This is a genomic window from Raineya sp. (assembly GCF_053497555.1).
Genome location: NZ_JBRCWE010000046.1, coordinates 1 through 57,671, shown reverse-complemented (window position 1 = coordinate 57,671; position 57,671 = coordinate 1). Strand labels below are relative to the sequence as shown.

The window sequence follows — 57,671 nt, the reverse complement described above, 5'->3', positions numbered from 1 at the left end:
AAGCATTATCGTAGAAAAATTGGGTGTAGAACCTTCTGAGGTTACCCCTGAGGCAAGTTTTACAAACGACTTGGGAGCTGACTCCCTCGACCAAGTAGAACTCATTATGGAATTTGAAAAAGAGTTTAACGTTTCTATTCCTGACGACCAAGCCGAAACTATCAGTACGGTAGGACAGGCAATTGCTTATCTGGAAGCAAACGTAAAATAATCTTCTAACCAAAAATCCAACTCAATGAACCCAAAAAGAGTGGTAATTACAGGGTTGGGAGCAGTAACGCCCATTGGAAATACAGTTGCCGAATATTGGGAAGGGCTTTCCAAAGGTGTGAGCGGTGCCGCTCCCATTACCCGTTTTGATGCCTCCAAGTTCAAAACTCGCTTTGCTTGCGAAGTAAAAAATTTTGATGTCAAACTCTACATAGAACACAAAGAAGCCCGTAAAATGGACTTGTTTCAGCACTATGCTATTGCCGTTGCTGAACAAGCTATCCAAGATGCAGGTTTTGACTTACAAAGCCTTGATAAACGCCGTGTAGGTGTGATATGGGGTTCGGGGATAGGCGGATTGCGGTCTTTGCAAATGGAAGTGGTTGATTTTGCCAAAGGCGATGGTACCCCTCGCTTCAATCCCTTCTTTATTCCTAAAATGATTGCCGACCTTGCTCCCGGGCATATTTCTATTAAGTACGGCTTCTTAGGACCCAACTACACTACGGTTTCGGCTTGTGCTTCTGCCAATAATGCTATTATTGATGCCTTTAATTATATCCGTTGGGGAAAAGCAAATGTTATTCTTACAGGTGGCTCGGAAGCCGCTGTTACCGAAGCAGGTATCGGCGGGTTCAATGCCAATAAAGCTCTTTCCGAACGCAATGATAGCCCCGAAACTGCCTCTCGTCCTTACGATAAAGATAGAGATGGCTTTGTGCTTGGTGAAGGAGGAGCTTGCCTCATTTTGGAAGAGTACGAACACGCCAAGAAACGCGGTGCCAAAATCTATGCCGAAGTAGTAGGAGCTGGCTTTTCTTCCGATGCCTACCATATTACAGCTCCACACCCCGAAGGCTTGGGCGTAATTTATTGTATGCAAGATGCTCTTGATGATGCAGGTATCAGTCCTGATAAAATTGACTACATCAACACCCACGGTACTTCTACACCCATTGGCGACCCACAAGAAATTAAAGCCATTCAGGAAGTTTTCGGCGAACACGCCTACAAACTCAACATCAGCTCTACCAAGTCAATGACAGGGCATTTGTTGGGGGCTACAGGTGCCGTAGAAGCCCTTGCTTGCGTTTTAGCTATACAGCATCAGGTTGTGCCACCTACTATCAACCTTTTTGAAATAGACGAGGTGCTGGATAAAAGACTCAACTTTACACCCAATAAAGCCCAAGAACGTAAAATTACTTATGCTTTGAGCAATGATTTTGGCTTTGGTGGGCATAATACTACGATTATTTTCAAGAAATTTGAAGAGTAATTGCTCCGATGCTTTGGCTCAAGCACCTTCAAGCGTTTTTTAGGAAGTATTCACCCCAAGAGCAAAGGCTTATTTCTTTTGTGAAAAACATCACAGGAAGTAAGCCTTTGAACTTATCTTTGTACCGATTGGCTCTGATACATAGTTCGGTAGCGATACAAACGCCTAATCAAAATTTTCGCCTTTCCAACGAACGCTTGGAGTATTTGGGAGATGCCGTTTTGGGCTTGATTATCGCAGAATACCTTTACAAAAAATTTCCCTACAAAGATGAGGGCTTTCTGACTGAAATTCGCTCTCGGATTGTCAATCGTGAAAGTTTGAACCAACTGGCTCACAAAATAGGCTTGACCGAGCTTATAGAATACGAAACTTCTATTCAAATTCGTGGCAATCAGTCTATTGCAGGCGATGCTATGGAGGCATTTATTGGGGCGGTGTATTTGGATAAGGGTTTTGCTTTTTGTAGAATTTTTGTGCTGAAACGTCTTTTACAGGCTCATTTGGATTTAGATAAAATCATACAAACCAATCTCAACTACAAAAGTCTGCTGATTGAGTATGCCCAAAAAAACGGCAAAAATGTAGAGTTTGTACTTGTTGAAGAGAAAAATTATCGGAATACTACTACTTTCACTGTGGAGGTTCGTCTGAATGGCAAAGGCATTTCACAAGGAATGGGACAAAACAAGAAAAAAGCTGAACAAACCGCCGCCGAAAAAGCACTGCAAGCTCTGAATGTTCCCTTGAAATAATTTCTTGCTTCTAATACAAGAGCCAAAAGATTTTATTTTGTGATTATTTACGTTCAAGAAGTTCAAAGTTTGATGTTCAAGTCTTTCAGGGCTTTATCTCTCACTTTTTCTATCTATTTTCTCAAATCCTATTCCTGCATCTTGTTTCCTGTTTCCTTATTTCAAACTATACCCTAAACAATTACTATATTTTTTAATCTTGTTTAGGTTCTTGCTCTGCTGTTTTGGCTTTATTTTCTTTTTGCATTTGTTTGAGTTCTTTGGCTCGTGAGGGGGCATTGAGCGGCAAAGGATTGGGCGTAGGCGTACCCGAAATAACTCTTTTCACAGGTTTGCCATTTACCCATATTTCGCCACGATTGGGATATAAGATTTCGCCTTTTCCGCTACTTACTACTGCTCCTTGTCTTTCAGTAGGGTTGTAACGAGGGGATTTTTCAGGGAATTTTTGATAGCGGGGCATATCTTTTTTCCACATAAATTTGCCTTTACGCAAATAACGCACATTGTAGGGCTTGGAGCGGTATTTTTGCAACTCACGATTGGATAGCTTAGACTTACGCAAAGAATACCTGATTTTCAAAGCCCCCAGTGAAGTTGCCATACGATGAGAGCGTTTCATACGTACTTTTTTCCAATCTACATAACGTACCGTACCGCTATAATTCTGCATTTTGCGAGTATTATGGATAATAGCCTTTCGGCGTCTATTAAGAAAGCTATATTTTATTGCTCCCCCCGTAAATTCATCATATCCGCGTCTGTATTCGTGTGGGCGAAATTTGTAATTTGAAATAAACTTATCGTGTCCAAATTTTTTCTTGGTAGGCAGAAAGGCATAACGAGATATGAACTTATCGTAGCCACGTCTGTACTGATGAGGCAAAAATTTGGATTTAGATTTGAACGTAGCAAAGCCTGTTTGCAATTTGTGAGGCAAAAACTTGTAATTAGACTTGAACGTAGCAAAGCCTTTTTTAGGCTCTCTTGGGAATAGCGGTTCAGAGCCTCGGAACTGGCTTTGCCCTAATACTTGGGGCGATTCTACATATCTTTTTTGCCCTGCATAATACCCCGATTGTACGGTTTGTGAATTAGGAATTTTTTCCGAGCCCTTGGATTTTATGCCCTCGCTTGGAGTTACACGCTTTTTCAGACGATATTTGTTGGTAAGAACAGGCTTTTTGGAGGCGGTATTGTCTTTGCGTTGAGCAAAAACTTCGCTACAAGCCAAGAAAATTAAACTCAAAAAAATGATATGTATAAGTTTGGTTTTCAAGCGATTATTTTTTGTAATTATTTACGTTCAAAAACTATAAAGGTTCAAAGTTCAAGCGTTTGAGGTAAAAGTTTTTATCAATGTTCTAAATCCTATTTCCTGCATCTTGTTTGCTGTTTCTATTCTTTTAGTTTCCGTCTTTTTTGGGTTCTTGTTTTTCTTCGGGTAAAGTAGGAGTGGGTTTATCTTCTTCGGGTTGTTCTTGCTCAACTTCATCAGCATTTTTGGCTTTTTTAGCCTTTTTAGCTTTTTTCTTACGTCTTGCCTTGCTATCGGTATCGGGGAATAGTTCTTTATCTTTGATAAATTTCTTTTCTTTTCTAAAAATTTTGCTTAGCTGGGCTCTTGTTTTATGTTTCTTTTTGCTTACACCGCCCACTTTTTTTACTAATCCCGTTTTGCTATGCCTTTCGGTAATGATAAAATTGGTAGGTACATAGCCATCCTCGGGAATAGCTACGGTGCCTACTTCCTGATACGCCGCACAAGTAGAAGGCTTGCGATTGCAAGCAAAAATCAGCCCAATGAAAAATATGTAAAATAAATATTTCAAAACAAACGTTTTTGATTGAAACCCATTACTAAAATTGTCTAAATGCTTGGGAAGTAAGGTTTCTTAGGTTTAAGGTTTGAAGTTAGAAGGTTTAGAACTTCAAACTCTCAACCTAAAACTCTAAAAGCCTCACCACATAAATTTTAGACAAGTACTTTTTGCAAATATACAAAAGCCTTTCTGAAATTTAGCAAAAACTATGCAATATTTTCTTGGCAGAGACTTTATTGTTTGAACCTTTGGATAAAACTTTCTACTTTTGCAAAAACTTTTCCAAGCAATTTACGCTTTTCATTTCATCTAAACTCGTGTATCAATGAAAAAAATTCTGTATAGCTCTGTATTTCTGATGTTTGCTCATATAGCTTTTTCCCAAAATTGCTTCAAAGAAGTAGCTATTCTGATTGATACGCTTCGTTTTACACAAACCAAAAATCAAATTCAATTCAAAGGAGAAAAGTTTTTGGCTTTTGAATATTTCACTGAAAGCCCTACTTGTGAGGTGCGTCTGTTTCCGCAAAATATGGAAAATATCCAAAAAATAGAACTGGCATATTCGCAAGATTTTCAACTTGTAGATTCTATTTTTCGCAGTCAGGATTATTTTCGTTTCAAAATAAAATTCAATAATCTCACCCAAACGCAATTTCTCACCTTCAATTTCATTATTTATCAGATTCCACTGAAAGAAATTCCTTGCGAATTGCGTCTATTTCCTTATTTCAATACCAAAGTAGCCTTTGCACCCAAAGATGATGAGTTGTACGTAGGCGAAGAGCGTATGTTTGAGCTAATTTCCAATAATCCTGAAAATATCCGAACCAATCCTATTCCTACGAGTAGTAAAGATATTGACTATCGTACGGAATACGTAAATAAGCAACTTCGTTTGTATGTTTTGCCTTCAAAAATTGGAGATGTTGATTTTAGTTTGGATTTAAGTACCTTTATCCCTTACATTGACGAAAAAGGACGAGTAAATTATCAGCTTCCCACTATCAAGTATAAGTTTCGCGTAAAAGGTAGCCGTTTGGCTTTTTTGAATACTGATGTAAAAGAAATTACCATAGAAGAGGCTACGCAAAAAGAAGGGGTAGAAGTTCAATTAGACTACAATCGCTATCTGAATGTGGGGAAAACGTATCGTATAGAAAACCAAGAGAAAGTAGGAGGTATGCTTGTCGCAGAAATTTTTATTAAAAGCCTGATGAGTAATGGTAAATTCTTGTGCGTTCTGCGACCTTACGGACAGCATCGTATTTCTGAAAGTTATCTTTATATCAAAAATGGTGATGAGCCTGTTTGTATTACCAATTTTAATGTTACCCCCAAAACTATCATTAACAATATCATTATTTTTCACGAAGGCAATCGGCGAGAGAATGTGTTTTACCCCGGCGAAACTGTTGATGTACGCATAGAAGGGCTTGCTTTGCATAAAGCAAGATTTCGTTTTGACGGCTTGAACGTGCTTACTTCCGACTCACTTATTCGTACCGAAAATGTGCAAACTTTTCGCTTGCAAGTTCCAATGAATATCAGCAAAAAAGAAATAGAAATTTTTAATCGCAACGAAAAAATTGGGCGTACCATTCCTGTAAGCGAGTACCAAAGACCTCATCAGCTCAATTTTGTAAGAATAAACTATGGTGCAGGTAGGCAAGTGCTGAGCGAACTGCCCCAAACCATTCTTTACCCTTACACTATCAAGGATATTGAAGTTTTCTTTGATTATGATAAAATTGACGAAAACAAACTTTTTGGTAGGCAATTTGTAAGCATTGATATAACAATTTTCAATGCACGTGGCGATTTAGTAGATTTGAAACGTATTCCCAATATAATGGTGTGTCCAGGCGAAAATTCGCCAAGATTTGCTTTTTACAGCGATAAGCAGTGCAACAAAGAACCTATCAGCCTGAATAAAACTTTGGGTAGAAAAACTTTTGATTTGGACGGGTGGAGCAGAATAGAAATTACTATTAGCCACGATAAAGACAAATATGGCGGAGAGGGGTTCAGTAAAAAAATTGAAATTATTTTACAAAGAAGACTGCGTTTTGATACAGAGGTAACCTTTCCTGGGGGCTTGCTTATCAAACGTGCCGACCAAGAAAACTTCAGCCCTTTCGGAGGAATTAGTTTGGCAATTATCCAACAACTTAGTTTTTACAATCCCAATAAAATCAATCGCTTCCACCCTTACAAAGTGGGTATTGGCGTACTTGCCAACAATGCCTTTAATTTTAACCCCAATGCAACCAACCGAGATATAGGTGTGGTGCTTTTGGGAAGTTTGTATCCTACTCGGCGAGATGTAAAACTTTCTTTCCCACTTTTTGCAGGAATGGGTTATTTTTTGAGTGCTAAAGCGTGGTTTTTCTTGGTGGGTCCGGGTATTTTCGTGAGTTTCTGATACTTGCTACAAAAGAATGAGAGTTTGCCTCATACACTTGAAGCAAACTCTCACACAATAAATTTTGGAGTAGAAAGCAAGATTTTGGCTCTTAATTCACACTTATTCCCATATTCAGTAAAATAAGCAGAACTACTGCGGTAGCTAAGGCAGAACCTCCGTAGTACAAACCTATGCTGTATCCTGTTTGTCCAGTTTTGGCTCTATTGAGAATATAGGGCAAGGAAGCTACCGAAAGTAAGCTATACACCAAACCCATAAGCAGAAGCATAATGATAGAAATAGTTTGCCCTTTGATGAACAAAGCGGGCAAAATTACTATAAAAGCCGCTATACAGCCCCAAATCAAACTTTTATATGAGCCTTTTTTTTCTACAAATTTACTGATAGGGATAGCAAGCAAAGCAGAAAACATTAGCATAGCCGATTGCAGATAGTCGGGGTCGGAGAAAAAGATTTTTTCAGTTGCACCAAAAAACTTATGCTTTACCCAAATGGCAGGTACGAAAAAGAGCATAAGCATCTTGAAAAGTCCTACGAAGAAGCCTGTTAGGAATAAATCTCTTTTGCTATCTCCACCCAATTCTTCTTTTGCCATTATTTTTTTGTCTTCTTCTGTGGGAGGGGCGATACTTATGGTTTTAATAGCATACGCCGTAGAAATCACAAGCACACCACCTAATATAAAAGTAGGCGTAAGTCCGAGTATGTTGAGGATTTGAATGAGAAAAGGCTCAATGGTATAAATCAGACCGAAAACCATTGTAAGAATTGCCGCAACTTGTGGAAATTTATGGACAGGGGTAAAATTTTCAACCAGTGAAATAGCAGGACTATGAAAAGTAGCCATTGCCGCCAGCCAAAGAATAACAAGCACAGGCAAGAGCCATTTCAGAGGGCTTGCAGGATTGGTATTCAGAGCAACGCTTACAGCTACAAAAATTACCGCCGCAAATGCCGCCCCTGATATAATGATAGGAAATTTTGTTCCTCTTTCACGGAAAGCCTTATCTGCCCATCTTCCTGAAATAGGGTGGAAAATAGCTCCCAAAATACCTTGTGCTACCAGCAATAGCCCTGCAAATTCTACAAAATTGAATTTGAGCAGAAGTTGTGGCTGATATTTTTCGTAAGCAAGCCAGCCAATCGTAATTGCCGCTTCCAGTGCCGCAATACTGATGATAGATTTGGTAAAACTCAATCTTTGGGCTTTAGGTGCAATAGAAGTTGCCATACATTTTTAGTTTAAGTTCTTTTTGAAAAAATCGTTTGTAAGACTTACGAAGCGACTGCCCAAGTGGTTTTCTAAAAAATCAAAAAAATTTGTAATTATTTACGTTCAAGAAGTTCAATGTTTGATGTTCAAGCCTTTAAGGGCTTTATATCTTATTTTTTCTCTCCGACATCTATTCTGTTTCCTGCCTCTTGTTTCTTGTTTCCTTACTGCAAGCTATACCTAAACAATTACAAAGTTTTTATGCGTAATGGAAAAATACTTCCTGCTTTATTTCTGGGGCTAAACTCAAGGCTACGGGGCAGGTACGAGCCGCATTTTCAAGTTTTTGTTTGTATGTGCTTTCCAAAGGCAAACTACTTGGAAAATAAAAATGTACGTGAATTTCTGCAATTCTGCGAGGGTTAGATGCCATTACTTTGGTTGTTTTCCAAGTAACTCCTTGCAAATTTACTTTATCCCTTTCGGCTACGATGCCCATAATGGTCATCATACAACTCCCCAAAGCGGCACAAACCAAATCGGTAGGCGAAAAAGCCTCTCCTTTGCCGTTGTTATCAGTGGGGGCATCAGTAATGATTTTGTTTTGGGAAGCAAAATGTGTGGCTTCGGTGCGTAATTCTCCTAAATAAAGACTTTCAATTTGGTGGCTCATTTGAGTATCGTGTAAGTTATCCAAGAGGCAAGATAAGCTAAAAGATTGAAAAAAACAAGTTGCCCCAAAGGATACTTCCAAGAGCGTGTTTCTTTCCATACTACGGCAAAGGTACTCATACATTGCATTGCAAAAGCATAAAAGACCATCAACGAAAAGCCCACCGCCACCGAGTAGGTTGGTTTTCCTGTTTGAGGGTTTATTTCAGAAGCCATTTTTTGCCTTACGCTTTGCTCGTTTCCTTCCTCACCCAATCCATAAATTACGGACATTGTGGCTACAAAAACCTCACGAGCGGCAAAAGAAGTAATAAGTGAAATGCCTATTTTCCAGTCAAAACCCAAAGGTTGAATGATAGGTTCAAGAGCTTTTCCTAAATTACCTGCAAAAGAGGCTTCTAATTTTGCAGAGCTAATCAGAGGGGCAAGTTCTTCTTCCGAAAGTGTAGGATAGCTTTTTTTGATAGAACTTTCCGCTTTTTCCAAGCTATCTCCCCAGCCATAAGAAGCCAAAGCCCACAGAATTACTGAAATCACTACAATCACTTTTCCTGCATCAAATACGAAGGTTTTTACTTTTTCGTAAATAGTAATAAGAACATTCTTCCAACGAGGCATCTTGTAGGTAGGCATTTCCACAATAAAATAATCATTGCCCCAAAAAGGTAAAAAGCGGCTTAAAACCTTTGCGGCAAGCATAGCCATAAGTAAGCCTAAAAGATACATCGCCAGCAGAGCAAGAGCCTGATAATGCAAAAAGCCCCATAGCATTTTATCGGGTATCACGAGGGCAATCATTACGGTATAAATGGGCAAACGAGCCGAACAGCTAATCAGAGGTACAACCAAAGTAGTAATCAGTCTTTCTTTGGGATTATCAATATTTCGGGTAGCCATAATGGCAGGAATAGCACAAGCCGCTCCTGAAATCAGGGGGACTACACTTTTGCCATTTAAGCCAAATTTTCGCATAATTTTGTCCATCATTATCATTACGCGTGTCATATAGCCTGTTTCTTCCAAAATTGCAATAAAACCAAAGAGTAAAGCTATCTGCGGCACAAAAGTAACTACGGAGCCAATCCCTGCCAAAACGCCCTCTGTCCAAAGATTTGTAAGAAAATGATTGGGTAAATTTTCTCGGAAAAATGCTTGTACTGAGGCTGTACCCTCTTCAATCCATTCCATAGGAATTTCCGCCCACCGAAAAATTGCTGTGAAAATCAGCAGTAGTACCATTAAAAAAGAACCATATCCCCAAAGTGGGTGAAGCAGTATTTTATCAATTTTCCGAGTAATGCTCTGCGGATTGTAGGCTTTTTCGTGTTTTTGAGTGGTTTCTGCAACAATTTTTTCTATTGCTCTAAAACGCTCCAAAGTTTCATCAGTTTGTAGGTGAAGGGCTTGGAAATTGTTTTTAAGCTCTAATTTTTGGAAAAATTGCTTGTCGCTTTCTGAAAGAAAAGATAGTTTTTCGTAATGGTGAAAATATAAATTTGCCCAATAGGTATTGGGTAAATGATATTTTTGGACAATTTCTTGTAAAATACCTTGCAAAGGGGCATAAGTTTGCAGAATACTATGAGGGGCATTTGATTGACTTTTTTCTAAATCAAGGATTTTTTCTTTGAGCTTTTCAACACCTTCGCCACTTCTGGAATTGGTACAAACCACAGGGCTTTGTAGGCGTTCTGCAAGTTTTTGCGTATCAATTTCCCAACCACTTTTTTGGGCTATATCAATCATATTCAGCACTAGAATAGTCGGAAAACCTAAACTTTGTACTTCTGAAAAAAGAAGCAAGTTTCTTTGCAGATTGGAAGCATCAATCACAACCAAAATAGCATCAGGCTTTTCGGGGTTTTGAGGATTGAGCAAAAAATCCAGCACTACTTGCTCATCAGCCGACTTGGGATAGAGGCTATACGTACCGGGCAAATCGGTGATGTATGCTTTACTTTGGTTAGGAAGCGAGAAAGTACCTGTTTTTTTCTCTACGGTTACGCCTGTAAAATTAGCTACTTTTTGGTTCAAACCTGTGAGCTGGTTGAATAGCGAGCTTTTCCCTGCATTAGGATTTCCGATAAGAGCGAGTTTCACGTGAGTAATATTTTATTCAATAATCTGAACTACAATATTTTGAGCTTCACTTTTACGCAAAGCAATAAGCGTTTCTTGTACGGCAATATAAATAGGGTCGCCAAGAGGAGCTTTACCCAATACCTCAATAGTGGTATTAGGGAGTAAGCCCATTTCCAAAAGTTTGAGGAAAATGCCTCTTTGCTGAAATTCAAGGATTTTTACTTTTTCGCCAGTAGGTACTTGATGAAGTTGCATTTAATTAAATTAAATCTAAACAAGTTCGCAAAAATAAGAAAAAACTTTGCAAACTCAAAGAGTGCTATTGAGCCAAGGGTAATTTTGAATTTTCTTGAAAAAAGAACTCTGCACAAGGTTTTGCAAGGTTTTTGCGTGGCGAATGTGGTGGCAGTCGCTTGCCAGAAAATGCGGCAGGCGAGCTTCTACGATTTTTTCAGCGGTTTTTTGTGCCTCTAACGAATAATATCCGACCAGCGAGAGAATATTTATCTGTAACAGAACACCCAAATTTAGCATCTTCTCTAAAAAGCTAAAATTATTCTGTACATACACGTATCTTTCGGGGTGTGCAAGAATAGGCTGATATCCATTGGCTTTCATCAAAAAAATAGCTTCTTCCCAAAAAGCGGGTATATTCAAAAAACCTGTTTCAAAAAGCAGATAGTTTTTTTCGCCAAAGGAGAGCAATTTTTCGTGTTTTTGGAGCAATTGTAAAAAATGTTCATCTACGTAATATTCTGCGGCGGCTTCAATAGGAATATGGATTTGATTTTCTTGTAAGAAAAGACGCAGTTTTTCTAATTTGTTGTGGATAATTTCGGGGGTGTTTTTGTAAAAATCCCACAAAATATGAGGAGTAGTGATGATTTTTTGAAAACCATAACTCCGAAATTGTTCAATGATTTCAAGGGCTTGAGCTTCGGTTTGCACGCCGTCATCAATACCCGCAAGTAAATGAGAGTGCAAATCAACTTTGAGAAAATCAAAGAGGGTAGTGGTAGAAGTGTCTTTTTTACGAGCAAAAAGTTTTAGCATTATTTTTTCCAGAATAAAAGTTTTGTTTTGAATTTGGCGAGCCAGCCCGTAGATTTGGGTGCATTCTTTTCCTCATAATAGCCATATCCGTAGCCATAGCCATAGCCATATTTACCTTGCTCTTCAACAGCATTGAGAATAAGACCAACCGAGCGTATTTGCTGTAAAGAAGTAATTTTTTGAATATTTTTCGCAAAACCTCTACGAGAGTAATTAGCCCGAAGCACAAAAAAGCGAACATCAACCTGCGACATAATGAGCATTGCATCTGTTACCAAACCTACGGGAGGGGTATCTATCAGCACTACATCATAGAGCTCTTTGAGTGTTTTGATAAGTTCTTTGAACTCATTTCTCAAAATAAGTTCCGAAGGATTGGGAGGAACGGGACCTGCTGAAATGTAAGATAGATTTTCAATTTCTGTAGTTCGCAAACACTCTTCCAAAGAGTGCCTGCCAATGAGAATGGTGCTGATACCCTTTTCATTAGAGCCGTTTAGCCCTAAATGTACTTTGGGCTTTCGCATATCCAAATCTATAATTACTACTCGCAAACCCGACATCGCAATAATACCCCCTAAATTGATAGTTACAAAGGTTTTTCCTTCCCCGCTGATAGTAGAAGTTACAGAAACTACCTTCTGACCCGCTTCTTTTTCAGAACGAGGGAACATAAAATCCAAATTGGTTCGAATATTTCTAAACGACTCGCTGATAACGGATTTGGGGTTTTGATGAACAATTAGTTTGGAGTGTTCCATTTTGAATCTTCTGTACTTGGGAATAGCTCCTACCACAGGCATAGAAACCAACTTTTCTAGCTCTTGTTGTGAGCCGATAGTATCTTTGAGCAGATATTTTCCTACAATAAGAAGCAAGCTCAATAATACCCCGATACCTCCTGCTACACCATAAATAAGCGTTTTTTTAGGTGAAATAGGTATGGAGGGCATAGAGGCAGGTGAAATGATTTCAAAATTTGGCACAGTTCCTGCTTCTGCCAAACCAATCTGTATTTTTTGCTGAATAAGATTGTTGTAATAGCTTTGTACGGTTTCGTATTTCTTTTTGAGCTTATTAAATTCTGTAATTTTAGAAGGAAGTCCCAAAAAATTGGCTTCAATTTCAGCGAGTTTTTGTGTGATTTCAGCAAGTTCTTTCAAGATTTTTTTCTTGTAGCGGTCTATGCTTTCTGAAATATTTTTTTGCAAATTGTTAATTTTAATATCCAAAGTTTGGTAAGAATACGAAGCCGAAGTTTCTGAAAGCTCTTGCTGTTGGCGAATCTGACGCAAGCGGTTAAGTTCAGAAATTTGTTGTAAAATTGCCCCATCTACATCGGGCATTAGGGGAATATTTTTAGAATCTACAAAACGCTGATTGACAAATATTTCAAGTTCAATGATAGTTTGCAGTTTCGCATTGATTTTGTAGCGTTCTTCGGTAAGTTGTTGAATTTTATTAACCAGTTCGCTGATTTTTCCTTCAATATTATTGGTTTTGTTTTGAATAATGAATCGTTCCATTTCGGCTTCATAGGCATTGAGTTCTTTCTCAGTTTTTTCTATTTGGGCGTCCAGATACTCTTTCTTTTGCCTATTTGCTCTATTTTTAATTTCTACACTTTTTACACGATACACTTCGCTGATAGTTCTAAGCACATCGCGGGCTTTATTGGCATTGTAGTCTTTGAACGTAATAGAGATAATTTTAGCTTGGGGGTTGAGAATAAAGGCTTCCAAGTTATTAGCCAAATAATTCATTGATTTCCCCTTGCTGTTTAGTACAAAATAAATGCTTTCGTTGTAATTGGCAAGATTTTGCTTCAGCGAGATAAGTAGTTCTATGTCTTTATTTTTGAGCCATTCGCCAAATCTTCCTTGATATTCGGCAATGGTATTTTTGTTGTTTTTTACTTCAATTTTGTAGGTTTGAGCATTTTCACTTTCAATGTAAAACTTTTGGTTGTAAAGATTTTCGTTGAGAACCAAGGCTTGCACTTCAATAGGTGAAAAGCCGTGCATTTCATTATCCAAAATTCTGCCTTCGGCGTAGTATTCTACCGAAAGATTGATATTGTTCAATACTTCCTCGTAAATAAGCGGTGAGCGAATTACCTCCAATTCACCTGCGATGTTATCAATAGGATTTTCCTGATTTAAGCCAATGCGTAAATCCAGCCCTGCCGATTCGTCTTTGAATTCCATTTTAAGATTGGTAGTGCTTTGAAAAATAGGCTTGGTATAGCGTAAATACAGATAAGCTACCGAAACAGAAAGAAAAGGGAAAATTATGAGCCAATACCAATTTTTACGAAGTATGTAAAGAATTTTGGCAAAATCTATGGCTTCCAAAGGACTTTCGCCGCTATCCGCATTATCAGGTTGCAAAAGCCTTCTGAAACGTTCTTCTTCGGTAAGGTATTGAGCCATAATTGATTATTCAAACAAATCGCTAACACAATTTTCGTAAATATACGAAAAATTGTGGAATATTGGTTTTCGGAATTGTAAATTTTTGACCTTCAAAGAAATGAAATTATCTCAAAATATACAACTTTCCATAACCTTTTTTGAAAGCCTTATCGGCTTTGGTAGCTCGGTGCTTAATTTCTTGCCCATTGAGCTTCATAATTACGCGATACAGATATACGCCATTGGCGAGCCTATCACCAAATTCATCTGTACCATTCCAAGCGTACTGCGAAATATTGTTACCTACCCGAATGGGTCCGAGTTCGTCTTGGGTGATTTCACGCACCACTTTGCCCGAAACGGTTAAGATTTGAATTTTCATTTCCTGCGGTACTTCTGAACCTGTAAGCGTGAAAACAAAACGTGTTGAACCTGAAAAAGGATTAGGATAAGGCAAAACATTGGTTACGCTGGCTTCGTTGATTACCTCAAAACTCACTTGATAAGGTTCCATGCCTGCTCGGTTGCCACGGGCATCTTCGCCATTTACACGAAGTGTATAAATGCCATCTTCTAAATTTTTGGGTGTAAATTCTACATCAATATTTCTTCCTTCGCTTCGCCAACGTAAGTCATTGCCACTGAAAGGAATACGCTCAAAAGTACAATTTTCGCAAGGGCGTTTGAGGCGAATATCCAAGCCAATAGTGTCTTGTTTTTGTAAAAATGGGTTATCGTCGCGTAGGCGTATGCGTATCAGCGGATTAGCGGAAACTATATCGCCGTCTAAAATTCTTGCTCCGTCAAAAGTTACATCAAGAATAGGATTTTTGTTGTCGCGTAAAACTTCATATTTTACCTCTACAATGTTGTTGTCGTAATATTGCTCTAAAACTTGCTTGGGATTTACATACACCCGCAAAATATTTTCACCATCATTACCAAGTGTCTGTACAGGTACTTCAAAAGTAGTGTATTCTTGTGGTTTGGGGGCTTTGATACGCATAGTACGGATAGTCTGCCTACCTTTGCTTGGATTGGTGAAGGTACATTCTACAAGTAGAGAGTCCGCTGGAAATTCTTTACCCGAAATATTTTCAAAAGCAAAGGGAATACTGAGCGGCTCGCCTTCTTGCTTGGGCGTAATTTTATACTTTTCCAAACCTACTCTTTCGGTATTCAAAAAGCCTTCGGGAACGCCGTCATAAATTACTTGCCAGCGTTTCAGTTGTGTAGGGCTAAAATTGATACTATCTTGGGTATAAAGTTGCAAACGCAAATAAGGATATTGTGTGGCATCAATACTATTGAGGGCAAATGCATACTGATTTTGCGGAACATTGCTGTTCAAAACAACCTGCTGACCTGCTAAATTTTCTCCAATAATACTCAACCGCCATACATCGGGGCTATTGATAGGTTCAGAAGGCAATATTTTTTTGTAAAGCGTACCCCAAGCGGTTGCGGGTCCTATGCGAGTAGAGGTAACGGTACCTTTGGTAAAGCCGCCTCCAAACTCATAGTCCATTGAAATAGTTTCCGTAGTTGGGCTTGTTATGGAAGTGGCTATGATTTCCTGCAATCTTGCACCACCTTTTTGAGCAAACAATATGTATGGTTCGCCTTCGTTCAAGGTTGCCAGTGCCGCAGGCGAGCCTCCCATTGCTTGCAGAGTAGGCAATGCCGCCGCCCAAGCCGCATTGGTTACGTTTCCTTTGTTAAATACCAAAATGTAGCTTCCTGTGGGTATTTGCAAGAAAGCACTTTGCAAAGCACCATTGATAATGGCAGAATTGGTAAAATAATACACCACAGAAGGGCGTCTGCCACAAATAGGAACTCCTGTATTGCTTCCGCCGAATACTTGATAAGGCAATTTACTTTCCTGTTCAAAAACGACCACTAAAAGTGTATTGGCAAAACAGGGGTCGCTATCGTTGGGGGTAATAAGAGGCAAATCGTTCAGGAAGCAATTGGTATTGCTGAAATTTACACCTGCATCGGGGCTATCTTTGCCAAAAGTGCGTACGCGTATGCGATTTTGGACTTGCTTAAATTCCCATTTCCTTTGTAATTCGTTCTTGACAATCCCTACATCGGTGCTTTTAGAAAATTGAAAAAAATGGCTCTGCGACCAACCAGGGGGGCTATTTTTGATGTAAATAAAACTGCTTTCGTCCCACAAAATATTAGGATTATTTACGGCATCTGCAAAATTGACACGCCAATAATATACCAAGCTATCCGAAGGTAAAATATCGGTGAGTAAAGTAGTTTCCCAAGTGGCAATGCTTCCTGCGGGTACAATCCGAGAGCGTTTGATAGGGCTATTAAACTTATGTGTGGTATCAATTTCAAAAATAAAGTCGCGAGGCTCTAACTGCAAATTAGCGGCTTGTGCCATTAACTTTACAGGCTGACTGCTCACAATGCTGTATTCAGGTGGGAATAAGGCTCTTGCTCCATAATCGGGGATAAAAATTTCTAAAAAGGCAGTGTTGTTATTCTCAAATACTTCACTGACTTCATTTTTCCAGTCCAAATGCACCTCAAATCGGTTGTTGCCAAAGAAACTCACACCCGCAGGTCGGCGGATAGTGATATACACGCTATCGGTACGGCGAGGGTCATTGTAGCGAATTTCGGGGGTATGGTCAAGGATTGAGCCATTGGGTAAAGTTTGCTTAACAGAAATTTCAAATTGTGTATTGAAAGTTTTAGAAAGGTTGGCGAGTTTTACTTTCAGAAGCAAAGAATCGGCACGAGCGATTACAGGGGCATTGTTGAAACCTTCCAGAGAAAGCCAAGCATTTTGGGTGAAAAGGTCGGGGGCATTACCACCTATGAGGCGTACAGCAGGGTCTCCTTGCAGAGCCATTTGTTGTACGTGTGCCAAATCCATAAAGTTGGTAGAAGGACTAAAAGCAGGTCCGAAAGTACGAACTACTTGTTGGGTGATTTCCCCCAAAGATTTACCAAAAAAACTTGCATTGGCGAAAGCCGTAGAGTAGAAGCGTGATGAATAGCTATTCAGATTGGAAGCAAAGCCCAAAGAAGTATTTGCCAGCCAGCCAATACAGCCTCTTTCGGCAGTAAAGAGCCAATCTTCGGCTTGGGTAGGCTTGCCCGAATATACATCTCCCAAACTACAACCATTTCCCAAAAGCAGTGGATATTTGCCTTTGTTCCGATACCCTTGGGTATCATCAGAGGCTTGCCCAATTTCAATATCGGTGATATTTTGCCCCGAATGTCCAAAGAAAGTCATCAGGGCAGTACCTTTGTTGAGTTCATCAGCTACGTTGATGTACTCAACGTTGGCAGAAGTTGATTTGCGAACCGTTTTTACAATCCCTGCCAAAAAATCGGCTTCGGCAATTCCTTTGTAAATATTTAAGTAAAAAAGCAAAGAAGCCTGTTCGCCTGCACCAATGCCGCCGCTCAGATGTAAGATGTTTTTTCGCCAAGTATCACCTTTTCCGAAACCATCTTCGTGTTCTTTTACTTTATTAAGGTAATTGGCAACTTGTTGGGGGGTACGAGCTACCAGCCTTCCCACAGGAATAGCAGGGGCGTAGTTATACATATCAAAACCCGCAGTAAAGGGCAAATCGCTACCCGGAAAGCCCCAAGTAGGCACTAAATTCATTGCCCAGTGAGCAGGATTTGAACGAATGTCGTAATCGGTGAAATAAATAGAGCCAAATTGGGCATCAAAAGGACGTAGAGTTATCGGATAACCTATCAAAAACAAGTATTTAGGCGAGCCATTAAAATAGCAATATCGGGCAAAATTACGAATTGCGAGTGGTGTGTATTCGCCATAGCTGAATTGGTCGTAAAGTTGTAAAATATTTGCAATCAGTGGTCTATAGCTTCCACCTTGTACAGAGGCTCGGTAATCGGCATAAGCCTGAATTACATTGCTATACCCGCCTGCCGCTTGCATAAGATTGGGGTGTGTAACAATCAGATAATCTACTTGTGCAGGATTGAAATTGAAAAAACTCACAGGACGAATCCCAATGATACTTCTGAAATTATTGCAAAAGAAAATTCTTTTGTTGCTGGTAGTGCCATCAATGATTGCAGAAACCGTGCCTACGCCTGTGGTGGCAACTCTTCTGATATTATTTTCATCAGTAATATCGTACAATAGTGAGCCATTGGGTACATTGTTTACATTGATGAGCGAAGTACCGCCTGCATTGGTGGGCAAAAGAAATTCTTTTTCATTCTGATTGTTGGCATTAGGACTTTGAGAATACACCAAACGAACAGAAGTAACAGAAAACCAGCCATCGCCGCCATTATGAATGGCTCGTAAAATAAAGTTTCCGTTGGTGGGTAAATCTGTAAAGTTCAGAGTGGCAGGTAGAAATCCTTGATTGTAGTCGGCGATATTGGGGCTGGCAATGGTTCGTAAAGAGGAAACGGAACTGCCTACCTGAAAGGTAATGGAAACAGGTGCTACACGCCTGCTCACATAGCGAATTTCCAAATAAGGGCTTTGCCCAAAACTTACGGCATTTTGTACAGGTATGAGAAAATCGCGGCTACCGCTGTAAATAGGCGTACTGGTGAAGCCTTCGCCTCTGTCGTAGCTGGCTAAATAGCAAAAGGTTGTGGAAGCAAAATTGTTTTTGCCCGGTGAAAGCTGTTCGGCAAGCACACTGATACGCTCTTCTAAAAGATAGCTTTCGGGGGTATAGCCCAAATCGGGTAAATTAAGAATGGGCATACGTTTGCCTGCAATGCCATTTCGCCAAGTAATAAAATATGCCGTAGTATCAGAGTGTAGGTTGTGATAAGGATTGACCTGATTGAATGTATTGGGATAATAAAGTTGCTGGTCAAGAGTGCCGTCGTTGCCTTTGCCGTAAAATTCTACATAATCGGAAGCATCAAAAGTGCCATCGCCTTCGCCTGCAACAAAAATGGCTTGCTCTTGCCCTCTATGAAAAATCTGAATAAACTGCGGATTGATACTGGCGGGAAAACCCGCAGATACGAGCTGGGGTTGCGTAATGCGATAGATACCTTTTTGCGTTACGGGAATTTTGAAGTAAGTTTGAGCAGGATTTATCCATTCATTGCCATAAGGCTGGGCATAAGCTACATAACAAAGCAAGAAAATAGCAAAAGCAGTAGCAACACGTTTCATAGCGAGCATTTTTTACCTTTTATACACAAAAAAACAAAAAGGTAAGCAAAAAAGCAAGTATTTTTTTAGGGCTTTTTCGAAACGCTCCACTGGATATTTTCATAAATTTCCTGCAAAGGCAAGTGTATATCCCAATAGGAAATATAACAACTTTCGTTCATATCTTGATAGATTTGCAGTTCCCAAAGAGTATCATTTTTTCGGCTAAAAACCTCTACATTACATTCCCAAGAGCTAACAAGAACGTAATGCAGGAGTGTTGGGATTTGCTGATAAAATCGGAATTTTGCCCCTCTATCGTAATCGGCGGTGCTTGGCGAAAGTACTTCTACGATAAGCGTAGGGTTGGTAATGGTATCAAATTCGTCATCAGTAAATTCAGGTTCTCCACAAATTACACTTATATCGGGATAGGTATAAAATGTTTTTTCAGGAATATGCACTCGCAAGTCGCTGGGTAAAGTTCTGCAATTTTTATCTTTCTTACGAAAAGCTAAGGAAAAAGCTACAATCAAATTGCTAACAATTTGGTTGTGCTTAAAACTCGTTCCTGCCATAGCGAAAATTTCCCCTTGATAATATTCGCTTTTGTAAGGGGCAAGACGCTCTTGAGCTAAATACTCCTCTGGCGAAAGATATGTTTTTCTGGGTACAGCAGACATTGTTTGCACTTGTTTGATTTGTTACACTGCAACTAATTTGTGGATTGAAAGATTTGGCGTTTTACACCACATCTCGCTTCCTGTTTCCTATCTCCTGCCTCTAAATCTTATCAAAATTACAAAATTTTTGCAAATACATCAAGTTTTTGCTGACTTACCAGCTCACCCGAATAACTTCCAAGTGCAAGCGTTCATTTTCTAATACTTCAAACTTACCTTTAGTGCTTTCGGCTTCTTCGAGGGCTGTTTGTAAAATTTCTTGCACCAATTCTTTGGGTTCAAAATAAAAACGTAAAGTAGGAATAACCTGATGATTGAGAATACGCAAGAAATCCAAACTTTCGGCATTTTGCATAAAATAGCCGTGTCCGAACATAAAATCGCTACCTTTGTAGTAGGAAATCTTGCGGTTGAGTTCTTTGAGAAAATCGGCATAAGCCAAGTTGATGTGGTCGTAGCGAGGATACACAGGTATCATTTCAAAATGCTGTAAAAAACTACTATCCGTTTGGTAGTCAATTTCGGCAATATTGATAGTGCCAATGATATAAAGATTAGGCGGAAGGGCAAAAATTTCTCCCGAATAGGCAAGTGCTACCTGAATTTCGTTATCTTGTCCCAGTCTTTTATCTGCTCCGAGCAAACTAATGGTTTCGCCAAAAATTTCAGCAGGCTCGCTACGGTGCATTTCATCAATAATAAGCACAAAATTAGAGGGGCTTTCAGGATTTTTCTCATACTCGTTGCGTGCCTTGATAGCAATTTTTTTCAAAATGCCGTCTTTTATTTTTCCTTTGGCATCTACATCTTCCAAAAAATGCTCGTAGCGATAGTTGGGGTGTAGGGAAATCATTTCAAACTGCTTTCCTTGCAATTCTCGTAAGGCTTTTTTGGCATCATTGGTTTTGAGCTTATCCAAACCTAAAATGCCAATAGCCATTTCAATTGCTTTGGAGGTTTTGCCTGTGGCGGGCGGTCCGTAAAGAATGGTATTTTTGCTGAAAGTGGTAGTTTGCTCTCGTTTTTTACGAGAAACTACTTTGGGAACAAAAACTTTAAGACTACTTTCAAGGTTTTGGGTGCTTTTTTTACGAATATTTCGTTTGGCTTCGCGAATGAGTTCGGGCTCATCTACTTGTAATTGTTTGCCATATTCAGTCAGAAACCAACCTTTTTTCTGATAAGGGTTTTTCTTGGTAGTGTAAATGATACCCGCTTCTGCCAAATGGTTTGCCGCACTGCGTATGCGGTTTTTGAGCTTGAGCCTTACCATTGCCCAAAACTCCGATTTCCTATCCAAAGGCAGGTCTTGAATAATTTTTTGGGCTACTTCCGAAGGTTTTAGGGGTTTGTTGGCTTCTTTCAGTACGCTAAAAATTGGAAAGAAAAAATCTTTGGTTTTATAGTTGAGGTTCATAAGGGTAGATTTTTGGAAAAAAATGTTTTTACACTAAAATAAGACGGATTTCGTGAAAGCCATTTCAATCTTGCTATAAAAATGCAGTTTCTTGAAACAAAATCCAAGTATTCGGGCTAAAAATTCTCTAAAATGCTGAAATTTGGCTTATGTTTTGCAAAGAATAATTGCATTTATTAAGTTTGCAGTCTGAAATATTTTGAATTGCTATGAAAAAAACTTTTCAATGGGCTATCCTTTTGTTTTTGCCTTGGAGTATTTTTGCTCAAACCAAAGAAACTTTGGATAAAATTATAGCCAAAGTAGATAACCAAATCATTCTACTTTCTGATGTAGAGCTTGCCGCAATGCAGATTTTACAACAAAATCCTCGTTTGCCCAACAATCAGGAGTTGCGTTGTGAAATTTTGCGTAGTATGATTATTGGTAAAATTTTGGTTGCCAAAGCCGAAATTGATTCGGTAATGGTAGATGGCGAACTGCTTGACGAGGATTTTAATTTGCGTTGGCAACAAATTTCGCAAGGAAAAACAGACGAAGAACTCAAAGAACTACTGGGTTTGCACAACGTAGAGGCTTTCAAGAGCGATTTGCGTATGCAACTCAAAGAAAAAATGACCGTAGAGAAAATGCGTTCGCATATTACCAAAAATGTAAAAATCACGCCTTCCGAAGTACGTAAATATTTCAATCGTATTCCCAAAGATAGCTTGCCTGTTTATGTTACAGAGTTGGAAGTTGCTCAAATCGTAAAAAATCCGCCTTTGCTGAAAGCTGAAAAAGAAAGGTTACGCTCACGTATGGAGCAAGTGTATAAGCGAATTGTAGAGGAAAATCAGAGCTTTGAGGAAATGGCAAAGATTTACAGCGAAGACGGCTCACGCGACCAAGGCGGCGATTTGGATTGGAGCAAACGTGGCAATATGGTGCCCGAATTTGAAGCAGTAGTATTCAAACTTAAACCAGGTGAAATTTCTAAACCTTTTGAAAGTCGTTTCGGCTATCATATTGTAAAACTCGTAGATAGGAGAGGAGATGAATTTCACGCCAAACATATCCTGATGATGCCCGATTGGGAGCAGGTAGATACTCGCGAAGCCGAAAGATTTTTGGATAGCCTTCGCACACGCATTATGCAAGATAGCATTTCTTTTGAAAAAGCCGCCTTGCAATACTCCGATGACAAAGGTATAGGGTCAATGAATACAGCTCCCAATGGTGGCAGAATTATGTCGCAAGACCTTTCCTATCGTATCCCTATCAATCAGATGGATAGCTTCCTTTCGGATTTGCTTGATGATATGCAAGTAGGTGAAATTAGCAAACCACATACATTTAGAACTTACGATGGCAAAAAGGCTTTGCGTATCATTCTTTTCCGTGCTAAGCACCCTGCACACGTAGCCGATTTCAATCTGGATTATCCCAAAATTCAGCAAGAAGCCTTGGAAGCCAAACGTAATAAAAAACTTATGGAATGGCTACAAAAGGCAAAAAATGACGTTTTTATTGATATTGATAAGGACTATGCCCCTTGCAATATTTTAGGCTTAAATTAAATGCGAATTTTCTGCTATGATGCTACTGACCTTATGGAACGAAAAAGTAGAGGGCAAAGGAGAAGATGCCCTGCCCGCTTCGCTTATTGATGAAGAAAATGGTACAGGCATTATAGCAGTCGCAGATGGTTTGGGTGGGGCGGGTAGTACGCCTTACGAAATAGGCGAAAAAATATTTTCAGGGGCTTATTTGGCTTCTCGGCTTGCTATTCAAATTACAGAGCAAACTTTTGTTGAGCAAAATCCCGACTTAGAAAGTTTTACCGAAACTTTGGAAAGTAATCTTCGGGTAGGTTTTCAGCTAAAAATAGCTCAATTAGATGATAAACGCTCTAAATTGCGTACTCGGCTCATCAAACGCCTGCCAACTACGCTGGCGGGGGTTGTGTTTCGTGTGCAAGAGGGGCAAACTATGGCAGAAAACTTATACCATACCGAAGCCTTTTGGGCAGGCGATTCGCGGGTATATGTTCTCAAAAAAACGGGCTTGCAACAAATTTCACAAGATAACCTCACCCAAGATTTAGATGCTTTTGAAAATCTTTTGCAAGACGCTCCCATTTCCAACTGCATCAGTGCCGAAGGGGATTTCCAACTTTTTACGCAAAAGATTATTTTCCGAGAGCCTATTGTGCTGATTGCCGCTACTGATGGCTGTTTTGGTTATTTGCCTTCGCCCTTGCATTTTGAATACTATTTGCTGGCAACTTTACATCACCCCAAGATTTGTACTTTGGAATTGTGGCAAGAGGCTCTTTTATGGGCTTTTGAGGCTAATGCTGGCGATGATATTAGTTTTGCTTTGCTTACTTTGGGGTATGCTTCTTTGGAAGAACTCAAATTTGCAACACTTGACCGCCTCATTGAACTAAAAAAACTAATTTTTTCTCAAAAAACGCCCCAAGAGCAGTGGGAAGAGTATAAAAGTAACTATTACGAACTGGCAAATAGGAATAGTGTTAATTTTGAAAAACAGATTTGAAATGATGCGATATTTTGTTACTGCCATAGGTACTGATTCGGGCAAAACAATTACGAGTGCTATTTTGGTTGAGGCTCTAAAAGCTGATTATTGGAAACCTGTGCAGTCGGGCTTTCCAAGAGATAGTGATGCAGTTGCCGATTTGGTTAGTTTTCCAGCAAAGATTTTTCCTTCGGCGTATGAATTTGTGAAGCCTGCTTCCCCTCACGATTCTGCCAAAGCTGAAAATCAGACGATTGTGATGGATAAAATTATTTTGCCCGATACTGCTAACCATTTGATTGTAGAAGGGGCAGGAGGAATTTTAGTGCCGCTCAACGATACAGATTTTGTGATAGATATTGCCCAAAAGTTTGATTTAGAAGTGATTTTGGTGGTAAATTTGTACTTGGGCTGTATCAATCATACTTTGCTTTCGGTAAAAGAGCTAAAAAGACGCAACCTGCGAGTAAAGGGCATAGTATTCAATGGCGTAAGCAACCCCGAAAGTGAAAGAATTATTTTGCATCATTCGGGTTATGAGGTGCTGCTGCACATTGAAAAGGAAGCATTTATTACACCACGCATAGTGCAGAAATATGCCGAAAAAATTAGACCTAAGATGATTGTTTAGGTATAGTTTTCAATAAGGAAACAAGAGGCAGGAAACAGGATTTTAGAAAATAGATGTTGGATAGAAAAAATAAGAAATAAAGCCCTTAAAGGCTTGAACATCAAACACTGAACTTCTTGAACGTAAATAATCACTTTGAACATAAATATTCTACAATCTGAAAACACCGAAAATGTATGGCTTGGTACAAAGAATGGTTCAATTCGCCTTACTACCATATTCTTTACAAAGATAGAGATGAAAGAGAGGCACGAATTTGCCTGGCAAATATGTTTCGGGCTGTGCCTTTGATAGATGGCTCAACGATTTTAGATGCCCCTTGTGGCAGAGGTAGGCACGCCGCTTATTTAGCCAAAAATGGCTATAAAGTTACAGGCATAGACCTTTCACCTGAAAGCATTGCGTATGCCAAAGAAAATTACAAAGATTTGCCCAATTTAGAGTTTTTTGTACACGATATGCGTGTGCCTTTCCGAGAAGGTTATTATGATTATGTATTGAATTTTTTTACAAGTTTTGGTTATTTTGAAACAGAAGCCGAAAATATTGCTTGTCTGCAAGCCCTTGCCAGCAATTTGAATAAGGACGGAATGTTGATTTTGGATTTTTTCAATACGGAAAGAGTTTTGAAAAAACTTGTTCGCGAGGAAGAAATAGAAATAGAAGGTATCAATTTTCATATTGAACGTCAGTTGGAAGGAAAATTTCTTGTAAAAACTATTCGTTTTACAGATAAAGGGCAAGATTACTGCTTTCAGGAGCGAGTAATGGCTATTAGTCCCGAAGAGTTCAGGAGTTATTTTAAGCAAGTAGGTTTGCGTCCTTTCAGGATATTTGGCAATTACTTTTTAGAACCTTATGATGAGTTTATGCCAAGAGTAATTTGGGTGTTGGTGAAAGAATAAAACTTAAGAATATGCGTAAATTATGGAGCATTTCAACTACCGTCAGAAATCCTGAACGTTTAAGAGATTTTTTGAAAGTCCTTAAAATGATAGAGGGAGAACCTTTCAATGCTGAAAATCAAATTAAATACCAAATTCTTTTGATACAAAATCGTTTTTACAAACCTACTCACATTCCTTCGGAGTTTATACCATTGTGGGACAATCCAACGAAAAATATTAGTTATGAATTAGCCGAAAAGATATTTTATTTGCAAAACTACCAAGACCCTGCAATGCGTGGAAGGCAATCGGTAAATCCACTTAATAAATTAGGTTTTGCAGTGGCTCGCGAGTCTTTGGGGAAAATAGAAATTACTGAACTGGGTAATAACTTTATTTCGGGTAAGTACGATATAGGCTTTACGTTTTTCAAGTCCCTCCTGAAGCTTCAATTTCCTAATCCTTGGAGCAAAGATTTTCAAGAAGGTTTTGATGTAATTCCTTTTATAGCTACTTTGCATTTGATTGATAGGGTTAATCAAAAATTTTCAGAGAAAGGACTTACCCAAACGGAATTTAGCTTATTTGTACCTTCTTTGGTGAATTATCAACAAATAGACGAGTATGTTGAAAAAATTGCTTTATACCGAAAAAGTACTGACAAAAAGCAATTTTTGTATGAATTTGCAAAAGACTTTTATCAAACCCTGCCAAGTGAAAAACAATTAAAAAATTTTTATGAATATGGCGATAATATAATGCGATATTTTCGTCTTACGAGATTTTTTTGTGTAAGCACTTCTTCTTTTGGAGCAGAATGGCGAATTGATATTGAGCCTAACCGAAAAATTGAAGTAGAGCAAATTTTAAGGCAGTTTTCGGGCAAGGCATTAGATTTTCAAAATGAAAAAGATTATTTGCAGTATATTAGAGATATTAATTTGCCTATTTTACCAAACAAACAGGCAGAAAATATAAAGAAAATTATTGAGGGGGTACTTACGGGATTGCTTCAAATGCAAAAAAATCACCAAATTCAATTGAATGAGGAAGAAAAAGCAATTCTGTCAATTTCTTATGAAAGTTTTTCACAAAGTGAATTGGAAAATTTATTAGAAAAACTAAGGAGAACTTTAACCAAATTTAGCACAATCATACAAAAAAAGAAACTAATCAACAACGTCAATGAAATCCAAGAGATAATCAGTCTGTTGCAAGATAGTAAAAAGTTGCGTAAAATAGAGGCTTATCAATTTGAAAAACTGCTTGCAGATGGTCTGAAAATTATCAATGATGAAATTGAAATAAAACCTAACTATCCTGTTGATGATGTAGGCGAACCTATCAGCCACGCCGTTGGTAACCAAGCCGATATTGAGTGTTTTTATCAAAACTTCAATGCCATTTGCGAAGTTACATTAGATACTTCTTTGTATCAGTGGGTAAGAGAAACTCAACCTGTAATGCGTCATTTGAGAGATTTTGAAAAAAAGTACAAGGATAAAAATTGTTATTGCTTGTTTATTGCCCCGAAAATTCATCAAGATACTTTATATCATTTTTGGACATCTATCAAATATGGTTACGATGGTGCCAAACAAAAAATTATTCCTCTAAATACCCAACAATTTGCTGTTATACTTGAAACTTTACAAAAGATTGTTGTAAATACAGGAAAACGTATTACACACTTTGAGGTGGAAAAACTTTATCAGAATATTGTAGAAATTTGTCAAATTCTTGAAGGACACTCAAATTGGCAAAGCCAAATTGAAAATGTAGTGATTGAGTGGAAAAATCAAATTTTATCGGATTATGGTGTTAAATGAAATATATCACGGCGATTGTATAGAAGTAATGAATACAAGTATAGCCGCCGAAAGCGTACCTCTGATATTTGCAGACCCACCCTATAACTTATCGGGTAAAGTTTTAGACCTTGCCAATAATACTACTGGTGGGGCTTATTACAAGGTTAATGAAAAATGGGATACTTATACTTATGAAGATTACTTGCTTTTCTGTAAGCAGTGGATACAAGCCGCCTACGAAAAATTGACAAGTAATGGTAGTATGTATATTTCTTGTACTCATCATAATATTGGGGAAATTATCACTACAGCTAAACAAGTAGGCTTAAAGTTAAATAATATACTTACTTGGTACAAAATCAATGCTATGCCCAATATTACGAAAAGAACCTTTACCCACGCTACTGAGTTTGTTTGTTGGTTTGTAAAAGGGCAAAATTGGATTTTTAATTATGAAGTTGTAAAATCTTTCAACCCACACCGAACCAAAGAAGGGGAAACAAAACAAATGAGAGATTTTTTAGATTTTATTGAATTGCCTATTGTACAGGGTAAAGAAAGAATAAAACTTGCGGGTACTAATCGTGCCGCTCACCCTACCCAAAAACCAGAAAAGCTGTTAGAATTGATAATTTTAGCATCTTCTAATGAAGGAGATGTTGTATTAGACCCTTTTTTTGGCACAGGTACAACAGGCATTGTAGCTCAAAGGCTCAATAGAAATTGGATAGGCATTGAAAATTGTTGGGAGTACGTTCAAATTGCAAAAAAACGAATTTATGAATATTCAGCTCTTTAATGATGATTGTCTTAATATTCTGAAAGATTTACCCGAAAAAAGCATAGATTTAATTTTTGCCGATCCACCCTATAATCTTTCAGGAGAAAACTACCTGACTACCCAGAATGGGAAAGTTGCCAAACTTTACAAAGGAGATTGGGATATTATTCAGGATATTGATGCTTTTAATTTTAAGTGGATTAGTGAGTGTATAAGGGTGCTTTCGGATACAGGTACCATTTGGATTAGTGGAACGCTACACAACCACCCTTCGGTAGGAGTTATACTCAAAAAGTTAGGTCTTTGGATTATTAACGATATAATATGGTTTAAGCCTAATGCTACACCATTGCTTGCCAATAATCGTTTAGCACCCGCTACCGAGCTTATTTGGCTTGCAAGCAAAAGCAAAAAGTATTATTTTAACTATGAACTTGCCAAAAAACTTAATGGTGGTAAGCAAATGAAAAATTTGTGGATTATCAATGCCGAAAAACACAAAACTATCCACAAAACTGAAAAGCCCGAATCCCTTTTGCAAAGAATTATACTGCTTGGCTCACAAGAGGGTCAGACTATTTTAGACCCTTTTTTAGGTAGTGGAACAACAGGCGTTGTTGCCAAACGCTTGCGTAGAAATTTTATAGGCATAGAAATAGACAAAACTTATTTTGAGGTTGCTTCTAAAAGAATTGAAGCAGAAATTTCACAAGAATTGAATTTTTCTTAAAATGTTCCTATTGTTAGATTATCTGCAAAAATACTTTTTTTTAGCCTTTCTGCCTTTTCTTTTTTTTGCTTGTGCCAATCCGCGTCCTATTACGGGTGGGGCGAAGGATACTATTCCACCTAAAATCATCAAACAAATACCGCTCAATAAAACTACTAATTTCAATAGCAGGACAATCATCTTGGAGTTTGACGAAAGAATAAAAACCAACAACTTACCCCAAGAGCTCCTCATTACGCCTTCTATCAAAGGTACTTTCAAGGTGCGTGAGTTCAAAAAGGCAGTAGTTTTGGAATTTCAAGAGCCTTTTGAATCAAATACAACCTACACGCTCAATTTCCGCAAAGGTATTCAAGACCTTAACGAAGGAAATGTTCCACCCAATTTTCAAATGGTTTTCAGTACAGGCGATAAGCTGGATTCGCTGGAAATTCGTGGAAAGGCTACTTACTTGCTCACAGGTACGCCTGCCGCCGAGTGTGCGGTATGGCTTGCTTCTGCCGAAGATACCCTAAAAGTAGAAAAACACTTGCCCTATTATCTGGGTAAAACAGATAAAGAAGGATTTTTCCGATTGCAAAATCTTAAAGCGGGTACGTATAAGCTATTTGTGTTTAGTGATAAAAACAATAACAATCGCTTAAATCCTGAACAAGAAGCTGTTGGCTTTTTAGAGCAGAATATTATTTTGCAAGGCAAAAATGTGGATTCGCTGAATATTGAACTTGCTTTTTCTGATAAAAAATCGCCCCGCTTCTTGAAAGCAAGACCTTCCAACACGCAAACGGATAAAACCACTTTGGATTTCAATAAGCCACTTGCCAAAGTTCGCTTGCAAAGCCCAAAACCTATTGCTTACCAAATGGGTGAAGGTGGGAAAGAAGTAGTGCTATTTAATATTGCACAAATTTATGATACTTTGCAAGTGAATCTGCAAGCCACCGATTCGCTTGGAAATGTTTTGGATACTACTGCCAAAGTGCTTTTTCTAAAAGAATTGCGTAGCGGTAAAAGCAAAAAAGAACCCTTAAAATTTCAAATTAAAAATATTTCACAAGGCGAGGGTATTTTGCCAAATTTTCATTTAGAAGTTGCTTTCAATAAACCGATTTTACAAATAGATACTGCGAAAATTTATTTTTACAAAGATGGCGATAGCCTGCAAAAAATACCACTTCTTGCCAAAGATTACGAATGGAACGAATACAAAAATATTTTGAGCATACGCAAGAAAATTGAATTTCAAGAAAAACTACGTTTGCATTTGGATAGTGCCGCTTTTGAAAGTTGCGAAAAAGACAGAAGTAAGGCAACCAAAGAAAATTTTTTGCTCAAACAAGCCAATCGTTTTGCAACGCTAAAACTCAATATCAAAACCCAAGAACGCAACTTTATTTTGGAACTGCTCGATGAAAAAAAGCAAGTATTGCGTAGCCTTACCCAAGAAAAAATCTCTGAAAATGTGATTATTTGGGATTATTTGCCCGCAGGAACGTATTTGGTAAGGGTAATTGTAGATAAAAACAAGAACGGGCGTTGGGATAAAGGCGATTATGAGAAAGGGATTTTGCCCGAAAAGGTAATTTTTTTACCCAAGTCCATTCCTTTGCGTGAAAATTGGGAAATTACAGAGGAGTTTAGTTTTTGAGGTTTTTGCAGTATTTTTGCAAGATTTTTTTTGCTTCACTGCTTCCGAGTTTTTCTGCTTTCTGCCAAGCCGTGCAGGCTTCTGCTATGTTTTTTTGCAAAAAGTACATATTGCCTACTTCTAACCAAGTTTCGGCATTATAGGCATTGAGTTTGGCACTTTGCAGAAAACTATTTAGAGCTTCTTGGGGCTGTTTTTGGTTTTTGAGCAATATTCCTTTCAAAAAGTAGCCTTGTGCATCTTCAGATTTGAGCAAAATGTATTTCTCGGTAAGTTCCAAAGATTTTTTCGGATGGCTCTCACTTATCAAAAGGGCATAATTGTAGTAAGCAGGAGCATAATTTGCATTATGCTGTAAGGCTTTCTGATAGAATTTTTCTGCTTTTTGGGAAAATTCTTTTTGTTTCTTTCTGTTGGTTTCGGTTTCGGCTATTCTGCTATAAAGCGAACCCAGTGCCGTATAGGTGCGTGAATTGGTACTATCTATTTGCAAAACTTTCAGGAAATCATTTTCGGCATTTTCATTTTGGTTGAGCCAAAAATAACTTACACCTCGGTTGTAGAAAGCCTCTTTGTAGTTGGGTTGTAGCAAAATAGCTTGCGAATAATCAGCAATAGAAGCCAAAAAATCTGAAAAAGCATATTTTGCCAGCCCACGTAAATAGTAGGCGTAGGCATTTTGAGGCTCTTGCTCAATGACCTGCGTAGCCACTTGTATTGCCTCTTGAATTTTATTTTCATCAAGGGCTTTTTGGGCTTTTGAAAGCAGTTCGGTGCTTTTCTGAGCAAAGGCAATTTGTAAAAATACCCCCTCCAATATTACAAGCAAAAATAGAATTTTGGACATATAACCTCTTGACAGAAAAATGAACGAAAAGTTTGCTATTTCAACTTTTTTTATTAGCTTTGTTCAACTAAATTAAAATTTAGGAGTTTAGTTTCAAATGCTAAAATGAAAGTTTTATGAGAAAATTTTTTGTTTTTCAGTTTGTAGTGGCACTTCTTGCCCTGATAGTTTTTCTTTCTTGTCAGAAAGAAAAGGAGTTTTCCCAAGATTTCAAGCCTAAAAATGCGATAGCAGTCTTGAAAGAAGGCAGTTTTGTTCTTGAAAAAAATCTTGAATTGGATAATTTGGTAAAAAGCACTTTTTCAGAATTTGAGAAAAGTTACAAAATTAGCCAACCCAATGCAAGTTATACTTTGAAATTGCAAGATATAAAAATTTCTTTTGATGAAACCTCTCGGCATCACTTCTTGCAAATTTTGAGCCAAAGAAGCGATAATGCCTTTGTAAGCATTGCTATTTTGCTTGAAAAAAATGGAGATTTTTTGGTATTGCCCGAGCAAAGATGTACGCATACTTGTTCCAGTTTGGATTGCCCTTGTTCAATTTCAGAGATAAAGCCTTGTCAAGGGCATAAATGCAGTTGTACCAAAGGAACAACAGGCGGTTGTAGTGCAGGCGTACTCATTGAATAAATTTTCCATACCTCTGATATTATCAGAGGTTTTTTAATACTCAAATGTGCCGTATTTAGTCTGAATAGTTAGTTTTTTTTCATTGCTTTCTTCTACTCTGCCAACAATTTGAGCTTTTACCCCAAAATTTTCGCTAATTGCAATAATTTCCTCTGCAATTTTCAAGTCTGAAAGGTAAATTTCCAAACGATGTCCCATATTAAACACCTGATACATTTCTTGCCAAGCGGTATGGCTGGATTTTTGAATAAGCTCAAACAGGAGAGGCGTTTCGAAAAGATTATCTTTGATGATATGTAGGTTTTCAATAAAGTGTAAAACTTTGGTCTGTCCGCCGCCGCTACAATGCACCAATCCGTGAATATACGAACGGAACCGCTCTAAAATAACCTTCATAATAGGGGCATAGGTACGAGTAGGGGATAGTACAAATTTGCCCATTGTCAGTGTTTCTCCTTCAATTTCAAGGCTATCGGTTAAGCTATACTTGCCTGTATAAACAACTTTGTTATCCAAAGTATTATCATAGCTTTCAGGATACTTTTCTGCAAGTATTTTGGAGAAAATATCGTGGCGGGCAGAAGTAAGTCCGTTGCTTCCTATTCCGCTATTGTAGAAGTTTTCATAAGAGGCTTTGCCAAAAGAGGCAAGTGCTACAATGTAATCACCTGCCTGAATGGTATGGTTAGAAACAATATCCGAGCGTTTGGCACGAGCGGTAACGGTGCTATCAACGACAATAGTTCTCACCAAATCGCCAATATCTGCAGTTTCACCACCTGTGGTGTAAATGTTTATGCCGAACTTTTGCATTTGGCTACAAAATTCCTCTGTGCCATTGATAATTTCAGCGATTACTTCGCCCGGAATGAGCTTTTTATTTCTACCAATCGTAGAAGAAAGTAGGAAATTATCATATACACCTACACAAAGCAGGTCGTCAATATTCATTACGATAGCATCTTGGGCTATGCCTTTCCATACCGAAAGGTCGCCTGTTTCTTTCCAATAGACATAGGCAAGCGAAGATTTTGTGCCAGCCCCATCGGCGTGCATTATATTGCAGAACTTTTCGTCCCCCCCCAGGTAGTCAGGTACAATTTTACAGAAAGCCTTAGGGAAAATACCTTTATCCACTTTGGCAATGGCTTGATGAACGTCCTCTTTTTTGGCAGAAACGCCTCTTTCGGTGTATTTCATTGTATTAGAAAAAGTTGGAAGTTTGAAAGTTGAAAGTTTGAAGTTTGAGAGTTTGAAAGTTTTGAACCTTGAACCTTGAACTCTTAAACTCTTAAACTCTTAAACTCTTAAACTTTTGAACCCCTGAACCTAAAATTCATTAGAAATATTCAGGCAATCTCTTGAAAATTATTTTAGTTTTGATGTACTTTTTCCTTAAAATATTCCAATGTGATTTTTAAGCCTTCTTTGCGTGAAAAACGAGGCTCCCAGCCCAGAATTTCTTTGGCACGAGTAATATCGGGACGGCGTTGTTTGGGGTCGTCTTTGGGAAGGGGCTTAAAAACAATTTTAGACTGACTGCCCGTGAGTTCTTGAATTTCTTTGGCAAACTCTAAAAGTGTAATTTCATCAGGGTTGCCAATATTCACAGGATAGGGGTAATCGCTGAGTAGCAGGCGATAAATTCCTTCAATCAAATCATCAACATAGCAGAAAGAACGGGTTTGTGAGCCATCACCAAATACCGTGATGTCCTCACCTTTGAGGGCTTGGCTCATAAAAGCAGGCAAAGCTCTGCCGTCATCTAAACGCATACGAGGTCCGAAAGTATTGAAGATTCTCACAATGCGTGTTTCCAAGCCGTGATAAGTATGGTATGCCATAGTAATAGCTTCTTGGAAACGTTTGGCTTCATCATATACGCCCCGAGGTCCTATCGGATTGACATTGCCCCAGTAGTCTTCATTTTGCGGATGCACCAAAGGGTCGCCATATACTTCGGAAGTAGAAGCTACTAAAATTCTTGCTTTTTTGCTTTTGGCAAGTCCTAATAAATTATGTGTTCCCAAGGAACCTACTTTGAGCGTTTGAATAGGAATTTTTAGGTAATCTATTGGGCTGGCAGGAGAGGCAAAATGCAAGATATAGTCTAAATGCCCAGGTACATGAACAAATTTAGAAACATCGTGATGATAAAACTCAAATTCTTTGAGTTTGAAAAGATGTTCAATATTTTCCAAACTTCCTGTGATGAGGTTATCCATTCCTACTACCTGATAACCTTCCTTGATAAAGCGGTCGCAGAGATGAGAGCCTAAAAAACCTGCCGCACCTGTAATTAAAACTCGTTTCATTTGCTAATCATTTTTTTGCAAACTTACAATTTCTTTTGGGTTTTGTGCAAATCTTGACAAGCTCTTTTTACACTTAATAGTTAGATAGTTTGCAAAATTTGAGTTTCAATTAGGTACAATCTTGTAGCTTTTTAGGGTGCATTACAAATGAGAGTTACTCACTTCGCCCTATTATTGCATCAATACGTTTTTGGTATAAATCTTGGGCGGGTTTAATAATTTCATCAATAGCCATTTGTATAGTTTGGGGAACTTTTATTTTGAATTGATTTTCCAACCATTCAGTATATTCTGGAAGTGGAAAGGATTCATTGTCAGAAAGGTAGAACTCATATTGATTGGTATCGTAATTGGTTTCTATGTAAGGCTGTATATTCAAACCTATAAAACGCATAAAATCATCTAAATTTTTCGCTAAAACCAAAACTCCACCCTCGTCGCCAAAAACTACAACAGGCCATTCTTCTTGCACACTTTTATCATCAGGAATAAAAAAAGCATACAAGCTACCGCTGTGAGTTGCTTGGGCGAATAAAATAAAGCTATCTTTATGTAGCTCTAATTTTTCGGGGGGGAGTAAATATTGTAAGGTTTCCGTAAAATCGCTTGCAAGTTCAAAGCCTTCACACATAGGAGTAGTATCGCTAAAATACAACTCACAAAGAGCTTGAAATTTGGGAGAAACTTTTTCGTTGGGGAAAAGTTTCAAAATTTTTACGACTTCTGACATAAGCATTTAAGGTTAAAAATTTTTGACTCTTGCATTAGTTGTGCTACGAAAAAGATATAGCCTCGTTAAGGACGAATTTTTAGGTTTGACAAATGTAATTACTTTTTTTAATATTTATCTTTTTGGCTATCAAAATTTTGCAAAAGCTATTAGTTCTCAAAATTTGAATGTTCTTGGTGAAAAATCAGAAAATAAAATCTCCTGAATCTGAATGCTCCGTTGAGATTTGCTAAGTTATGCCAAATATTTACTTGGTAAGTTCTTGATATGAAAATAAACAATTGCAATTTTGCAAGAGTTTTTATTATATTGCTGAAAAATTAATTTTTGCCGATGAATACCTACCAAATGGATACCATTGTCAAGCAGTTTGCCAAATCTATTGATTTGACTTTCAATGCTTTTGACCTCAAAGAGAGTTATTCAGAAAAGAAAGAGTATGCCAAGTCTGATGTTCTCAAATTTATAGATGATTTGGCGGATAAGGCTCGCAAAATCAATCTGAATATCCTCAAAAACAATATTTACTCCCAAGATTTGGAAATGTTTATAGAGCAGGCTGAGTTTGCAATGCTCTTTTTTGTAGATAAAGGAGATGACCATACCGTTGAGCCTATTCTTGTGAAAAAGAATAAAAAAGGGCGTAGTGTTGTATATGATTTGAAAACAGGGCAAGAAACCTTTTGGGAAGATACAGGACTGAATGCTAAAAACCTGCTTGTCTATGAAAATCACCCTAATACCGATTTGAACGGGCAAATAATGGTTGTTACGTGCTTTCCGATGGAATATTTGGAAGATGACTATTACAAAAAAGGCATTAAACCTACGCCATTACAAAGAATGTTTCGCATTTTGCGAGCAGAGCGTAAAGATATTGCCTATATCTATGTGTATTCTATTGTGATTGGTTTGCTTTCGCTTACGCTTCCTTTGGGTATTCAGGCGATTATTACACTCATTTCGGCAGGGGCAGTGGTAAGCTCTACGGTGGTACTAATGGTAATTATCATTGCAGGGGTTATGATTACAGGGGGCTTGCAAATTATGCAAATGACAGTGGTGGAAATTTTACAACAGAGAATTTTCGCCAAAACAGCCTTTGAGTTTATCTATCGTCTTCCTCGTATGAGACCTGAAAAACTTTCAGAATACTATCCACCTGAACTAATGAACCGCTTTTTTGATATTCTTACTATCCAGAAAGGTATGCCCAAACTCTTGATAGATATTTTGGGGGCGATTATTCAGATACTAGCAGGTTTGCTACTTTTGGCATTTTATCACCCCTCTTTTTTGGCTTTTTCTATTGTAACCGTAGGAGTGCTTATTGCTACATTCTATTTTGCAGGACCCAAAGGCTTGGAGGCAAGTTTAATGGAGTCCAAATACAAGTATAAAATTGCCCATTGGCTTGAAGAAGTAGCCCGTACACTGGAATCTTTCCGCTTGGCAAGTACTTCTAATTTGCCTTTGGAAAAAATGGATAATTACGTAAATAACTATCTCTACTATCGTAAAAAACATTTCAAAGTGCTAATCGGGCATTTTTTGAGTATCACTATCTTCAAAATTGCCATTACCGCAGGGCTTTTGATTGTAGGTACGCTTTTGGTGGTAGATGGGCAAATCACTTTGGGGCAGTTTGTGGCTTCGGAGGTAGTGATTATCTTGGTGGTGGCATCAGTAGAAAAATTGGTGGTGAGTATGGACATTATTTATGACTTGCTCACTTCGGCTGAAAAAATTGGCAATGTTACAGATATTCCCCTTAGCAAAGAATATGGTATCAAGATTGATTTGAGCAAAGTAGAAGGGGGGCTTTCGCTTCATTTCAAAAACCTTTCGGTGCATTATGGTTCAAAATATTTGCTCAAAGATATTAACTTGGATATTCATTCTAATGACCGTGTGTGTATCGCAGGGGGCGATGGAGCGGGCAAAAGTAGTTTGGTAAAAATGATTTTAGGCAATTTTGATGAATTTGATGGAGTAGCTACGGTTTCCAATTGCTCTTTGCGTGATATTAACCTTTTTAGCTATCGTGCCGTAACAGAAGATAATTTTTCCGAAGATGAAATTTTTTCAGGTACTATCCTTGATAATGTTTCAATGGGGCGTAGCCAAGTGAAGTATCAAGATGTGGTTTGGGCTTTGGAAAATGTAGGTTTGTACGAAAAAATCAATGCCTTTCCCGAAGGTTTGCACACCGAACTTACCGCAGGAGGCAAAGAACTTTCTTCTGTAGAAAGAAGAAAACTCATTTTAGCTCGTTGCGTGGCGGCAAGACCCAAACTGCTTATTATCAATGACTTTTTGAAAGATTTTTCAGTAGTAGAGCGTAATAAAATCATTGAATTTTTGATGAATGAGGAAAATCCTTGGACACTCATAATGGTTTCCAACGATATTTCTATTTTGGCACGTATTCCCAAAATAATTTTCCTTAAAGACCGAACCATTCATCGCATTGGCGACTATCAGGAGCTACTTCAAGATGATGCCTTCCGTGAGCTAATTTCACAGCAAAACATAGCTTTGGATATTTTACGCAATGTAAAACCTCGCCGTACAGAAAGATAACCTAACCCAAAAATGAGGGCTTCAAGAAATGAAGCCCTCATTTGTAAATCTATGTTTCTACAAACCTTCTTTTTTCCCCTACTATCACACAAGGAAAACCAAAAAGGCAGTTTTCTTTAATTTTTTGAGCCACTATATCAGGTACCAACTCTTCCCAGCCTTCTTGATTGGTGCGTATCATTTCCAAAACTTTTTCGGAATAAATATGTAGCACCTCTTCATCATAATCAACAATATCGGTAATTTTTCCATTGATACGCAAGTATTCAATAAGCGGTTGTAGGGTAGGATTGACTTCCAGATTTTCAAAGGTTTGTGGTAAGCCATCTTTTAGATATGGATATACGTATACGTGCAAATCATTGATAAACAATCTGCTAAATGCTTCCAGCAAACCGCCTCGTAGGTTGGCGTAACGGCTGGGGTCGCAGAGCTGTTCAAGGATAAGCCTTCCGATTACAATAGCAATTTTCTTTTTGGTAAGTTGTGAGATATAAGAAATAAGTTTGGAATGTTCTTGAAAGTTGGAAATCATCACATTTTGCCCCAGTGTGCAAAGAATATCTACTCTATCCAAAAAATCTTGAATATCAATATCGCTGTTGCCTGTTTTGAGGTCTTGGAGGGTAAGTTCGGCTAAAACTACGGTTTTATCGTGTTCATCGGGGGGTAAATCTGTGAGAAACTGCCTTTTGGCTTTGCGAAACATATCCATATTGACGTGTGTAACGGGGCGAAAGCGTCCTCGCAATATCAGCACATTTTTTTTGTAGAGAGCTTCGGCGGGTTGTAGCATTTCGGCTTTGGGATTGAACATAGCTGCATCTGCCAAGCCAAATAGCACCAATTTGAGCGTAATAAGGCGGTTATCAATATTTTTGAAATCAGGACCATCAAAGCGTATCATATCAATTTCTATGCGTTCGCGTGAAAGATTATCCATTAGCGAAAGCACAAAGGCTTTGGGGTCTTGGTAATGAAAAAAGCAGGCATAAATAAGATTTACCCCCAAAATACCATAGGCTTGTTGTTGCAGAATGGCGTCTTTATCATTCATTCTAACGTGTATGACTACATCGTTGGGGGGGGATTGCGGTTTGAGCTGAAAGCGAACCCCCAGCCAGCCGTGTCCTTGTACGGTGCGTGTATAATTGATAGTAGTAACGGTATTGGCAAAAGCAAAAAATTTGGTGCTTTCTCCTCTTTTTTCGCCCAAACGTAATTCCAGAAGGCTAAATTCTTTGGCAAGCATTTTCATTAGGCGTGGTTCGCATACATACCTACCACTTTCCTCTTTGCCATAAATGGCATCACTGAAAGTCATATCATACGCCGACATTGTTTTGGCAATAGTGCCCGAAGCCCCACCTGCTTTGAAAAAAACAGCGGCGGTTTCTTGCCCTGCACCTATTTCGGCAAATGAGCCATAAATACTTGTATCCAAGTTGATTTTCAGGGCTTTCTGCCTTGTACTGATGATTTTTTCGTCTTCCATAATTATTACTTGCGTTGTCTGTGGATTTTGGCTCAATTTAGGTAATATTTACAAAAAAGCCAAATATTTCTACATTTCTAAATCGCTTAACAGATTTTGTAATGGGGGTAGGAAATAAGAAGTAAGACTTTTTAGATGAAGTTGTACAAAATTGCCTGCTTTGATTCATAAATGCTACAAATTTTGGCATAATTTTTCATCATTTTTTTGCCTTAATTTGAAAATTGTTTATATTTTCCGAAAAATTGTACTAAAATGGAACGACACAAAAAAGCTCGTCAAAATCTTGCTATCAATACCTTACTATTTGCGGGGTTGAGCATTTTCTTTATCATCAATTTCATTACCAATATTGCTCAAAGTTGGAATAGCACTTGGGGGAAAATTACTACCTTTGGGAGTGTGGCAATTTATGTGGCGGTGGCAATTCCCGCAATTTTACAGGCTTGGAAAGGTTTTTCTGATTTAGATTATGGCAAAGCTATGAGCAAAGGCATTCTTTCTTGGGTAGTACCTGCGGGCTTGATAGTTGTGGATTTTATTTTTTAGCAAGAAAATAGCTTTACCCTACCACGCAACATTCAGACAAAGTTTTCGTTATATTGCCAAAAACTTTGCCTATGTTGCGTTATTATATTTCAACCTTTTTGATTTCGGCTTCACCAATGTTTGCACAAAAAATATCTTATCCGCAAACAGCAAAAGTTAATCAGATTGATGAATATTTTGGGGTAAAAGTAGCCGACCCTTACCGCTGGCTGGAAGTTTCGGATTCGGTGGCTGTGAGGGAATGGATAAAGGCTCAAAATACCCTAACTTTTGATTATCTTTCTCAAATTCCTTATCGTAGCCAAATCCGCAAGCGTTTGCAAGAAGTTTGGAACTATCCGAAAATGGGAGTGCCTGTGAGCTATGGCGATTTTGAAATTATCCAAAAAAATGATGGTCTGCAAAATCAGTTTGTCTTTTACCTCAAAAAAGGCAATCAGGAAGAATTGCTTTTAGACCCCAACACAATGTCGGCAGAAGGAATCGTTTCTATCAATTCTTGGTCGGTATCTGAAAACAAGCGTTATTTTGCGTATGCTTGGGCAAAAGGAGGCTCCGATTGGAATAGCATTGAAATACTTGATTTGCAAACCAAACAAAAACTTTCTGAAAAGCTGGATTGGGTAAAATTTTCGGGTATTGCTTGGTATAAAGATGGCTTTTTTTATAGCCGTTACGATGCCCCCAAAGCAGGTAAAGAGTATGAAGCCAAAAACGAGTTTCACAAACTCTATTATCATAAAATAGGCACGCCCCAGAGCCAAGATGAACTTATTTTTGTGGATAGGAAAAATCCTTTGCAGAATGTTTCAGCTTCGGTAAGTGAAAAAAATGATTTGCTTTATGTGTTTCTGCCGAAAGGAACAGCAGGAACAGCCATTTTATACAAAAAACTTACTTCTTATGCCGATTTGAAGCCTCTCATAGCTCATCAGGAGGCAGAAAACCAGCTTATCACCACGTTGGATAACCACGCAATCATACGCACCAATTACCAAGCCTCCCGCTATCGTGTAGTAGCTATCCCTTTGGAAAATCCTGCCCCCGAACACTGGAAAACGCTCATTCCCGAAAGCGAAAATGTGCTTACCAGTGTGCGTTATATGGGAGGGTATTTTATTGCAACCTATATGCAAGATGCTAGCCATAGGGTTTGGCTTTTTGATAAAAATGGTAAGAAAACAAATGAAATAAAACTGCCTGCTTTGGGTACGGTAGCAGGTTTTACAGGAAAAGAGGAGGCAACTTTTACCTATTATACATTTAGCTCATTTTTACAGGGAGGCAATATCTATAAGTACGACTTTGCTACGCATACTTCTACTTTGTATTTTGCTCCTAAAATTCCTTTCAAAGCCGAAAATTATGAGACCAAAGAGGTTTTTTATCCAAGCAAAGACGGCAAGAAAGTACATTTGTTTATCACTTACAAAAAAGGTTTGAAACGCAACGGCAAAAATCCTACCTATTTGTATGGATATGGAGGGTTTAATATTAGCATCAATCCGAGTTTTGATGTGCGTCTGATACCTTTTCTGGAAGCAGGTGGCGTGTATGCAGTGGCTAATTTGCGAGGTGGAAGCGAATATGGAGAAGAATGGCATTTGGACGGAGCCAGACTGAAAAAGCAAAATGTTTTTGATGATTTTATTGCCGCCGCCGAGTTTCTTATCCGTGAAAAATATACCTCTGCCGAAAAATTAGCTATTTCGGGGCGTAGCAATGGAGGTTTGCTTGTGGGGGCGTGTATGGTACAGCGTCCTGAACTCTTTGCGGTGGCTTTACCCGGTGTAGGGGTGATGGATATGCTTCGTTTTCATAAATTTACCATAGGTTGGGCTTGGGTGCCTGAATACGGCTCGGCAGAGCAGAGCAAGGAGGATTTTCAGAATCTTTACAAATATTCGCCTTTACACAACATCAAACCCGCTTCGTATCCTGCAACGCTTGTTTATACCGCTGATAAAGATGATAGAGTAGTGCCTGCTCATTCGTTTAAGTTTATTGCTACTTTACAAGAAAATCAAAAAGGTTCAAAACCTACACTCATACGCATAGATGTAGATGCAGGACACGGAGCAGGAAAACCTATTAGTAAGCAAATTGATGAATGGGCAGATATTTGGGCTTTTACGCTATGGAACTTAGGAATAAAAAAAATGTAGGGGGAAATTTCCCCCTTTTTTTGCAAATAGTGGCAGAAAATTATCCGCGAGTATCTTGCTTTTCAGTTTTGTTTTCTTGCTTCAAATACGTAGGGCAAGTGTAACGGCGAGTGCAAGCAGAAGTAGCTACTAAAGCTACTATTGCTGTAAAAGCTAACAAGAACTTCAATTTTTTCATATTTTTTGCTATTTGAGTGCTAAATTAAACAAAAATTTTCAAAAATCAAGCCAAAGCCAAAGTTTTTTCACGATATTTTACTTCAAGCTCGTGAATTTCAATAAGTGGCTTCAAAAACTCTTCCAAATCATATACACACATTTGGCTGGCGGCATCGCAAAGGGCTTTGGCGGGTTCGGGGTGTGTTTCTATAAATACGCCATCAACCCCTGCCGCTACGCCAGCTCGGGCAATGGTTGGTAAAAACTCTCTTGCTCCGCCTTTGGGGTCGGCACTGGGTATGCCATATTTGCGAATAGAGTGAGTAATATCAAATACCACAGGAAATCCAATTTGATTGAGATGATAAAAACTGCGAGGATCTACTACCAAGTCATTGTAGCCAAATGTATAACCTCTTTCAGTGAGAATAATTTGGTCATTGCCGCTATCAATAGCTTTTTGGGCAGGTTTTGCCATATTTTCGGGAGCAAGGAACTGCCCGTGTTTGATATTGATGACTTTTTGAGTTTTGGCGATCGCTACAATCAAATCGGTTTGCATACACAAATAGGCAGGTATTTGCAAAACATCAAGCACTTCTGCCGCCAAAGGCACTTGTTCGGGATAATGCACATCTGAAAGCAGAGGAAAACCAAATTCTTTTTTGATTTTGGCAAGCATTTCAAGTCCTTTTTCAATGCGAGGACCAATGTAATACTCCAAAGAACTACGGTTATCTTTTTGGTAAGAAGACTTGAATATTACGGGAATGTGAAGCCTCTCGGAAACTTCTTTTAACATTTCGGCAGTTTTCATCATTGTCAGTTCGTCCTCAATCACACAAGGACCTGATATTAGAAATAATTTTTCGCTACCACAAGCGATATTGCCTACTTTTACGATTTTTTTTTGCATATTAAGCCAAGATAAATTTTTTAATTTTTGTGGCAATTTCTTGCTTTTTACAAAAAAATCCAAAAGATTTGCGACAGATTTTTGAAAAAAAATATTTTTTTGTTTTGATTTTTTATTCTTTTGTGCAACTTTGCACCAAGAAGTTTAGCAAACCTAAAACCTTAAATGTAGTAACAAATGTTAAACCTTATGAAAAAGACCAAACTACTTTCTTTCTTGCTCGCTTGTTTGGTAGTGGGCAACCTGCAAGCTCAGGATAAATGGAGTATAGGCTTCCATTATTCTGCAATGGACTTTATCCTTCCTTACGCCCAAGAGAAAAAACCTTTTGAAACTAAAAACTGGAATGAGGGTGTAGGGGTTACTGTTGGCTATCGCATTAAGCCTTTGTTTGGTTTAACAGCCAATTACACTTTGAGCCGTATTGATAAAATCGTTGAAAATACCGTAGGGGGTACAGGCGACCTTTCCAATTTCTTGACTTTGAATGCTCAAGTGCATCCACTTGGTAACAAAGAAGGCTTCTGGTTTGACCCTCACGTATTTGTAGGTGGTGGTTTGCACAGAATTGCCGATATGAGCTATGGAACAGTAGGTGGTGGTTTAGGCTTGAATTTCTGGTTCAACGAAAGTGTAGCTCTTACACTAAGAACTGCATACAATGGTATGCCTCTTGCTCCCAAAGAAAATGAGTTTGGTGGCGTTGGTCCCAGAGCATACTGGATGCACAATGGTGGTTTGACTTTCAAGCTTGGTAAAGCCAAAGATACTGACAATGATGGAATTCCCGATAGAAAAGACAAGTGTCCTACTGAAGCTGGAAAAAAAGAATTGGGTGGCTGTCCTGATAGAGATAACGACGGCATTACTGATGGAGAGGATGCTTGTCCTGATGAAGCGGGTACTGCCGAATTCAAAGGCTGTCCTGATAGAGATGGTGATAAAATCATTGACAAAGAAGATAAATGTCCTGATACGCCCGGTTTAGCTCAATTCCAAGGCTGTCCTGATACTGACGGCGACGGCATTGCTGACCCTGACGATGCTTGTCCTACTGAAGCGGGAAAACCTGAATTGCAAGGTTGCCCTGATAGAGATAACGACGGCATTGCTGATAAAAACGACCGTTGCCCTGACCAAGCTGGTTTAGCTCAATTCCAAGGCTGTCCTGATAGAGATGGTGATGGTATCGCTGACCCTGACGATGCTTGTCCTGATGTTCCTGGTGTACCTGAAGAAAAAGGTTGTCCTAAAAAGAAAATTGATGAGCAAGCTCTCTTGAATATTGCTAAACGTGTAAACTTCGCAACAGGCAAAGCTACTATCTTGAAGCAATCATTCCCTATTCTTGATAACTTGGTTGCTTTGTTGAATGAGTATAAAGATGCTAAAATTGTTGTAGAAGGACACACCGATAACGTAGGTAATAAAGCCGCTAATAAGAAACTTTCACAGCAACGTGCTGATGCTATCAAGGCTTACGTTGTGAAGAAAGGAATTTCTGCAGACCGTATCCAAGCTATTGGTTATGGTGATGAAAGACCTGCTGACGGAAGCACTGATATTAAGGCTGGTAACAAAACCCCTCAACAACGTGCCGCCAACCGTCGTGTAGAAATTAAGAATATAGACTAATTTCTAAAAACTTTCCTAAAAGCCTCTTGAAAAAGAGGCTTTTTTTTATATCTTTAACCTCAAAATTTTGCTATTATGAGTAAGAAAGTTATTTTTTCCGAAAATGCACCAGCCCCTATTGGTCCGTATAGCCAAGCGGTTTTAGCAGGTAATTTACTTTTTATTTCAGGGCAAATTGCTCTGAAAGAAGGTATTATGGTGCAAGATACTATCCAAGCCGAAACACATCAGGTAATGCGTAATATTTTGGCTATCTTGCAAGAGGCGGGAATGGACTTTGGAAACGTAGTAAAAAGTACCATTTTTGTAAAAGACCTCAATAACTTTCAAGCCATCAATGAAGTGTATGGCTCTTATTTTGGGGAAAATCCACCTGCCCGCGAAACCGTAGAAGTGAGCCGTCTGCCCAAAGATGCCAATGTAGAAATTTCTTGTATTGCTTTGAAATTCTAATTTTTTAGGTGAAAATTTTTATATTGGCACAATTTTTATAGCTTTGCTATTGGTTTCACTCAAAATTTTATTTTTATGAAAAAGTTAGTTACAATGCTTGGGCTACTTTTAGTCGGCAATTTTGTTTTGGCTCAATCGCTTGCCCCATATCAAAAGCAAATTACTTTGGAAAAAATCAATGTAGATGCTTGGGCGGCAGGCATTGAAAAAGGTACAGAGGACGATTTGAAAGATGCCTTTTCGGCATACGTGAAAAAAAACTTTAACCTAAAATCTAAAAAAAATGGCAGACACGGCTTGGTAGTACCCGAAGCTACTTTGCCCCAAGTTACTACTCGTAGAGGTGATTTGCACGTACAATTTTCCAGCGATACAGGTCGCCCTGAAATGGCTGTTGCTTTTATGATGGGCTACGATATTTATCTGAATGCACGCGAAAATCCGCAAGAAATGGAGCGTTTTAAGGAGTTTTTTACGACTTTCCTTTTCAACTATTACAAAGAATACTACGAGAAAATGATACGTGAGAAGGAAAAAATGCTCAAAGATTTGCGTAGCCAAATAGCTGATAATGAAAAAAAAGCGAAAAGCCTTCAAAATGATATAGAAAAAACACAGAAAAAGATAGCCAAAGAATCTGACCAACTCAAAAAAACAGAGCTTGAAAACAAAAACGTAATAGCTCGCCGTCAGATTGATGCTCTCAACGAAATGAATGCTAATAATAATAAGCAAATCACCAATATTGAAAACGAAATCAATCAAATAAAAATGCAAATGGCAAACATTGGGAAATAATTTGCTTATTTGAAACCTTCTTGCTTACTTTGCAACATTCAAACTTAAACTAAAAAAATATGAAAAAATTATCGCTTTCTTTGTTATTTGTTGTTTTGGCTTTCAATCTTTTTGCCCAAGATGATACAGGATTCAAATTGGGCTTGAAAATGGGCTTGCCTATTGGTTTCAATAGTGTGAAATCTACTGAAAATGGTATAGAAGCCTCTCCAAATGGTAGTTCTTTGCGTTTTACTATCGGTCCTATTGCAGATGTAGTATGGACAGAACGCTATGCCTTTACAATGGGCTTACTTTTCACTACCAAACAGGCAAATTACAAAGCACAAGTAACAGGCTTGCCAGGCGTTTTGGAAGAAAAATATGGTTTGCAATACATTCAACTGCCTGTGGGTTTGAAACTTTTTACTGATGAACTTTTCCCCAATGGCAAGGGCTTTGTGAATTTTGGTGTGCAACCCGAAGTTTTGGTAGGAAGCAAAAGAAAATCAGGTAATTATGTAGATGACCAAGGCAGAAGTGCCAGCTATATCACCAAATTTAGCCCTTTGGATTTTGGTATGTTTATTGGTATTGGGGTGGAGTATAAAGTTGGTAATAACCCAATATTTGCAGGTATCAACTACCAACGTTCCTTTATCAATGTTGTAAATAAGGAAGACGTAGGAAGTGGCAATAGTTTCCTTTCTATCAAACAAAATCTGATTTCTTTTGAAGTAGGTGTGAAATTGTAATTTCCACTTTATACGAAAAAAAGGCTTTACTTGATAAAAGTAGAGCCTTTCTTTTTTAAGGACTTTCTTTTCAAAAATACAATCTTGTAAATCGCAAAAAACTTTTTTAGTCTTGGTGAAAATTTATTTCAACTTCTACTAGTCCCTCTTTGTGAATAAAATGATGGTTGGTAGGAGCTACTTTTTTGATGAGTTCAATAATAGCTATATTGGCAGGGAGCATTGAGCCATACAATTTTTCTATGCCATAACGCTGGGCTTCTGCAAAAAGCAAACGCAAAAGATATTTGCCTAAACCTTTCCCTTGAAAATCATCACGTAAAACGATAGCAAATTCGGCTTTTTCGGTAGTTTCGCCTTCAAACATATAGCGGGCTACTCCTACAAAGCTTTCAATGCCATTTTCGTAAGTATAGGCTACAATGGCAAGACCTTTGCCTTCTACCTTACAAAGCATTTCGGCGTATTCGTAAATTTTGCTTTCGGGCAATCCTTCGGTAACCATTTGAAAACGCATATAACGTGTTTCTTGCGAAAGATTGTAGTAAAATTCTACCAAAGGAATAACATCGGCTTCGGTGAGCCTACGGAAAAATATACGTATATCTTCTCCAATTTTGTAGGAAGGGAAATATTGTCCAAGTATTTTCATAGCAGTAGGTTTGAGTTTCTAAACAAATCTACGCATAAAACTACAAAAAAGTTTGAAAGAATAACAAAAATTGATGTTCTTTCCAAAAAGAGGCTTAAAATTTGTAATCAGCCAAGAATAAAATGGTATTTGGGTAAGAAAATAAGTTTGCTTACACAAAAAAGGGCTTCATTGAAATAGAAGCCCTATGTTTTGTTAAAAATGGATTTGAATTTTTATCGTAAATTAACTTTTGCATTATCCTTTCCAGCGGTGGCAGAATGTATCTGTATTTGTACCTCACCCGAACCTGCAACAATCCAAGAAACTTCCATTTTTTCACCTGCTCCCAAAGGCTTACGAATAACATCTTTCCGCTTGCCCGAAACAATCGTTTGGCTTTTGCTATGAATTAGCTCAATTTTGAGCTTATCTACGTGGCGGGTTTTTTCACCCAATTCGCTATGAGTTGGTAGCAGTCCTTTGTTGTGAATATCGGCAGTGATGCGTGTAAGCCCTCCTGAAAGGCTTTCAGTACGAATATTCGTGATTTGCAAGGCGGGCATTTGCCATAAAAATTCAGTAAAAAATTTGCTGTGTTTTTCAGTAGTTTCTTTCAGAAAACTCACGGGTGGGTTGTATTTGGCAAAAGGCACAATGCCGCCCACTTCTGCTTTTTTGTTTGGAAAATCAGGGTGATTGATAGGTTTCCAATCTATGAAAACATTGCTGATTTTATTTGCTTCTGCCCAACGCAAAAATCTTACTTCTTCGTTATCGGTGGCATTTTTCTTGGCAGTATCTTTGGGTAAAGCCCAAACAGGCGTTCCAAAGCTCAATCTGCCATAATGAAAATAAGCCCAATCGGTAAAGTTTCCGCCTTGTGTAGGCATAGAAGGATAGCCCTTGATACCCGCTTTCTCGTACAATTTGCTTACTTGCTCGCTCACTTTCACATCTTTTTCTTGCCAACCTGAAATAATCTTTTGGCTGGCTTTCATTTTATCAAATTTTACAGGTTCGGTGAGGTTATTGACTGCTCCCAACTGAAACACAGCATACACATTTTTGGCTTCATATAAAAAGTCCATCAAAGCTCTATTTTCAGGTTCAGAAGCGGCGTATTCACCTGCTCCGTCTGTAAAAAACGGATAGTTGAAGGTAAAATTTTTGTTTAGAATGATGCCTCCTTCGCCATCCTCGTTCCATTTGCCGTCTTTGTCGTTATCAATGCCCTCGGAAATAAGAATATAAGCACCTCTTTCGCCTTTGGTGGCATCGGCTTTCACCAAAATACGGGCATCATCTCTGTGAGATTTATATTCGCCTGTGGCATCTTCAATGCGTACAAGCGTGATGTAGCCGTCGTTATTCAAATCTTCAAAGCCGTCTTCATTGAGTTTGCCGTCGCGGTCATTGTCCGAATTGCTTGCGTTGTGGTTTCTTTCGTATTTTATTTTGGAAAAAGCCTGCTGATAGGCATCGGGATTAAGACAAGGTATGATGTAAATGGTTTTTTGCTCTAAAATTTTTTGTATGCTATCTTTGGAACTATTTTGTAAAAGATTTTCAGCTATTTGCAAGCTACTTTCTACACCTGCCAAATGAAAGGCATCTATGCCCGCAACAATACAAATAGCGGGTTTTTCTTCCGCTTTTCCACCCTTTGTGAGCGAAAGAAGCCAAATTTCTTTCCCCTGAACACTTTTCCCAATAGCTTTTAGTTGTGCTACATTGCTGTTTCGGGAGGCTAATTGTTTGAGCGAGTTAGAAAGTTGAGAGAAGTCTTTGTAGTCGTTCTGGGCTTTTAGCGAATAATTTACCCAAAAAAACAATAGTAGAAATGTAAATTTCTGCATACAGATTTATGGTTTAATGTTTTGGGATAAAAACGTAAAACAGGGTAAAATTATTTCGCAAGCAATGCGAAATTGTGTGCTTTTTGAAAGATTAAGTAAAGGTTAAATTTTTGAATTGCAAGTTAAAAATAGAGCTTACGTTTCTTTGCATTGATAAAAATTTCTTAATAAAGCATTAAGCCACAAATAACAAGAGGGCTTTACTTTTGCACCAAAATTAAATCAATCAGATTTTATGAGGTACTTTTCACTATTGTTGTTATTTTTTATTTTTTCTTTTTCTGCTTTAGCTCAAAATACAGGCACTATCAAGGGGCAAATCAAAGATGAAACCGAACAAGAGGCAGTAATTGGTGCAAGTGTATTTTTGAAAGGAACTTCAATGGGTAGCACCACAGATGTAGATGGTAATTTTCAGATAAACAATGTTCCCGAAGGCACTTATACGCTTGTAATTACCTACGTAGGCTACGATACCAAAGAAATTCCTGATTTGAAAGTAGAAGCAGGTAAAATTTTGCTTATCAACACCTCAATTGTTCCTGAAAATCAAACCATAGGACAAATTGAAGTAGTAGGTAAAAGAGAAACAGGAACAACTATTGCCGTAATTGCAGAAATCAAAGAAGCCGAGCAGGTGGCTGTGGGTATAGGCTCGGAACAAATACAAAAAACACAAGACCGCGATGCCGCCCAAGTGCTTCGCCGTATTCCAGGGGTTTCTTTGCAAGAAAATCGCTTTGCGATTATTCGTGGTTTGCCCCAACGCTATAATGCCGTAATGATTAACGACATTTATGCTCCTTCTACCGAAGTAGATACACGTGCTTTTTCCTTTGACCTTGTGCCCAGCAATATGATTGATAGGGTACTGATTTTCAAATCAGGTGCCGCCGAATTGCCCGGCGATTTTGCAGGTGGAGCAGTAAAGATTTACACCAAAACCGCTCCCGAAGAAAACTTTACCAACATCAGTATAGGCTACGGATTTAGAACTAATACTACCTTGGAACAAGTACAAGATTATCAGGGTAGTGGTACAGATTTTTTGGGTTTTGATAACGGACTAAGACGCTTACCTGCCAGCTTTCCGAGCTTTATTAGTAATTCACTTTCTCCTGCGGAAAGAGCTAAATTAGCTCACGATTTACCATCTGATTTAGGTTTTAGAACCAAAAGGGTATTGCCTGACTTGCGTCTGTCGTATAATATGGGACGCCGTTTCAGGGCGGGTAGCTGGCAAGTTGCCAATCTTACGGCTATCAATTATGGTAATACACATCAATACTATGATGCAGAATTTAATAATTTCTTACTTGTACAGCCATTCCCACCTCCTAAATCGGCTTCTTTTGTTGATGCTACCTACACTAATTTTTATCGCTTGGGAATACTGCACAATTGGTCTTTTGTGAAAAATGCCTCTAATCGTATAGAACTGAAAACCTTGTTCAATCAGCAAAGTTTCAAGCAGGCTCTTATTCGTAGAGGAGGAGATATTATCAACACCGTAGATAATGAAAATTACTCACAACGCTTTGAGCAAAAAAGTTTCTTTGGTAGTCAACTGATAGGTAAGCATAATATTGGCGAAAAAACAAATTTCACTTGGATTGCAGGGTTTAACTATACCAACAAAAGCGAACCCGATTGGCGAAGATTGGTAACTAACCGAAAAACCGGTGCTACTCTTCCTGATGGCTCTCCAGTTCCGTTTCAGCTTTCAATACCAGGGTCTGGAAACTTGTTTGATGGACGCTATTTCTCTAAGCTCAATGAGTTTGCTTATTCTGCCAGTTTAGCTTTTGAGCGTAAGCTCAACGAAAATTCGGAAGAGAAACTAACACCTAAAATTCGTTTTGGGGTTTATACAGAGCTAAAAAATCGTGACTTCAAAGCTCGCTATTTCAGTTATTTGGTTTCTCCCACTGCTGACCCTGCGAATATTCAGGCTATTAAGGAACAACCTCTTTCGCAAGTTTTCCGTCCTGAAAATGTTGATGGTATCAATGGGCTTACTTTTGTAGAGGGAACCAGCTCAGTAGATTCTTATGATGCCAGCAACTTACTTGCCGCTCCTTATGTGGGGGCTTATATTCCTTTCAAAAGATTCAGTATTACGCCCGGTGTACGTTTAGAATACAACCTTCAAGAAATTAATACACTCAATCTTTCGGGCAACCCCGAAGGAGCAAGAAATCCTATTTTGAGCATTTTGCCTTCTTTGAATATGACCTACAACCTCACTGATAAAAGTTTAATGCGTTTGGCATATTCTCGTAGTGTTAATCGTCCTGAATTTAGAGAACTTGCTCCTTTTATATTCTATGATTTCAACCTCAATGCAAGTATTACGGGTAATTCTCGCTTGAAAAATGCTACCATAGATAATGCAGATTTGCGTTGGGAATATTATCCCTCTGCCTCTGAGTTGATTTCGTTGGGGGCTTTCTACAAGCGTTTTGCCAATCCTATTGAAAACTATTTGCAAAACAATACAGGTGGAGCAGGAACGAATAACTTTGCTTACTCTTTCGGAAACGCCGTACAAGCTCAGGCTTACGGGGTAGAAGTTGAAGTAAGAAAGCAGTTCTATGGCTCATCTAGCAAGTTTTTTCAGAATTTAGGCGTAGTTGCCAATGCCTCTTATCTGATAAGCAAGGTGAATGTAGGAAGACAAGTGGATTTAGGACCGAGCGTAGGGGTAGTAGATGTAGATGCGCCTGAAAATCGTACTTTGGTAGGTCAGTCGCCTTATCTTGTGAATTTTGGTTTGTATTACAATGATGAGGAGAAAGGCTGGCAGGTCAATGCTCTCTACAATGTGGCGGGTCCTCGCTTGTTCTTGGTGGGTAATTTCAATACCCCAAGTTTTTATGAAAACCAAAGACATATCATAGATTTCAATATTGCTAAAACTTTTGCTCAAAAATTTGAAGTACGTTTTACAATGCAAGATATTTTGAACCAAAAGTTTAGAGTGGTACAAGATGCTAACTTGAATGCCAAAATTGATAGAGAAGATGGTGATATCAAGTCATTTAGACCAGGAAGCAACTACTTTTTCATTTTTACCTATAAATTTTAGTTCTAAAACCCTAAACCCAACAAAATGATGAAAACGTTGTTTTACTCTGTTATGGCTGTGGCTTTTTTAGCCATTGCAGCTTGTAACAAAAAGAAAGATGAAGGACCCCAAGTGCAAAAAACTCCTGATGGTAAAATTATTGTACAAGGGGAAATCAAAGGAGAAGTTACTTGGAAGGCTTCTGAAAAGTACCTTTTGAGAGGTTTTGTGTATGTAACCGAAGGTTCAACTTTAACGATTGAGCCTGGTACCGTTATTTTTGGTGATAAAGATAGCAAAGGTACTTTGATAGTAGAAAAAGGTGGTAAAATCTTTGCTGAAGGCAGAGCCGATGCTCCTATTGTATTTACTTCCAACCTTCCTGCGGGTTCTCGCGGTTATGGCGATTGGGGTGGTGTTGTGATTGCGGGAAATGCCCCTACCAACCAAGTAGGTGCTTCTATGGAAGGTGGTATTCGTGGTACTTTCGGTGGGAGCGACCCCAACGATAACTCAGGCGTTTTGAAGTATGTACGCATTGAGTTTGCAGGTATTGCTTTTCAGCCTGATAAGGAAATCAATGGACTCACTTTATATGGTGTAGGTAGAGGTACGAAAATTGATTATATCCAAGTTTCTTATTGTGGCGACGACTCTTACGAGTGGTTTGGTGGTACCGTAGATAGTAAGTATTTGGTTGCTCACAGAGGTTGGGACGATGAGTTTGATACTGATTGGGGCTTTACAGGCAAAATTCAGTTCGGTTTCTCTATTCGTGATAGAAATTTTGCCGATAAATCTACTTCTAATGGTTTTGAATCAGATAACTTTGACCCAGGCTCACCAGGTAACCCTCCTTTTACTGCACCTGTTTTTGCTAATATTACTTGCTTCCTTGCAGATACAGCATCTGCTATTCCTAATCCAGGCTTGGGTTCAGGTTCTTTTGGTAGAGGTATGCACTTGCGTAGAAATACGCGTACAAGCGTATTCAATTCTGTCTTTGTTGGTTTCCCCGAAGGATTGCGTTTAGATGGTAACGCTACTTGGGCAAACGTTCAAAGCAATGAATTGCAAATGGCTGGGGTAGTAATTGCAGGCTGGACTGGTGGTTCAGGAAACTATGCCCGCTCTGCTAACCCTACAGGTGAAACTCCCAATTTTACTACTGCCGATGTTCAGACTTGGTACAATACTACCAATACTCGTGCCAATACTGCTGATTTAAGACTTGGAAATATCGGTTCTTTGAATAATCCTCAACGCCTTCCTAATGCAGGCTCGCCTTTGCTTTCAGGTGCCATTTGGACAGGCAAAGCCAATGATGCTTTCTTTGAAAAAGTAAATTTCCGTGGTGCTTTTGGTACTAATGACTGGACACAAGGTTGGACAAACTTCAACCCTCAATCTACCAATTACTAATAAAATAATCGGTTTTACTTGAAATGTTTTTAAGCGTTGAGATTTTCTCAACGCTTTTCTTTTTTTTACCAAGATTTGTAGGATTTTACAGGATTACAATGATGGAGGGTGTCTAAATTTAGAAAGTAAGATTTTTACTGCAAACCATAAAAACCACTATGCTCAAAATCCTTAGTTTCTTTGCTTTTCCCGAAATATTGTTGTACCTTTGTGTGCAAAAATTAAAAATATAAAAAAATGACACATTCACAAGAACGTTTGCCTTACAAAGTAAAGGATATGAGCCTTGCGGCTTGGGGTAGAAAAGAAATTCAGCTCGCAGAAGCCGAAATGCCCGGACTTATGGCTTTGCGTAAAGAATTTGGCGAAAGCAAACCTCTCAAAGGAGCTAGAATCGCAGGCTGTTTGCATATGACTATCCAAACGGCGGTTCTCATTGAAACGCTTGTAGAACTCGGTGCCGAAGTTTCTTGGTCTTCTTGTAATATTTTTTCCACCCAAGACCACGCCGCCGCCGCTATTGCCTCCGCAGGTATCCCTGTTTTTGCTTGGAAAGGTATGACCGAAGAAGAATATGAGTGGTGCATAGAGCAAACTCTTTTTGCTTTCCCCAACGGAGAGCCTTTGAATATGATTCTTGATGATGGTGGCGATTTGACCAATATGGTATTAGACCGCTATCCGCATTTAGTAAAAGGAATTAAAGGGATTTCCGAAGAAACTACTACGGGGGTTCATCGCCTTTATGAGCGTATGCGTAAAGGTACCTTACCTATTCCTGCTATCAATGTAAATGATTCGGTTACTAAGTCTAAATTTGATAACAAATACGGCTGTCGCGAGTCTTTGGTTGATGCCATTCGCAGAGCCACAGATGTGATGCTTGCAGGAAAAGTTGCCGTAGTAGCAGGATATGGTGATGTAGGTAAAGGTTCGGCTCAATCGCTTAGCTCACAAGGCGTAAGAGTAATTGTTACTGAAATTGACCCTATCTGTGCCTTACAAGCCTGTATGGACGGCTATCAGGTGCTTAAAATGGATAATGCTATTCCACAAGCCGATATAGTAGTTACTGCTACAGGAAATTGTAAAATTGTTACCGACCGTCATTTCAAAATGATGAAAGATAAAACCATCGTTTGCAATATCGGACATTTTGATAATGAAATTGATGTGGCTTGGCTCAATAAAAATTATGGACATACCCGAGATACCATTAAGCCACAAGTAGATAAATACACCATTGACGGCAAAGATATTATCTTGCTTGCCGAAGGACGCTTGGTGAATTTAGGTTGTGCTATGGGACACCCTTCCTTTGTGATGTCCAATTCTTTTACCAACCAAACCCTTGCTCAAATAGAATTGTGGCAAAATTCTGACAAGTACGAAAATAAAGTGTATGTTCTTCCCAAGCACCTTGACGAGAAAGTGGCTCGTTTGCATCTTGCTAAATTGGGAGCAGAGCTTGAAGACCTCACAGATGAGCAAGCCGAATACATCGGTGTAAGCAAGAATGGTCCTTTCAAAGCTGAACATTATCGCTATTAGAATTTTATTAAACCTTCTGATAGATTATTCTTTTCACAAAAAGCCTGCAATATTTTGTAGGCTTTTTGCTATATTTGTCCTAAAACCCAAACTTCCTGTGCTTACCAACGAAACTATTGCCGAAAAGTTAAATTTTTTTGCCACACTGCTTGAACTGCACGGCGAAAATGAGTTCAAAGTGCGGTCGTATCATTCTGCTATTTTCAAAATTGAAAAAATTACAGAAAATTTAGCATCGCTTCCGAAAGATACCATTATCAGGCTTTTCGGAAAAAGTATAGGCGAAAAGATTTGGGAAATCACGCAAACTCAAACCTTTCAAGAACTTGAAAACTTGCTCGCTCAAACTCCACAAGGTCTTTTGAAAGTTCTTAAAATCAAAGGATTAGGGGCAAAAAGAGTACGTATCCTTTGGCAAGAAGCAGGCATAACTACTCCCGAAGCATTGTTTGAGGCTTGTGAAAATGATAAAATTTCGCAAATCAAAGGGTTCGGCGAGAAAATGCAGGAAACCATCAAAAATGGGCTTTTGTTTATCCAACTGAATGCCGAAAAATTGCTCTATGCCGAAGTTTTGCCTATTGAGCAGGCTTTACAAAACTATTTACAAGCCAGCCCCTCTATCAAACGCTTTCAAGTAGTAGGAGAGTTTAGAAGGTGTTTGGAGGTGATACAGACGCTTGCTTTTGTAGTAGAGTGTGGGCAAGATTTACATCAATATCTGAATGTTTGTCCTTTTTTAGAGCCTAATCCCGAAAAGTCGGGTATATTTGTATGGCGTGGAAAGGTAAAAGATTTGCCACTGAAAGTAGAATTTTATTTGGCTAATGAAAATAATTTTGCTGGTCTTGTTTTTTTGCTTTCCGCTTCCGAAAAACATCTTGTTTATGCCTTTCAAAATCAAACACTTTTAGAAATAGCACAAAAGAATATTTGGCGAAGCGAAAATGAAATTTATGCCAAAGTGGGCTTACCTTATTTGCCACCTGAAATTCGTGAGGGTATTTTTGAATTTTCATACACTCAGACACCTTTTCTCATTGAAAAACAAGATTTGAAAGGCACTTTGCACGCACATTCCACATACAGCGATGGCAAACATAGTCTTGCGGAAATGGCAAAAGCCGCTGAAAGTTTTGGTTTTGAGTATTTGGGTATTACTGACCACTCGCAATCAGCGTATTATGCGGGGGGGCTTTCTGTACAAAAAATTGTACAACAACATCAAGAAATAGAGACGCTCAACCAACAAAATCCTCATTTTAAGATTTTCAAAGGCATTGAAAGTGATATTCTGGGAAATGGAGATTTAGACTATGATACAGAAATTCTAAAAACTTTTGATTTTGTTGTAGCTTCCATTCATAGTAATTTGAATATGAATGAAGCGAAAGCTACGGAAAGGCTTATTAAAGCTATAGAAAATCCATATACTACCATTATTGGGCATCCTACGGGTAGGCTTTTGCTTCGCAGAAAGGGCTATCCGTTGGATATGCCGAAAATTATTGATGCCTGTGCAAGCAATGGGGTAGCTTTGGAAATCAATGCTCACCCTATACGTTTGGATTTGGATTGGTATTGGGTGCATAAGGCATTAGAAAAAGGTGTTAGAATTAGTATCAATGCTGATGCTCACGACATAGAGGGGTATCAATATCATCAGTTTGGGGTGCTGGTAGCTCGTAAAGCAGGACTCAGCCCCGAAATGTGCTTGAATTGTATGAATAAAGCTGAAATAGAGGCTTTTTTTAGAAGTAAAAAATAAATGAGTTTGGAGTTCAAGCCTTTATGGGGCTTTATTTCTCATTTTTTGTATCAGATGTCTAAATGCTTCTTCTTTCCTTTTTTACACACAAATTAGGCTTAAATAATTACGAAAAACCTCCTATTTTCGGTATATTTTCTGAAAAATGCGTATTTTGGTGCATAATATCTTGGATTTTCTATGAAGCCTGCCGTTTTTTTCCCTTACGGACTGAGTAATTTCCCCCAAGTAGTCAGCGAGTATGTGTATGTAGATAAAACTTCCTACATAGAACTGCTGGAAACAAGGCGGGAACGTTTTTTGGTGTATTTGCGTCCTCGTCGCTTTGGCAAGAGCTTGTTTGTATCGCTCTTGGAACACTATTACGATATAAACCGAAAAGCAGATTTCCAGAAATTATTTGCTAACTATTACATTGGCAAAAATCCTACTGCAAAGGCAAATAGCTATCGGATATTGTTTTTTAATTTCAGCGGGATAAATACAGACACATCTGAAAGAGCCAGAAAGGAGTTTAATACCAACGTAAAAGCTACATTGGTTGAATTTTTTGAAAAGTATGCTGTTTTTTCCGAAAGCAAGCAATCGGAGATTTTAGCTCTCAATGAGGCAAGCGAAGTTTTAATGCTTTTTTTTCGTAGTTATCCCAAAGATGAGCCTATTTACTTGCTTATAGACGAGTACGACCACTTCACTAATGAAATTCTTGCTCGTAGCATACAAGAGTTCAAAGAAACGGTATCGCTGAATGGCTATGTGCGAAAATTTTATGAAGCTATCAAAAATGCTACCCAGCAGGGCATTGTAGATAGGTTTTTCATTACGGGTGTCTCGCCTATTACAATGGATAGCCTAACGAGTGGCTTTAATATTGTCAAGCACCTTACTCACGAAGAGGAATTTGAGGCAATGATGGGCTTTTCAGAAGCAGAAGTGCGAGAGCTATTGAATTTGGTATTGACTGACAAAAACCGTGAGGAGCAAATAATGCAAGACCTGCGAGATTACTATAACGGCTATCGTTTTTATCCATTGAGCGAGCAGAACATTTACAATTCGGATATGGTGCTATATTTTCTTGACCATTTTAAGAAAAGAGAGGAGTATCCTCGTCAGATGTTAGACCCGAACATAGCCCCCGATTATGGCAAACTCAAACAGATGTTCAAAGTAGCGAAT

At 38.5% G+C, this 57,671-nt stretch carries 45 protein-coding genes (1 of these 45 running past the window's edge); 25 read left to right on the top strand and 20 right to left on the bottom strand.

Annotation, left to right across the window (positions count from 1 at the left end; genetic code table 11):
* The 3 genes in view from ACWITO_RS05780 to rnc are tightly spaced (at most 24 nt apart) and all read left to right on the top strand, a layout consistent with a single transcriptional unit that may run on beyond the window.
* Window positions 1-211, top strand: the 3' portion of a protein-coding gene (locus tag ACWITO_RS05780) for an acyl carrier protein (protein WP_101357994.1). 26 nt of this gene lie to the left of the window's left edge; the window shows 211 of its 237 coding nt (coding positions 27-237); its start codon lies beyond the left edge, outside the window; the stop codon is at window positions 209-211.
* Window positions 212-235: 24 nt separating this feature from the next.
* Window positions 236-1,489 carry a beta-ketoacyl-ACP synthase II gene (fabF, locus tag ACWITO_RS05775; protein ID WP_448529054.1) on the top strand — a complete coding sequence of 418 codons (1,254 nt, stop codon included), beginning with the start codon at window positions 236-238 and terminating at the stop codon, window positions 1,487-1,489.
* 8 nt (window positions 1,490-1,497) lie between these two features.
* Window positions 1,498-2,244 (top strand): ribonuclease III, encoded by a 747-nt coding sequence (gene rnc, locus ACWITO_RS05770; RefSeq protein ID WP_448529053.1) that lies wholly within the window; start codon window positions 1,498-1,500, stop codon window positions 2,242-2,244.
* 193 nt (window positions 2,245-2,437) lie between these two features.
* Here the strand turns inward: rnc and ACWITO_RS05765 are convergent, their stop codons facing one another.
* Window positions 2,438-3,523, bottom strand: a complete 1,086-nt coding sequence (locus ACWITO_RS05765; protein ID WP_448529052.1) for a hypothetical protein — start codon at window positions 3,521-3,523, stop codon at window positions 2,438-2,440.
* Window positions 3,524-3,650: 127 nt separating this feature from the next.
* The gene (locus tag ACWITO_RS05760; protein WP_448529051.1) at window positions 3,651-4,076 is read right to left on the bottom strand and encodes a hypothetical protein; all 426 of its coding nucleotides are present in this window, start codon (window positions 4,074-4,076) and stop codon (window positions 3,651-3,653) included.
* A 316-nt stretch (window positions 4,077-4,392) separates the two neighbouring features.
* Here ACWITO_RS05760 and ACWITO_RS05755 point away from each other — a divergent pair, with 316 nt between their 5' ends.
* Window positions 4,393-6,492 (top strand): hypothetical protein, encoded by a 2,100-nt coding sequence (locus ACWITO_RS05755; protein WP_448529050.1) that lies wholly within the window; start codon window positions 4,393-4,395, stop codon window positions 6,490-6,492.
* Window positions 6,493-6,583: 91 nt separating this feature from the next.
* On the opposite strand, the gene ACWITO_RS05750 is transcribed toward ACWITO_RS05755, so the two are convergent.
* The 9 genes from ACWITO_RS05750 to ACWITO_RS05710 form a co-directional block, all read right to left on the bottom strand.
* Complete coding sequence (locus ACWITO_RS05750; protein ID WP_448529049.1) at window positions 6,584-7,726, bottom strand: MFS transporter; 1,143 nt, start codon at window positions 7,724-7,726, stop codon at window positions 6,584-6,586.
* Window positions 7,727-7,967: 241 nt separating this feature from the next.
* Window positions 7,968-8,381, bottom strand: a complete 414-nt coding sequence (locus tag ACWITO_RS05745) for an OsmC family protein (protein ID WP_448529048.1) — start codon at window positions 8,379-8,381, stop codon at window positions 7,968-7,970.
* Window positions 8,378-10,480 carry a ferrous iron transport protein B gene (gene feoB, locus ACWITO_RS05740; RefSeq protein ID WP_448529047.1) on the bottom strand — a complete coding sequence of 701 codons (2,103 nt, stop codon included), beginning with the start codon at window positions 10,478-10,480 and terminating at the stop codon, window positions 8,378-8,380. Before feoB ends, ACWITO_RS05745 begins: the two co-directional genes overlap by 4 nt.
* A 12-nt stretch (window positions 10,481-10,492) precedes the next feature.
* On the bottom strand, window positions 10,493-10,717 hold the full coding sequence (locus ACWITO_RS05735) for a FeoA family protein (protein ID WP_448529046.1): 225 nt from the start codon (window positions 10,715-10,717) through the stop codon (window positions 10,493-10,495).
* Between the two features lie 54 nt (window positions 10,718-10,771).
* Window positions 10,772-11,515 carry a tyrosine-protein phosphatase gene (locus tag ACWITO_RS05730; RefSeq protein WP_448529045.1) on the bottom strand — a complete coding sequence of 248 codons (744 nt, stop codon included), beginning with the start codon at window positions 11,513-11,515 and terminating at the stop codon, window positions 10,772-10,774.
* On the bottom strand, window positions 11,515-13,947 hold the full coding sequence (locus tag ACWITO_RS05725) for a GumC family protein (RefSeq protein WP_448529044.1): 2,433 nt from the start codon (window positions 13,945-13,947) through the stop codon (window positions 11,515-11,517). Before ACWITO_RS05725 ends, ACWITO_RS05730 begins: the two co-directional genes overlap by 1 nt.
* 106 nt (window positions 13,948-14,053) lie before the next feature.
* The gene (gene porU2, locus ACWITO_RS05720; RefSeq protein ID WP_448529043.1) at window positions 14,054-19,093 is read right to left on the bottom strand and encodes a putative type IX secretion system sortase PorU2; all 5,040 of its coding nucleotides are present in this window, start codon (window positions 19,091-19,093) and stop codon (window positions 14,054-14,056) included.
* Between the two features lie 65 nt (window positions 19,094-19,158).
* Window positions 19,159-19,755 carry a Uma2 family endonuclease gene (locus tag ACWITO_RS05715; protein WP_448529042.1) on the bottom strand — a complete coding sequence of 199 codons (597 nt, stop codon included), beginning with the start codon at window positions 19,753-19,755 and terminating at the stop codon, window positions 19,159-19,161.
* Between the two features lie 154 nt (window positions 19,756-19,909).
* Window positions 19,910-21,172: an AAA family ATPase gene (locus ACWITO_RS05710; protein WP_448529041.1), complete on the bottom strand. Its 1,263-nt coding sequence runs from the start codon at window positions 21,170-21,172 to the stop codon at window positions 19,910-19,912.
* Between the two features lie 209 nt (window positions 21,173-21,381).
* Here ACWITO_RS05710 and ACWITO_RS05705 point away from each other — a divergent pair, with 209 nt between their 5' ends.
* From ACWITO_RS05705 to ACWITO_RS05670, 8 genes are all read left to right on the top strand, one after another.
* Complete coding sequence (locus ACWITO_RS05705) at window positions 21,382-22,731, top strand: peptidylprolyl isomerase (protein ID WP_448529040.1); 1,350 nt, start codon at window positions 21,382-21,384, stop codon at window positions 22,729-22,731.
* Between the two features lie 16 nt (window positions 22,732-22,747).
* Window positions 22,748-23,713, top strand: a complete 966-nt coding sequence (locus tag ACWITO_RS05700; protein WP_448529039.1) for a PP2C family protein-serine/threonine phosphatase — start codon at window positions 22,748-22,750, stop codon at window positions 23,711-23,713.
* 1 nt (window position 23,714) lies between these two features.
* Window positions 23,715-24,326, top strand: coding sequence for a dethiobiotin synthase (bioD, locus tag ACWITO_RS05695; protein ID WP_448529038.1), 612 nt, complete (start codon window positions 23,715-23,717; stop codon window positions 24,324-24,326).
* Between the two features lie 176 nt (window positions 24,327-24,502).
* Window positions 24,503-25,231, top strand: coding sequence for a class I SAM-dependent methyltransferase (locus ACWITO_RS05690; RefSeq protein WP_448529037.1), 729 nt, complete (start codon window positions 24,503-24,505; stop codon window positions 25,229-25,231).
* Between the two features lie 11 nt (window positions 25,232-25,242).
* Complete coding sequence (locus ACWITO_RS05685) at window positions 25,243-27,042, top strand: AlwI family type II restriction endonuclease (protein ID WP_448529036.1); 1,800 nt, start codon at window positions 25,243-25,245, stop codon at window positions 27,040-27,042.
* A complete protein-coding gene (locus ACWITO_RS05680; protein WP_448529035.1) occupies window positions 27,029-27,823 on the top strand; it encodes a DNA-methyltransferase in 795 nt (264 codons plus the stop codon). Before ACWITO_RS05685 ends, ACWITO_RS05680 begins: the two co-directional genes overlap by 14 nt.
* The gene (locus tag ACWITO_RS05675; protein ID WP_448529034.1) at window positions 27,804-28,535 is read left to right on the top strand and encodes a DNA-methyltransferase; all 732 of its coding nucleotides are present in this window, start codon (window positions 27,804-27,806) and stop codon (window positions 28,533-28,535) included. The genes ACWITO_RS05680 and ACWITO_RS05675 overlap by 20 nt, the downstream gene beginning before the upstream one ends.
* 1 nt (window position 28,536) lies before the next feature.
* A complete protein-coding gene (locus ACWITO_RS05670; protein ID WP_448529033.1) occupies window positions 28,537-30,183 on the top strand; it encodes an Ig-like domain-containing protein in 1,647 nt (548 codons plus the stop codon).
* Here ACWITO_RS05670 and ACWITO_RS05665 read toward each other — a convergent pair.
* Window positions 30,173-31,012, bottom strand: coding sequence for a tetratricopeptide repeat protein (locus ACWITO_RS05665; RefSeq protein ID WP_448529032.1), 840 nt, complete (start codon window positions 31,010-31,012; stop codon window positions 30,173-30,175). The genes ACWITO_RS05670 and ACWITO_RS05665 overlap by 11 nt on opposite strands.
* A 134-nt stretch (window positions 31,013-31,146) precedes the next feature.
* Here ACWITO_RS05665 and ACWITO_RS05660 point away from each other — a divergent pair, with 134 nt between their 5' ends.
* A complete protein-coding gene (locus ACWITO_RS05660; RefSeq protein ID WP_448529031.1) occupies window positions 31,147-31,662 on the top strand; it encodes a hypothetical protein in 516 nt (171 codons plus the stop codon).
* A gap of 33 nt (window positions 31,663-31,695) precedes the next feature.
* Here ACWITO_RS05660 and ACWITO_RS05655 read toward each other — a convergent pair whose 3' ends face one another.
* From ACWITO_RS05655 to ACWITO_RS05645, 3 genes are all read right to left on the bottom strand, one after another.
* Window positions 31,696-32,862, bottom strand: coding sequence for an AIR synthase related protein (locus tag ACWITO_RS05655; RefSeq protein ID WP_448529030.1), 1,167 nt, complete (start codon window positions 32,860-32,862; stop codon window positions 31,696-31,698).
* A 173-nt stretch (window positions 32,863-33,035) separates the two neighbouring features.
* Window positions 33,036-33,977: a UDP-glucuronic acid decarboxylase family protein gene (locus ACWITO_RS05650; protein ID WP_448529029.1), complete on the bottom strand. Its 942-nt coding sequence runs from the start codon at window positions 33,975-33,977 to the stop codon at window positions 33,036-33,038.
* A 154-nt stretch (window positions 33,978-34,131) separates the two neighbouring features.
* Window positions 34,132-34,713 (bottom strand): hypothetical protein, encoded by a 582-nt coding sequence (locus tag ACWITO_RS05645; protein ID WP_448529028.1) that lies wholly within the window; start codon window positions 34,711-34,713, stop codon window positions 34,132-34,134.
* A gap of 327 nt (window positions 34,714-35,040) precedes the next feature.
* Between ACWITO_RS05645 and ACWITO_RS05640 the strand changes: the two genes are divergently transcribed.
* Complete coding sequence (locus ACWITO_RS05640) at window positions 35,041-37,290, top strand: peptidase domain-containing ABC transporter (protein ID WP_448529027.1); 2,250 nt, start codon at window positions 35,041-35,043, stop codon at window positions 37,288-37,290.
* Between the two features lie 49 nt (window positions 37,291-37,339).
* Here the strand turns inward: ACWITO_RS05640 and ACWITO_RS05635 are convergent, their stop codons facing one another.
* On the bottom strand, window positions 37,340-38,821 hold the full coding sequence (locus ACWITO_RS05635; RefSeq protein ID WP_448529026.1) for a TonB-dependent receptor: 1,482 nt from the start codon (window positions 38,819-38,821) through the stop codon (window positions 37,340-37,342).
* Between the two features lie 219 nt (window positions 38,822-39,040).
* Between ACWITO_RS05635 and ACWITO_RS05630 the strand changes: the two genes are divergently transcribed.
* Together ACWITO_RS05630 and ACWITO_RS05625 are read left to right on the top strand one after the other, a co-directional pair.
* Complete coding sequence (locus ACWITO_RS05630) at window positions 39,041-39,334, top strand: hypothetical protein (protein ID WP_448529025.1); 294 nt, start codon at window positions 39,041-39,043, stop codon at window positions 39,332-39,334.
* A 71-nt stretch (window positions 39,335-39,405) separates the two neighbouring features.
* The gene (locus ACWITO_RS05625) at window positions 39,406-41,499 is read left to right on the top strand and encodes a prolyl oligopeptidase family serine peptidase (protein ID WP_448529024.1); all 2,094 of its coding nucleotides are present in this window, start codon (window positions 39,406-39,408) and stop codon (window positions 41,497-41,499) included.
* Between the two features lie 40 nt (window positions 41,500-41,539).
* Here the strand turns inward: ACWITO_RS05625 and ACWITO_RS05620 are convergent, their stop codons facing one another.
* The gene (locus tag ACWITO_RS05620) at window positions 41,540-41,677 is read right to left on the bottom strand and encodes a hypothetical protein (protein ID WP_448529023.1); all 138 of its coding nucleotides are present in this window, start codon (window positions 41,675-41,677) and stop codon (window positions 41,540-41,542) included.
* Window positions 41,678-41,722: 45 nt separating this feature from the next.
* Window positions 41,723-42,574: a 3-deoxy-8-phosphooctulonate synthase gene (gene kdsA / locus ACWITO_RS05615; RefSeq protein WP_448529022.1), complete on the bottom strand. Its 852-nt coding sequence runs from the start codon at window positions 42,572-42,574 to the stop codon at window positions 41,723-41,725.
* 189 nt (window positions 42,575-42,763) lie between these two features.
* Between kdsA and ACWITO_RS05610 the strand changes: the two genes are divergently transcribed.
* The 4 genes from ACWITO_RS05610 (at window position 42,764) to ACWITO_RS05595 (ending at window position 46,194) form a co-directional block, all read left to right on the top strand.
* Window positions 42,764-44,209: an OmpA family protein gene (locus tag ACWITO_RS05610; protein ID WP_448529021.1), complete on the top strand. Its 1,446-nt coding sequence runs from the start codon at window positions 42,764-42,766 to the stop codon at window positions 44,207-44,209.
* A gap of 75 nt (window positions 44,210-44,284) precedes the next feature.
* Window positions 44,285-44,662, top strand: coding sequence for a RidA family protein (locus ACWITO_RS05605; protein WP_448529020.1), 378 nt, complete (start codon window positions 44,285-44,287; stop codon window positions 44,660-44,662).
* Window positions 44,663-44,737: 75 nt separating this feature from the next.
* The gene (locus ACWITO_RS05600) at window positions 44,738-45,460 is read left to right on the top strand and encodes a hypothetical protein (protein ID WP_448529019.1); all 723 of its coding nucleotides are present in this window, start codon (window positions 44,738-44,740) and stop codon (window positions 45,458-45,460) included.
* 59 nt (window positions 45,461-45,519) lie between these two features.
* A complete protein-coding gene (locus ACWITO_RS05595) occupies window positions 45,520-46,194 on the top strand; it encodes a porin family protein (protein WP_448529018.1) in 675 nt (224 codons plus the stop codon).
* Window positions 46,195-46,300: 106 nt separating this feature from the next.
* On the opposite strand, the gene ACWITO_RS05590 is transcribed toward ACWITO_RS05595, so the two are convergent.
* Window positions 46,301-46,846 carry a GNAT family N-acetyltransferase gene (locus ACWITO_RS05590; protein WP_448529017.1) on the bottom strand — a complete coding sequence of 182 codons (546 nt, stop codon included), beginning with the start codon at window positions 46,844-46,846 and terminating at the stop codon, window positions 46,301-46,303.
* 215 nt (window positions 46,847-47,061) lie between these two features.
* Window positions 47,062-48,684, bottom strand: coding sequence for a M14 family metallopeptidase (locus ACWITO_RS05585; RefSeq protein WP_448529016.1), 1,623 nt, complete (start codon window positions 48,682-48,684; stop codon window positions 47,062-47,064).
* A 235-nt stretch (window positions 48,685-48,919) separates the two neighbouring features.
* Between ACWITO_RS05585 and ACWITO_RS05580 the strand changes: the two genes are divergently transcribed.
* The 5 genes from ACWITO_RS05580 to ACWITO_RS05560 form a co-directional block, all read left to right on the top strand.
* The gene (locus ACWITO_RS05580) at window positions 48,920-51,772 is read left to right on the top strand and encodes a TonB-dependent receptor domain-containing protein (RefSeq protein WP_448529015.1); all 2,853 of its coding nucleotides are present in this window, start codon (window positions 48,920-48,922) and stop codon (window positions 51,770-51,772) included.
* Window positions 51,773-51,796: 24 nt separating this feature from the next.
* On the top strand, window positions 51,797-53,173 hold the full coding sequence (locus tag ACWITO_RS05575; protein ID WP_448529014.1) for a T9SS C-terminal target domain-containing protein: 1,377 nt from the start codon (window positions 51,797-51,799) through the stop codon (window positions 53,171-53,173).
* A gap of 237 nt (window positions 53,174-53,410) precedes the next feature.
* Window positions 53,411-54,724 (top strand): adenosylhomocysteinase, encoded by a 1,314-nt coding sequence (gene ahcY / locus ACWITO_RS05570; protein WP_448529013.1) that lies wholly within the window; start codon window positions 53,411-53,413, stop codon window positions 54,722-54,724.
* Window positions 54,725-54,821: 97 nt separating this feature from the next.
* Complete coding sequence (gene polX, locus ACWITO_RS05565; protein WP_448529012.1) at window positions 54,822-56,492, top strand: DNA polymerase/3'-5' exonuclease PolX; 1,671 nt, start codon at window positions 54,822-54,824, stop codon at window positions 56,490-56,492.
* Between the two features lie 180 nt (window positions 56,493-56,672).
* Window positions 56,673-57,671, top strand: a 999-nt coding sequence (locus tag ACWITO_RS05560; protein ID WP_448529011.1) for an AAA family ATPase, incomplete at its 3' end; no start/stop codon positions are given.

Excerpts from the sequence above, each read along its gene's own strand:
- ACWITO_RS05645 (WP_448529028.1), bottom strand. The coding sequence starts at position 34,713 with ATGCTTATGTCAGAAGTCGTAAAAATTTTGAAACTTTTCCCCAACGAA.
- ACWITO_RS05745 (WP_448529048.1), bottom strand. The coding sequence starts at position 8,381 with ATGAGCCACCAAATTGAAAGTCTTTATTTAGGAGAATTACGCACCGAA.
- fabF (WP_448529054.1), top strand. The coding sequence starts at position 236 with ATGAACCCAAAAAGAGTGGTAATTACAGGGTTGGGAGCAGTAACGCCC.
- ACWITO_RS05750 (WP_448529049.1), bottom strand. The coding sequence starts at position 7,726 with ATGGCAACTTCTATTGCACCTAAAGCCCAAAGATTGAGTTTTACCAAA.
- ACWITO_RS05735 (WP_448529046.1), bottom strand. The coding sequence starts at position 10,717 with ATGCAACTTCATCAAGTACCTACTGGCGAAAAAGTAAAAATCCTTGAA.
- ACWITO_RS05675 (WP_448529034.1), top strand. The coding sequence starts at position 27,804 with ATGAATATTCAGCTCTTTAATGATGATTGTCTTAATATTCTGAAAGAT.
- ACWITO_RS05705 (WP_448529040.1), top strand. The coding sequence starts at position 21,382 with ATGAAAAAAACTTTTCAATGGGCTATCCTTTTGTTTTTGCCTTGGAGT.
- ACWITO_RS05595 (WP_448529018.1), top strand. The coding sequence starts at position 45,520 with ATGAAAAAATTATCGCTTTCTTTGTTATTTGTTGTTTTGGCTTTCAAT.
- ACWITO_RS05590 (WP_448529017.1), bottom strand. The coding sequence starts at position 46,846 with ATGAAAATACTTGGACAATATTTCCCTTCCTACAAAATTGGAGAAGAT.
- ACWITO_RS05580 (WP_448529015.1), top strand. The coding sequence starts at position 48,920 with ATGAGGTACTTTTCACTATTGTTGTTATTTTTTATTTTTTCTTTTTCT.
- ACWITO_RS05670 (WP_448529033.1), top strand. The coding sequence starts at position 28,537 with ATGTTCCTATTGTTAGATTATCTGCAAAAATACTTTTTTTTAGCCTTT.
- ACWITO_RS05625 (WP_448529024.1), top strand. The coding sequence starts at position 39,406 with ATGTTGCGTTATTATATTTCAACCTTTTTGATTTCGGCTTCACCAATG.
- ACWITO_RS05655 (WP_448529030.1), bottom strand. The coding sequence starts at position 32,862 with ATGAAATACACCGAAAGAGGCGTTTCTGCCAAAAAAGAGGACGTTCAT.
- ACWITO_RS05680 (WP_448529035.1), top strand. The coding sequence starts at position 27,029 with ATGGTGTTAAATGAAATATATCACGGCGATTGTATAGAAGTAATGAAT.
- ACWITO_RS05700 (WP_448529039.1), top strand. The coding sequence starts at position 22,748 with ATGATGCTACTGACCTTATGGAACGAAAAAGTAGAGGGCAAAGGAGAA.
- porU2 (WP_448529043.1), bottom strand. The coding sequence starts at position 19,093 with ATGAAACGTGTTGCTACTGCTTTTGCTATTTTCTTGCTTTGTTATGTA.
- ACWITO_RS05685 (WP_448529036.1), top strand. The coding sequence starts at position 25,243 with ATGCGTAAATTATGGAGCATTTCAACTACCGTCAGAAATCCTGAACGT.
- ACWITO_RS05575 (WP_448529014.1), top strand. The coding sequence starts at position 51,797 with ATGATGAAAACGTTGTTTTACTCTGTTATGGCTGTGGCTTTTTTAGCC.
- ACWITO_RS05620 (WP_448529023.1), bottom strand. The coding sequence starts at position 41,677 with ATGAAAAAATTGAAGTTCTTGTTAGCTTTTACAGCAATAGTAGCTTTA.
- ACWITO_RS05660 (WP_448529031.1), top strand. The coding sequence starts at position 31,147 with ATGAGAAAATTTTTTGTTTTTCAGTTTGTAGTGGCACTTCTTGCCCTG.
- ACWITO_RS05715 (WP_448529042.1), bottom strand. The coding sequence starts at position 19,755 with ATGTCTGCTGTACCCAGAAAAACATATCTTTCGCCAGAGGAGTATTTA.
- rnc (WP_448529053.1), top strand. The coding sequence starts at position 1,498 with ATGCTTTGGCTCAAGCACCTTCAAGCGTTTTTTAGGAAGTATTCACCC.
- bioD (WP_448529038.1), top strand. The coding sequence starts at position 23,715 with ATGATGCGATATTTTGTTACTGCCATAGGTACTGATTCGGGCAAAACA.
- kdsA (WP_448529022.1), bottom strand. The coding sequence starts at position 42,574 with ATGCAAAAAAAAATCGTAAAAGTAGGCAATATCGCTTGTGGTAGCGAA.
- ACWITO_RS05640 (WP_448529027.1), top strand. The coding sequence starts at position 35,041 with ATGAATACCTACCAAATGGATACCATTGTCAAGCAGTTTGCCAAATCT.
- ACWITO_RS05755 (WP_448529050.1), top strand. The coding sequence starts at position 4,393 with ATGAAAAAAATTCTGTATAGCTCTGTATTTCTGATGTTTGCTCATATA.
- ACWITO_RS05710 (WP_448529041.1), bottom strand. The coding sequence starts at position 21,172 with ATGAACCTCAACTATAAAACCAAAGATTTTTTCTTTCCAATTTTTAGC.
- ACWITO_RS05610 (WP_448529021.1), top strand. The coding sequence starts at position 42,764 with ATGAAAAAGACCAAACTACTTTCTTTCTTGCTCGCTTGTTTGGTAGTG.
- ACWITO_RS05650 (WP_448529029.1), bottom strand. The coding sequence starts at position 33,977 with ATGAAACGAGTTTTAATTACAGGTGCGGCAGGTTTTTTAGGCTCTCAT.
- ACWITO_RS05690 (WP_448529037.1), top strand. The coding sequence starts at position 24,503 with ATGGCTTGGTACAAAGAATGGTTCAATTCGCCTTACTACCATATTCTT.
- ACWITO_RS05730 (WP_448529045.1), bottom strand. The coding sequence starts at position 11,515 with ATGCTAAAACTTTTTGCTCGTAAAAAAGACACTTCTACCACTACCCTC.
- ACWITO_RS05605 (WP_448529020.1), top strand. The coding sequence starts at position 44,285 with ATGAGTAAGAAAGTTATTTTTTCCGAAAATGCACCAGCCCCTATTGGT.
- ACWITO_RS05585 (WP_448529016.1), bottom strand. The coding sequence starts at position 48,684 with ATGCAGAAATTTACATTTCTACTATTGTTTTTTTGGGTAAATTATTCG.
- ACWITO_RS05630 (WP_448529025.1), top strand. The coding sequence starts at position 39,041 with ATGGAACGACACAAAAAAGCTCGTCAAAATCTTGCTATCAATACCTTA.
- ahcY (WP_448529013.1), top strand. The coding sequence starts at position 53,411 with ATGACACATTCACAAGAACGTTTGCCTTACAAAGTAAAGGATATGAGC.
- ACWITO_RS05725 (WP_448529044.1), bottom strand. The coding sequence starts at position 13,947 with ATGGCTCAATACCTTACCGAAGAAGAACGTTTCAGAAGGCTTTTGCAA.
- ACWITO_RS05600 (WP_448529019.1), top strand. The coding sequence starts at position 44,738 with ATGAAAAAGTTAGTTACAATGCTTGGGCTACTTTTAGTCGGCAATTTT.